The 57,671-nt window shown below is 52.0% G+C and carries 53 protein-coding genes, 1 tRNA gene and 1 pseudogene (1 of these 55 running past the window's edge); 13 read left to right on the top strand and 42 right to left on the bottom strand.

All coding sequences use genetic code 11. The features are described 5' to 3' along the window. Together M0P74_10650 and M0P74_10645 are read right to left on the bottom strand one after the other, a co-directional pair. A protein-coding gene (locus tag M0P74_10650; GenBank protein ID MCK9364038.1) for a sulfatase-like hydrolase/transferase crosses the window boundary here: on the bottom strand, positions 1-840 show its 5' portion. 822 nt of this gene lie to the left of the window's left edge; the window shows 840 of its 1,662 coding nt (coding positions 1-840); its start codon is at positions 838-840; its stop codon lies off the left edge, out of view. 44 nt (positions 841-884) lie between these two features. Then, entirely contained in the window at positions 885-2,183 is a 1,299-nt protein-coding gene (locus M0P74_10645; GenBank protein ID MCK9364037.1) for an anaerobic sulfatase-maturation protein, read from the bottom strand. A 348-nt stretch (positions 2,184-2,531) separates the two neighbouring features. Here M0P74_10645 and M0P74_10640 point away from each other — a divergent pair, with 348 nt between their 5' ends. The 5 genes from M0P74_10640 to M0P74_10620 all read left to right on the top strand — a co-directional run bounded on the left by M0P74_10640 (position 2,532) and on the right by M0P74_10620 (position 7,641). Further along, a complete protein-coding gene (locus M0P74_10640; GenBank protein ID MCK9364036.1) occupies positions 2,532-3,467 on the top strand; it encodes a haloalkane dehalogenase in 936 nt (311 codons plus the stop codon). Between the two features lie 62 nt (positions 3,468-3,529). Beyond that, entirely contained in the window at positions 3,530-3,883 is a 354-nt protein-coding gene (locus M0P74_10635) for a hypothetical protein (protein ID MCK9364035.1), read from the top strand. 107 nt (positions 3,884-3,990) lie between these two features. Beyond that, positions 3,991-5,286 (top strand): iron-containing alcohol dehydrogenase, encoded by a 1,296-nt coding sequence (locus tag M0P74_10630; GenBank protein MCK9364034.1) that lies wholly within the window; start codon positions 3,991-3,993, stop codon positions 5,284-5,286. Positions 5,287-5,290: 4 nt separating this feature from the next. Further along, a complete protein-coding gene (locus M0P74_10625) occupies positions 5,291-7,132 on the top strand; it encodes an aldehyde ferredoxin oxidoreductase family protein (protein ID MCK9364033.1) in 1,842 nt (613 codons plus the stop codon). A 53-nt stretch (positions 7,133-7,185) separates the two neighbouring features. After that, positions 7,186-7,641: a DUF362 domain-containing protein gene (locus M0P74_10620; GenBank protein ID MCK9364032.1), complete on the top strand. Its 456-nt coding sequence runs from the start codon at positions 7,186-7,188 to the stop codon at positions 7,639-7,641. Positions 7,642-7,718: 77 nt separating this feature from the next. On the opposite strand, the gene M0P74_10615 is transcribed toward M0P74_10620, so the two are convergent. Together M0P74_10615 and M0P74_10610 are read right to left on the bottom strand one after the other, a co-directional pair. After that, positions 7,719-8,546 (bottom strand): DUF169 domain-containing protein, encoded by an 828-nt coding sequence (locus M0P74_10615; GenBank protein ID MCK9364031.1) that lies wholly within the window; start codon positions 8,544-8,546, stop codon positions 7,719-7,721. Positions 8,547-8,640: 94 nt separating this feature from the next. Beyond that, on the bottom strand, positions 8,641-9,327 hold the full coding sequence (locus M0P74_10610; protein MCK9364030.1) for a hypothetical protein: 687 nt from the start codon (positions 9,325-9,327) through the stop codon (positions 8,641-8,643). Between the two features lie 623 nt (positions 9,328-9,950). Between M0P74_10610 and M0P74_10605 the strand changes: the two genes are divergently transcribed. Further along, positions 9,951-10,232, top strand: coding sequence for a BrnT family toxin (locus M0P74_10605; GenBank protein MCK9364029.1), 282 nt, complete (start codon positions 9,951-9,953; stop codon positions 10,230-10,232). After that, positions 10,204-10,437 carry a BrnA antitoxin family protein gene (locus tag M0P74_10600; protein MCK9364028.1) on the top strand — a complete coding sequence of 78 codons (234 nt, stop codon included), beginning with the start codon at positions 10,204-10,206 and terminating at the stop codon, positions 10,435-10,437. Before M0P74_10605 ends, M0P74_10600 begins: the two co-directional genes overlap by 29 nt. A gap of 226 nt (positions 10,438-10,663) precedes the next feature. Here M0P74_10600 and M0P74_10595 read toward each other — a convergent pair whose 3' ends face one another. From M0P74_10595 to M0P74_10465, 27 genes and pseudogenes are all read right to left on the bottom strand, one after another. Continuing rightward, complete coding sequence (locus tag M0P74_10595; protein MCK9364027.1) at positions 10,664-11,044, bottom strand: hypothetical protein; 381 nt, start codon at positions 11,042-11,044, stop codon at positions 10,664-10,666. A 24-nt stretch (positions 11,045-11,068) separates the two neighbouring features. Beyond that, positions 11,069-12,586: a hypothetical protein gene (locus tag M0P74_10590; GenBank protein ID MCK9364026.1), complete on the bottom strand. Its 1,518-nt coding sequence runs from the start codon at positions 12,584-12,586 to the stop codon at positions 11,069-11,071. An 82-nt stretch (positions 12,587-12,668) separates the two neighbouring features. Beyond that, on the bottom strand, positions 12,669-13,874 hold the full coding sequence (locus M0P74_10585) for an ABC transporter permease (protein MCK9364025.1): 1,206 nt from the start codon (positions 13,872-13,874) through the stop codon (positions 12,669-12,671). Further along, positions 13,871-14,614, bottom strand: a complete 744-nt coding sequence (locus tag M0P74_10580; GenBank protein MCK9364024.1) for an ABC transporter ATP-binding protein — start codon at positions 14,612-14,614, stop codon at positions 13,871-13,873. Before M0P74_10580 ends, M0P74_10585 begins: the two co-directional genes overlap by 4 nt. Then, positions 14,611-15,903: an efflux RND transporter periplasmic adaptor subunit gene (locus M0P74_10575; protein MCK9364023.1), complete on the bottom strand. Its 1,293-nt coding sequence runs from the start codon at positions 15,901-15,903 to the stop codon at positions 14,611-14,613. The genes M0P74_10580 and M0P74_10575 overlap by 4 nt, the downstream gene beginning before the upstream one ends. Then, the gene (locus M0P74_10570; GenBank protein MCK9364022.1) at positions 15,900-17,519 is read right to left on the bottom strand and encodes an efflux transporter outer membrane subunit; all 1,620 of its coding nucleotides are present in this window, start codon (positions 17,517-17,519) and stop codon (positions 15,900-15,902) included. Before M0P74_10570 ends, M0P74_10575 begins: the two co-directional genes overlap by 4 nt. Positions 17,520-17,569: 50 nt before the next feature. Continuing rightward, a pseudogene (locus M0P74_10565) lies at positions 17,570-18,211 on the bottom strand (CerR family C-terminal domain-containing protein). Between the two features lie 382 nt (positions 18,212-18,593). Further along, positions 18,594-19,442 carry a hypothetical protein gene (locus M0P74_10560; protein MCK9364021.1) on the bottom strand — a complete coding sequence of 283 codons (849 nt, stop codon included), beginning with the start codon at positions 19,440-19,442 and terminating at the stop codon, positions 18,594-18,596. A 4-nt stretch (positions 19,443-19,446) separates the two neighbouring features. Continuing rightward, a complete protein-coding gene (locus M0P74_10555) occupies positions 19,447-19,677 on the bottom strand; it encodes a hypothetical protein (GenBank protein MCK9364020.1) in 231 nt (76 codons plus the stop codon). Positions 19,678-19,844: 167 nt separating this feature from the next. After that, positions 19,845-20,975 (bottom strand): phage portal protein, encoded by a 1,131-nt coding sequence (locus M0P74_10550; protein ID MCK9364019.1) that lies wholly within the window; start codon positions 20,973-20,975, stop codon positions 19,845-19,847. A gap of 51 nt (positions 20,976-21,026) precedes the next feature. After that, a complete protein-coding gene (locus M0P74_10545; GenBank protein MCK9364018.1) occupies positions 21,027-21,509 on the bottom strand; it encodes a hypothetical protein in 483 nt (160 codons plus the stop codon). A gap of 55 nt (positions 21,510-21,564) precedes the next feature. Beyond that, a complete protein-coding gene (locus tag M0P74_10540) occupies positions 21,565-23,268 on the bottom strand; it encodes a phage major capsid protein (protein MCK9364017.1) in 1,704 nt (567 codons plus the stop codon). A gap of 147 nt (positions 23,269-23,415) precedes the next feature. Further along, a complete protein-coding gene (locus M0P74_10535) occupies positions 23,416-24,993 on the bottom strand; it encodes a terminase large subunit (GenBank protein MCK9364016.1) in 1,578 nt (525 codons plus the stop codon). 2 nt (positions 24,994-24,995) lie between these two features. Next, the gene (locus tag M0P74_10530) at positions 24,996-25,463 is read right to left on the bottom strand and encodes a hypothetical protein (GenBank protein ID MCK9364015.1); all 468 of its coding nucleotides are present in this window, start codon (positions 25,461-25,463) and stop codon (positions 24,996-24,998) included. An 18-nt stretch (positions 25,464-25,481) separates the two neighbouring features. Beyond that, positions 25,482-25,676, bottom strand: coding sequence for an HNH endonuclease (locus M0P74_10525; GenBank protein ID MCK9364014.1), 195 nt, complete (start codon positions 25,674-25,676; stop codon positions 25,482-25,484). Between the two features lie 313 nt (positions 25,677-25,989). After that, a complete protein-coding gene (locus M0P74_10520; GenBank protein ID MCK9364013.1) occupies positions 25,990-26,691 on the bottom strand; it encodes a hypothetical protein in 702 nt (233 codons plus the stop codon). 252 nt (positions 26,692-26,943) lie between these two features. Further along, the gene (locus M0P74_10515; GenBank protein ID MCK9364012.1) at positions 26,944-27,297 is read right to left on the bottom strand and encodes a hypothetical protein; all 354 of its coding nucleotides are present in this window, start codon (positions 27,295-27,297) and stop codon (positions 26,944-26,946) included. 648 nt (positions 27,298-27,945) lie between these two features. Then, positions 27,946-29,142: an integrase arm-type DNA-binding domain-containing protein gene (locus M0P74_10510; protein ID MCK9364011.1), complete on the bottom strand. Its 1,197-nt coding sequence runs from the start codon at positions 29,140-29,142 to the stop codon at positions 27,946-27,948. Between the two features lie 188 nt (positions 29,143-29,330). Further along, positions 29,331-29,405 (bottom strand) — tRNA-Val (locus M0P74_10505). A 444-nt stretch (positions 29,406-29,849) separates the two neighbouring features. Continuing rightward, on the bottom strand, positions 29,850-31,046 hold the full coding sequence (locus tag M0P74_10500) for a thiolase family protein (GenBank protein ID MCK9364010.1): 1,197 nt from the start codon (positions 31,044-31,046) through the stop codon (positions 29,850-29,852). A 97-nt stretch (positions 31,047-31,143) separates the two neighbouring features. Beyond that, positions 31,144-33,564, bottom strand: coding sequence for a 3-hydroxyacyl-CoA dehydrogenase/enoyl-CoA hydratase family protein (locus tag M0P74_10495; protein MCK9364009.1), 2,421 nt, complete (start codon positions 33,562-33,564; stop codon positions 31,144-31,146). A gap of 36 nt (positions 33,565-33,600) precedes the next feature. Then, positions 33,601-35,460, bottom strand: coding sequence for an acyl-CoA dehydrogenase (locus tag M0P74_10490; protein MCK9364008.1), 1,860 nt, complete (start codon positions 35,458-35,460; stop codon positions 33,601-33,603). Between the two features lie 81 nt (positions 35,461-35,541). Further along, on the bottom strand, positions 35,542-36,186 hold the full coding sequence (locus M0P74_10485; GenBank protein MCK9364007.1) for a TetR/AcrR family transcriptional regulator: 645 nt from the start codon (positions 36,184-36,186) through the stop codon (positions 35,542-35,544). A 503-nt stretch (positions 36,187-36,689) separates the two neighbouring features. Then, positions 36,690-37,685 carry a response regulator gene (locus tag M0P74_10480; protein ID MCK9364006.1) on the bottom strand — a complete coding sequence of 332 codons (996 nt, stop codon included), beginning with the start codon at positions 37,683-37,685 and terminating at the stop codon, positions 36,690-36,692. After that, positions 37,682-39,889, bottom strand: a complete 2,208-nt coding sequence (locus tag M0P74_10475) for an ATP-binding protein (GenBank protein ID MCK9364005.1) — start codon at positions 39,887-39,889, stop codon at positions 37,682-37,684. Before M0P74_10475 ends, M0P74_10480 begins: the two co-directional genes overlap by 4 nt. Positions 39,890-40,251: 362 nt before the next feature. Then, positions 40,252-40,590: a LapA family protein gene (locus M0P74_10470; protein ID MCK9364004.1), complete on the bottom strand. Its 339-nt coding sequence runs from the start codon at positions 40,588-40,590 to the stop codon at positions 40,252-40,254. After that, positions 40,587-41,078, bottom strand: a complete 492-nt coding sequence (locus tag M0P74_10465; GenBank protein ID MCK9364003.1) for an HIT domain-containing protein — start codon at positions 41,076-41,078, stop codon at positions 40,587-40,589. Before M0P74_10465 ends, M0P74_10470 begins: the two co-directional genes overlap by 4 nt. 221 nt (positions 41,079-41,299) lie before the next feature. Between M0P74_10465 and M0P74_10460 the strand changes: the two genes are divergently transcribed. After that, positions 41,300-41,575, top strand: coding sequence for a hypothetical protein (locus M0P74_10460; GenBank protein MCK9364002.1), 276 nt, complete (start codon positions 41,300-41,302; stop codon positions 41,573-41,575). A gap of 152 nt (positions 41,576-41,727) precedes the next feature. After that, positions 41,728-44,064 carry an NAD-dependent DNA ligase LigA gene (ligA, locus tag M0P74_10455; GenBank protein MCK9364001.1) on the top strand — a complete coding sequence of 779 codons (2,337 nt, stop codon included), beginning with the start codon at positions 41,728-41,730 and terminating at the stop codon, positions 44,062-44,064. Between the two features lie 24 nt (positions 44,065-44,088). On the opposite strand, the gene M0P74_10450 is transcribed toward ligA, so the two are convergent. Together M0P74_10450 and M0P74_10445 are read right to left on the bottom strand one after the other, a co-directional pair. Beyond that, complete coding sequence (locus tag M0P74_10450; GenBank protein MCK9364000.1) at positions 44,089-45,270, bottom strand: pyridoxal phosphate-dependent aminotransferase; 1,182 nt, start codon at positions 45,268-45,270, stop codon at positions 44,089-44,091. 257 nt (positions 45,271-45,527) lie between these two features. Then, the gene (locus tag M0P74_10445) at positions 45,528-47,276 is read right to left on the bottom strand and encodes a sensor domain-containing diguanylate cyclase (protein MCK9363999.1); all 1,749 of its coding nucleotides are present in this window, start codon (positions 47,274-47,276) and stop codon (positions 45,528-45,530) included. Between the two features lie 210 nt (positions 47,277-47,486). On the opposite strand from M0P74_10445, the gene M0P74_10440 reads away from it, so the two are divergent. After that, positions 47,487-48,329 (top strand): universal stress protein, encoded by an 843-nt coding sequence (locus tag M0P74_10440; GenBank protein MCK9363998.1) that lies wholly within the window; start codon positions 47,487-47,489, stop codon positions 48,327-48,329. A 213-nt stretch (positions 48,330-48,542) separates the two neighbouring features. Here M0P74_10440 and M0P74_10435 read toward each other — a convergent pair whose 3' ends face one another. Then, positions 48,543-49,145 (bottom strand): flavin reductase family protein, encoded by a 603-nt coding sequence (locus M0P74_10435; GenBank protein MCK9363997.1) that lies wholly within the window; start codon positions 49,143-49,145, stop codon positions 48,543-48,545. A gap of 256 nt (positions 49,146-49,401) precedes the next feature. On the opposite strand from M0P74_10435, the gene M0P74_10430 reads away from it, so the two are divergent. Further along, positions 49,402-50,079, top strand: coding sequence for an orotidine 5'-phosphate decarboxylase (locus tag M0P74_10430; protein ID MCK9363996.1), 678 nt, complete (start codon positions 49,402-49,404; stop codon positions 50,077-50,079). A gap of 93 nt (positions 50,080-50,172) precedes the next feature. Then, a complete protein-coding gene (gene thrC / locus M0P74_10425; protein ID MCK9363995.1) occupies positions 50,173-51,564 on the top strand; it encodes a threonine synthase in 1,392 nt (463 codons plus the stop codon). Positions 51,565-51,657: 93 nt separating this feature from the next. Here the strand turns inward: thrC and M0P74_10420 are convergent, their stop codons facing one another. Together M0P74_10420 and M0P74_10415 are read right to left on the bottom strand one after the other, a co-directional pair. Continuing rightward, a complete protein-coding gene (locus M0P74_10420; protein ID MCK9363994.1) occupies positions 51,658-52,197 on the bottom strand; it encodes a hypothetical protein in 540 nt (179 codons plus the stop codon). Between the two features lie 24 nt (positions 52,198-52,221). Further along, positions 52,222-52,692, bottom strand: a complete 471-nt coding sequence (locus M0P74_10415; protein MCK9363993.1) for a CYTH domain-containing protein — start codon at positions 52,690-52,692, stop codon at positions 52,222-52,224. Between the two features lie 147 nt (positions 52,693-52,839). On the opposite strand from M0P74_10415, the gene M0P74_10410 reads away from it, so the two are divergent. Then, positions 52,840-55,179, top strand: coding sequence for a hydratase (locus M0P74_10410; GenBank protein ID MCK9363992.1), 2,340 nt, complete (start codon positions 52,840-52,842; stop codon positions 55,177-55,179). 74 nt (positions 55,180-55,253) lie between these two features. Here M0P74_10410 and M0P74_10405 read toward each other — a convergent pair whose 3' ends face one another. From M0P74_10405 to M0P74_10380, 6 genes are all read right to left on the bottom strand, one after another. Beyond that, positions 55,254-55,511: a DUF2442 domain-containing protein gene (locus M0P74_10405; protein MCK9363991.1), complete on the bottom strand. Its 258-nt coding sequence runs from the start codon at positions 55,509-55,511 to the stop codon at positions 55,254-55,256. Further along, the gene (locus M0P74_10400; protein MCK9363990.1) at positions 55,508-55,672 is read right to left on the bottom strand and encodes a DUF4160 domain-containing protein; all 165 of its coding nucleotides are present in this window, start codon (positions 55,670-55,672) and stop codon (positions 55,508-55,510) included. The genes M0P74_10405 and M0P74_10400 overlap by 4 nt, the downstream gene beginning before the upstream one ends. A gap of 139 nt (positions 55,673-55,811) precedes the next feature. Further along, a complete protein-coding gene (locus M0P74_10395) occupies positions 55,812-55,967 on the bottom strand; it encodes a hypothetical protein (GenBank protein ID MCK9363989.1) in 156 nt (51 codons plus the stop codon). A 41-nt stretch (positions 55,968-56,008) separates the two neighbouring features. Further along, on the bottom strand, positions 56,009-56,428 hold the full coding sequence (locus M0P74_10390) for a HEPN domain-containing protein (GenBank protein ID MCK9363988.1): 420 nt from the start codon (positions 56,426-56,428) through the stop codon (positions 56,009-56,011). Beyond that, on the bottom strand, positions 56,425-56,739 hold the full coding sequence (locus M0P74_10385; GenBank protein ID MCK9363987.1) for a nucleotidyltransferase domain-containing protein: 315 nt from the start codon (positions 56,737-56,739) through the stop codon (positions 56,425-56,427). The genes M0P74_10390 and M0P74_10385 overlap by 4 nt, the downstream gene beginning before the upstream one ends. Positions 56,740-56,778: 39 nt before the next feature. Further along, positions 56,779-57,063 carry a hypothetical protein gene (locus tag M0P74_10380; GenBank protein ID MCK9363986.1) on the bottom strand — a complete coding sequence of 95 codons (285 nt, stop codon included), beginning with the start codon at positions 57,061-57,063 and terminating at the stop codon, positions 56,779-56,781. Positions 57,064-57,671: the final 608 nt, after the last annotated feature.

The raw sequence follows: 57,671 nt of genomic DNA, 5'->3' as shown, positions 1-57,671 counted from the left end.
ATTCGACAGATAGTCCGTCATGTATTCGGGGGGGGTGAAACGCCTCGAGCCGTTATGGGTAATAGCGAAGGGAAGATTGGCCCATAGAAAATGGTCGATCGGATCAAAATCCTGCACTGAATTGACCACATTCGGATCGTCCTTCGGCAGGTAGAGGCCCGCGCCATGCTCCATGCTCAGCGTTTCGTCGAAGCCGCGCGCCCCGGGTCGGGATGCAACTGTCTCGCCCAGATGCCATTTGCCGAGGTGGATTGTGCGATAGCCGCTTTTGCTGAGCATCTGGCCAATCATCACCTCGGCAGCAGGAATCTCCATTGCCCGAAAAGGCGGGGTTTTCTCTTCGAGATCGGCATGATAAATAGCCTGGCCGACAGGCATCTCCTTTGCGATAATCTTGCTTAATTCCATGGGCGCCGGCGTGAACTCAAAACCGAAGCGCGTGGCGTAGCGCCCGGTCATCAGCGCGGCGCGGGAGGGGGCGCAAGTGGCGTTGCCCGCGTAGCAGCGGCTGAAGGCAACGCCGTCTCTCGCGATTGAATCGATCGCAAGCGTCGCCACTCTGCCACCCGCCACCCCGCCGCCCCAGAAGGTCACATCGTTGAATCCCAGATCGTCGGCCACGATCAGCACGATGTTGGGCGGGCGGTTGTCGGCGGTAAACTGCGAAGGTCGCGGCCCACTTGTCCATGCTACTTTCATCGTCGACTGGATCGGATCCCTGATGCGGGCGAGGAGCCCCGGCAGATAGAACCAGTATCGGTTCCACAGCGCCCATCCCGCACCGGCGATTACCGCCAGACCGATAATCAGCCAGATCAGTTTCCTGTTTTCTACCTTCATGAACACTCCTTTCCAAGGGAAGGATGCAGCCGGGCATTATGGTCTCATTGAGTTGAGCGCAGCCTGATCGCGAGCGGTCCGCGGAGCGCATCCATGATATATGATGCCGACAGTTTTGCCTCTAAAAGCTGTTTCATAAGCTTCATCATGTTGTCGATATGCTGAAAGTATTTTTTGTAGCCCGCGCAGAGGTAGTTCAATCCCGGTTCGTTCGCCGGTGTTTTCAAAAAACGGTGTTTCGGACACTCCCCCCGACAGGCAAACAGAAACTTGCAATCACGACAGAGGGTCGGCAGCGCCGTCTCCTTTTGACTGCCAAGGGCCCGCTGCTGCGGCGAATCAACCATCTCTCGCGGATTGCTGGAAAGGATATTCCCCAGCCGGTAGCGGGGGTACACGTAGTGATCGCAGGCGTAAAGGTCGCCGTTATGTTCCATGACTGCCGAGCGTCCGCAGTGCCGCGAAAACTGGCACACTGTTGCCCTCCCGCCCATCCAGCTCATGAGCGCCCACTCAAAATTCATGATAAAAATCTTGCCGACATCGTTTCTCACCCACTCATCAAAGATGCCGATGAGAAAATCTCCGTAACGTTCCGGCTCTACCGTCCAGGGGGTGACATCAGCCGGATTTTCCGCCCCCAGATCCGGGGGCGGGGCCAGACGCAAACCCAGGGCGCGGGCGGCATCATCGGGCAGCCGCTCCACGATTGGAATAAACTGGATAAACTCGACGCCCTGCTTTTTGAAAAAGTGATAGACATCCAGGGGTCGACAAGCGCTCTCACGGGTAACACCGGCCATCACGTTGTATTCAACCCCGTGGCTCCGTAGGAGTTCCAGACCCTTCATGACAGAGCTGAAGGAGCCCTTCCCCTTTTCATCAACTCGATATCTGTCATGAATATCCTCAGGGCCGTCAAGGCTCAACCCCACCAGAAAATGGTTTTCGGCAAGAAATTCGCACCACGCCTCATCCAGCAGGACGCCGTTCGTCTGCAGGGCGTTTGTAATCCGTTTGCCGCGGCTGTAACGCTTTTGCAGTTTCACCGCCTTCCGGAAAAAATCCAATCCCATCAGCATCGGCTCCCCGCCCTGCCACGCAAAGGGGATCTCCGGCATATCGGCGGCGTTAAAGCGGATATATTTTTCGACAAAGGCCTCGAGCACCCGCTCCGACATGCGGTAAGTTTCATTTTCGGCAAAAAGGGCCTTTTTCTCCTTGTAAAAACAGTACCCGCAGTTGAGATTGCAAAGCGGGCCAATGGGCTTTACCAGGATATGAAAACCCTGCAAAGGGCTTTGCGCGAGGGTGGCGCCTTTTGTATTGTCAGTTTTCGCCATTTGCGTTTTGATCCCCGCCGCGGATTAATTGTTTAAGGAGTGGCAAAAACAAGGCAGTCAGATTTTCTTTCACCCATTTTTTGTACTCGGGGCTGGAAGAGGCAACCCCGAGCACGCCGGCATGAAAGCTACCGGCGCCCAGGTAGTTTACAGCTTGTCAGCGAGGCTGTTTTATCGATTAAAAATAGAGGAATGTCAAGTAAATTTAACGGCTGTTAAATATATATTGACACAGGCCAGCGGATTGGGTAGGAGAAAAGACCATGAGCCGTCATATATCACCGCCGGCCCTGTCAGCGTCCGTTGTCGAGCGGCATGAAAAGCAATTTATTCCGAGGAGGATTACCGATGAAAATTTTGAGAACGCCCGAGGAACGATTCAAAAATCTCCTCAATTATCCTTTCGAATCCCACTATATCGAGGTTCCTGACACAGAGGGGGGGACACTGAGGATGCATTATCTGGATGAGGGGCCCCGGGATGCCAGGATTGTCCTTTTGATGCACGGGGAGCCCTCCTGGTCTTTTCTCTATCGAAAAATGATTCCCCTTTTTGTTGAAGCCGGCTACCGGGCGATTGCCCCCGACCTGGTCGGATTCGGCAGATCCGATAAGCCGGCCAGCCGCAATGATTATACGTATGAGCGCCATGTGAACTGGATGCTCTCGTTCCTGGAGAGTCTCCGGATAAACGGGATTACTCTCGTTTGCCAGGATTGGGGCGGGCTTATCGGCCTTCGTCTGGTTGCGGCTAACCCGGCTCTCTTCGCGCGGGTTGTCGCCGCCAATACCGGCATGCCCACCGGAGACAATCAGATATCGGCCGCCTTTCTGGAATGGCAGAAATTTTCGCTGGAAGTTCCGCAGTTCGACGTGGGCGGCATTATGAAAATGGCCAATATGGCGGCGGGACCGGACAACCCTCTGCCGCTTCTTGCCGACGAGGCTGTTGCCGCCTACAATGCCCCTTTTCCCGATGAATCGTACAAGGAAGGCGCCCGCATCTTCCCTTCGCTCGTTCCTACAAAACCGGATGATCCCTCGTCAGCGGCCAACCGCAAGGCATGGGAAGTCCTTTCCGCCTTTAAAAAGCCCTTCTTAACGGCATTCAGCGATGGCGATCCGATCACGCGCGGCGGCGAACGGGTTCTGCAAGAAAGGATTCCCGGGGCGCAGGGCCAGCCCCATACGACAATTAAAGGGGCAGGACACTTCCTTCAGGAGGACAAAGGAGAGGAATTTGCCCAAATTATTATCGCGTTCATCGCAAAAACGACGGCTTAGTTTTATTGATCTTTGCGGTCACAACTGTGAACAGTCATTCTGGTTGGTAAAAGGAGAAATTTATGAGGTTTTCAATGCTTCTTGCCTTCCTGGCCTTCAAGTTCAGGAGGGTGGCCAAGATCAACAAAAATTTCAAGACATTCCTTATGGGGCATGAATGTGCCGTTGTCATCAAGACAAGGGACGGCAAACGGGGGAAGCGATTCATTTTTAAAAATGGCCTTTTTGCAACGGATGCCATTCTGGATTGCTATGATGTGGCGATGGTCTGGAGCGATGCAACGACTGCGTTCAAGGGGCTCAAGGACAGCGAAGAAGGCATAAAAAATGCCCTCCGGGATCATTTTGTCTATCTTGATGGCAAAATTCAAGATTTTAGCTGGTTTGGCGCTGTCCTCAAATTCTGCATGACATGAGCGCTTCCTTTCAGATACAGGTTCATGGCTGCATTTTTCATCGATAAAAAGTCAAGCTGGCAATAACGGAAAGGACCATCGCCGATGCCGGAGGGCAGGGAGGAAATATGAGCTACTGGTCGCACGAATATTTGCTGAAAACCTGGGGTGGTCCCATGGTGCAGGCAGAATTTTTAAAAGAGGCGCAGCGGGCTTTCTTTGTGCCGAGAATATTTTCCGGATTGAATCTCTTTCTGGACAAGGCGGGCCTTCTCCCCGATGCCGTCGATTTGGTGGCCAAGGAATGTAAAACCAAAAAGGCCTTTATCGTTACCGACGAATACGCGGTGCGCTTTGCCCCGAAGATTATGAGCCCTTATCAAAAAAGGCACGGCATCAAATTTGAAATCTGGGACAAGGCCGAGCCGGACGCCCCGATCGCTTCGGTCAGGGATTGCGCGGCAAAGATGGCACAGTTTGGAGCCGACCTCATCTTTGCGGTCGGCGGCGGTTCAGCGATGGATACGGCAAAGGGGGCGTGGCTTCTCTATGAGCACCCGGATGCCAACATTGAAACGCTCAGCCCTCTCATGCCGCTGAATCTGCGCAACAAGGCCAAACTGGTTGCCATACCCACCACAAGCGGCACCGGCTCGGAGGTCACAGGCGTTGCCGTCATCTCCTTTCCCGATGGCGTCAAGCTCGGGGTGAGCGGCGCACTCCCGGAATTCGTTCCCGATTTTGCCCTCCTCGATCCGACAATGACGGTCGGGATGCCACCGCATCTGACGGCCGGTACCGGCGGAGACGTTTTGGCCCATGCCGTTGACGGCTTCATGACCCCGCGCGCGGACGAATTGAATCAGGCCATTGCCCTGAAGGCGATCAGAATGGTATTCGAATGGCTGCCCAAGGCATACCGTGACGGAGGCGATCTCATGCCCCGGCTGAAGATGCAGCAGGCGGCCACGATGGCGGGGATTCCTCTCTCCAATGCGGGATCGGGGATTTCTCACGCCCTGGGTCACACGATTGGCGGCTTGTATCACATCCATCACGGGGCGATGGTATTGCTGTTTCTCCCCTACGAACTGCAAGTCTATTCCCGGGTAACGGATCGCCATCTTGAAATCTGCGATGTGTTGGGGATACGGGATAAAGGCTCGGACGAGAAAAGTCTCGGAAACCTGATTGAAAAAATCCGTAAACTAACGACCGACCTGAAACTTCCCATAAGTCTCAAGGATGCCGGCGTTTCCAGCGTTGATTTTGAAAAGAATCTTGATTTTGTCCTGGAGCAGACGCCGACGGATCCCGCCTTCTATTTCGGATGGTATGATCTAACCCGTGAGCAGTTAAGGGACCTGTTTTTGTGCGCCTATGAAGGCAACCTGCTGGATATGAATTCCGCAGTATGGAGGTGAGGCAATGAAGGGCTATTTTGGCAAATTCCTAAAGATAAATCTTACCGATAGAAAAATTGAAGATTTGCCGGTAAGCGATGATGATTTCAGGAAATATGTCGGCGGTTCAACATTGGCAGCCAAGTTGATCTATGACTATGTAAAGCCCGGGATGGACCCGTTGGCGCCGAAAAACCCCCTGGTTTTCGCAACGGGACCCTTTATCGGCTCCAGTGTCCCGATGGTCAGCAGGGCGGCCATTTGCGGCATAGCGCCTGGCGGTCTTTGGGGGGAGGCGACAACCGGCGGGATATTCCCCTTCCGGCTGAAGGGGAGCGGCCATGACGGGCTAATCATTACCGGCAAGTCCGAGAAGCCGGTATATCTATTGGTTACTCAGGAGAAGACGGAAATCAGGGAAGCCTCGCACCTGTGGGGCAAGGACAGCTACGAGACACAGGAGCTGATCGATAAAGAGGCAGGGGAAAAGGCTTCGACCGCCTGTATCGGCAGAGGCGGCGAGAAACTTATAAGGTTTGCCGGCATCATGAACGACGAAGGAAGAACTGCCGGACGGTGTGGTCTGGGGGCATTGATGGGTGCGAAGAATCTTAAGGCCGTGGTCGTTTCGGGAAATCAGAAGGCCGAACCCGCCGACAGCGAAGATCTTAAGCAGATCGTAGAGGAGGCGCATGGCTCTATAAAGAGCAACCCCAATACGAACGCGTACAAATTGTACGGCACAAATATGTATATTGATCTGGGCATGCGTCTGGGGGATGTCCCGACCAGGTATTTTACAAAGAGCATTTTCCCCGTCGGGAAGTTGCACGGTCCGGCATTCAGATCCCGGTATAACACGACGTCCTATGCCTGCCGCGGTTGTCCCGTCGGCTGCGGCAAGATGATCAAGGACTTCAGTGAAGACATCCCCAGGGTAGATGGCCCTGAATATGAAACAGTCGCGGCGTTTGGGCCCTTATGCATGAACTTCGACATTGATACCGTGGTGAGGGCAAACCATTTCTGCAATCGGCATGGGATAGACACCATATCGGCGGGAGTGTCCATCGCTTTTGCGATGCATTTGTACGAGCAGGGCATTCTCACGAAGGAACAAACCGGCGTGGAAATTAAGTGGGGCGACGGCGCGGTTATCCTCAAACTTTTGGAGATGATCATCGATCAGGAGGGGTTCGGTGTTGTCCTGTCAAAAGGCGTCAAGGAAATGGCCGTCCTTCTCGGGGTGGATCCTGAGGAAGCGGCCCATGTAAAAGGGCTTGAATTTCCGATGCACGACTCGCGCGCCTACCAGGGCGCCGCGCTTTCATACGCCGTCGGTCCCAGGGGCGCCTGCCACTTGAAAGGCGGCTTTTATATCCTGGATGCCCCGGGAAACGAGGTTGGCCTGGAGCTGGGAATCTCTTTTTCCGATAAAAACGATCCGGCCCAAAAGGGGGCGATGGCGGCAAAAAATCTCCATTTCAGCGAACTCTACAATAGCCTCACCCTGTGCCATTTTTCGCCGATGCCGGCTTCACTGATTGCCCGTGCTCTGACTGCCATTATAGGCATTCAGTATAACGCCATGGACTTGCTTGCCTTCGGAGAGCGCTCCCTTAACCTGAAGCGGGCCATAAACAATAAACTGGGGGTGACGAGGCAGGAGGACCGACTGCCGAAAATTGTCAGCCGAGCCTTGCCGGAGGGCGCGACAGCAGGGATAGAACCAGCCATGGACATTATGTTGAGGGAATTTTATGACGTAAGCCGGTGGGACTGGGAAACGGGTAAACCGACAAAAGAGAAACTAATGGAACTCGGACTGAATCAGGCGGCCCAGGATCTCTGGGATGATCATCAATAAACCCCCATGCCCGTGGGGCACAACGAAGCATGCAAATTTCCGGGAGTTGACTTATGAGGCGAAGGGATTTTTTAAAAGGCGCGGCTGCCGTATCGGCCTTGGCCGTCTTTGGCTCAGGCGAAAGCTCCGTCGCGTCCAAAGATATTCCCCAGGGCCGGCCGTCGGCAGCGTATCGTCATACCCGGGTTGTTCTCGCGGGCGCCACCCTGGGGATGAAGGCGGCGGTAGGCTACTGGCGAACGGACACGCGCCTGGAGTACCATCGGGATGCGGCCACGTTTCACGAAAAAACGGCGGAAGCCAATACCGCACGGACACTGCTCCAAAAGCAGCGTTTGGTTATTTCCGCGGCAGACAAAATACTCACCACCTTCGGCCCGGATAAGGGGCATGTCCATCAACCCCCAACCGGCCTGGTTATTGCTTCGGAATCGGTTGTTGCCCACGATATGGTTTCACTGGCATGGCTTATGGAAAACAGACGCAATATCCCCGCAGATAAAAAATAAGGAGATGTCCCCAGTCTGATGCGACCTTTCCCAAGACAACACCATAAAGGGCAGGTTAATGGTTCGAATGCTTATTGTCAGTCTGCTTTTTTGATTTTACTTTGCAGATAGGCGAATCCCGGCGTGATGGATTCATCGAGCCCCATCGGCAAAAGGGTTTTCACCGGCTGCCCGATGTTCAGTTCCCCGCCCGACTTAAAGAGGTTTTCGACGGCCGTCGGCAAAAGCGAAGCCGGAAGGCCGATGGCCAGCTCCTCCGGGGAGATGCCGGCAAACGCGCGGTCCCCCATGCCGGGAATGACGACCTGGGGGCGGCCGGTAAGAAAGGGGACCATTCCCCCCTTGAAACAGCTCTCCTCGAAACCCTCAAATGCCGACATCACCGGCAATGAATAATCATAGCAGAGCGCCTGGATGAGATGATTGATGTGCGTGCCGTCGCCGAACACAATGATTGAATCCGGCGCCGTGGGCGCCTTATGCAGCGGGAAAGAGAGAAATCCTATGTATTCCCTCATTTTTGCCAGCGTTTTTTCCCCCTCCGGGCCGGCAAACAGGTTCTGAAAAAAATTAAACCGGTTCCGCTCGGCCGCCCGGTTCTTGTGCCACCCCTGCTGCACCTGGCTTTCGACAAGATCCTCGTCGGACACATCCACCCATTTATGGAAGGCGGAAGCAGGCACGCAGAAATTGTCGCCCGCCGTCATCGCCACCTGCCAGCCGTGGCGGCGCGCATAGGTGAAGGCCTGGCACAGGCTCCATTTCTGACCGATTGCCGATGGCCGGAGCGCCTGTTGCGGGATGTCCTCCGTTTTTTTGAGGTAGGTGATCCCCACCGGCCAGGTCGGAAGATGGAGTTTATCGTACAACTCTTCGCCAAGTCTCCTGATTTCCGCTAAATCCATAATTGCCTCCGCGAATTAAGAAAATGGTTTTATGGCCCCGCAAAAGCAGGCGCCGCAGGAAATGCCCGGGTTGTCAAAATCCCGCGTAGCACTCTTACAAAAGCATCCGCTTGATGATCTCCCCGGTTCCGGCCGGCAGGCTAAGAGCGATGCCATCCTCCCCGATGGTGATTGGCCCCCGGTAGAATTTTTCGGAGTCGCCCAGAAACGCCTCTTTGAGATCGGCAACCGGCAGGGGCGGCAGGATGTGGGTCAAAAGCAGATGGCGAACCCCCGCGTTGTCGGCGATCCTGGCCGCATCCTCGGTAAATGTGTGATAGTCCATGATATCGTTCATGATCTTGGCCAGATTGAGTCGGCCATATTTTTTGTTCACGTCCCTCAGGATGATGAGAAGGGACCGTTTGACCTTCCGCTGAAACTCGGAATCATTCAGGAAGCGGTCGTCAACGGCTGTTTCCATAGGCCATTTAAACGACAGCGGATCAATGGGAATTTCTCCCCCCCTGACGCTGGCCAGATCAACCGTCATCCCGCCGTCGGCAAACTCGTAATAGGGAACCGTCATCTCCGACCCGAAAACGCCGGTTTTCTTCCCGTTTTCCCCAAGCCGATCATGGCTGGTGGTGATGATCAGGGCCTTTCCACCGGGAAGCTGGTATTTTTGACCGGCGTATTCCGGATGCAGCCCCACGGCGCGCAACCCCGCCGGCAGGAAAAGCCATGTCCCCAGCCCCAAAACTGCCAATACAATCAAAATCACGACCACTACTTTCTTCATAAGCGCTGCTCCTCCTTTTTGCCTTTTGAAATGCCGTGTAAGTAAGACCGACACCTTAAATAGCTGTATTTTCCGGCTGTTTGGTTTTTTGTATCCTATCGACGATGCCCTGTCAATATTTTATTTAACGCCTGTTAAAATATATGGCCGACGATGTTGCACTACCATAAAGCTCACCAGTTGTTTAAAATGGTTACCGCTGTTGACGCCGGATGGAAAGGAGCTTCGCGCTCTTCGAGGATTTGTTAAAAAACGAAACATGATGCCGCCACCTGGAACAACCTTGGGAATGCCTACCTCCTTTCCGGGAACCGGCCAGCTGCGCTGGATGCCGTCAAAAATCTGCGACGCCTTGATCCGGTGGGGACCGACAAGCTATTCGACATTATCGTGCCGCGCTAACGCAAACAAAGACGACAAGGAAATGACATCATGAGAGACATACAAAATTGGGGAATGACGGTCGACGTTGTCAATAAAGGAGGAGAGAAGAAGCGTGGGGATGTTCCTTGAAAAATAAGACCCCTTTTCTATGCTCGCCACTACCATGTGCGGCAGTTTTGCAGACAAGTTAAGGGAATTTTTGTTTGACAACCGGTTAATAAAGGTATATTTAATATCCCATGACGACGTTCGAGTATGATCCTAATAAGAGCAATACCAACAGGGACAAACACGGGATTGATTTCCATGAAGCCTGTGCTCTTTGGAACGACCCTGGAATGATTGAGGTTCCCGTCGCCACGCTGGATGAACCACGGTTTTTGACGATAGGGAAAATCGGAGGAACATTCTGGACTGCCGTCGCAACATTTAGGGAAGACCGTATTCGCATCATTTCCGTGCGCCGCTCCCGAAAAAACGAGGAGATGCTTTATGAAGACCATAACAGCAAAGGAGTTTGACGAAAAGTTTGACGCTGGTGAAGATGTCTTGGAATACTGCATCCTTGATAATATTCTCCGTCCCGGATTGGAACAACGTCGGGTCAACGTCGATTTTCCCGCCTGGATGATCGAACGTCTTGACCAGGCCGCTCGTGAGCTTGGCGTTACCCGGCAATCAGTTATAAAGTTCTGGATCGCGGAACGATTGAAGACATCGGCTTGAACAATCGCTTTCACAGTTCTTGACAGTCAAGACAAAAAAAGGGACCACTGTGACGTGGCCCCTTTTTTTATTTCTGGATTTCAGCGTATTCCCAACCCATCCAGTACAGGATGAAATTGTCATCTGACTCGTTGCATAGCCGCTATATCGACGTATCCCCAATCAGCAAGGAGATATCCATTCTCGCTTAACCGGCGACGTTTTTTAATCTCGCTTCTGATCAGGTCTAAGACAATAAGTTACAAAACCATCTGCTTGTAACGAAATGACCAAGAACCATCAGCGATGACACCGAGATGCTGATTAGAGGGAAGAAACCGAAAATGTAACGCCCGTCGAACTGTCCCCCGTGTTGTATGCGATAGCCGGTGATTTTGCCGTCCTGATGAGAGGGGGCTGTTTGTGCCGAGTGCAGATAGATATGACCACCAATGAGAGCGTTGGCATTTGTTTTGCCAACACGCCACCAATAACCACTTTCCCAAATTTCCTTTTGGGGTTGCATGTCCATTTTTTTCAAGTCAAAAGTACGCAAAAACCGGATGAACCCGGATTTTAAATATAAAAGTCTATTCACTGGTGTCCCAAGATTGAAGTAAGTATTCATGATTTCTCGCCTTTTCCAATGTCATCAATCCCGCAGTCCGGCTGTTTTCTGCAGAAGATAGAGGGCCTCGGCGATACTGGTTTTCTGATCTCCGTCCATGTCGCCGGGAAGGTCGGCAGTGACAGGCACGGGTAGATCGGCCATGATTCTTAGTATGATAATTGCGTTATCGAGAAAATTTTCAGAAATCGACAGTTGTGCGGGTGCGTAGAAAAAACGGGTGAATGAGCCATCAGCTATACTGATCCGTATAAACATCCCCGTTCCCGCTGTAAACCGGGATGTGTTTATGAGGGCAATCTTTTCCTGAAAGTTGTCTCCGGCGGTATATGAAATAACCGCTTCCGCCGCTGCGAGGTCGTTACCGTTGTACGGGTTGCGATCCCTGTCAAAGTACACCCTGATTTCACCGCCGCTGTCATGATCGCTAATCACCATTCGCAGCGTTATCTCGTCTCCCCGCCGGACCATGCGCTGCCCGGATTCGAGGATCTCGCCGTCATGAATTAATTGCACATCCGCTATATTGGGCCATAGGGAATGGTTCCCCCATACAGCAATGCGGCTTCCGGCGCCTCTGAACAGAGCATTTCTGTGCAGACCGTCCGCAGGTCTCGGGTTTGTTGCCTTGATACGGCTGAAGGCAAAACCGGCCCTGTCGCCGGCTTCTTCCTCCGTGCTGAACCATTTCGCACGTTCGGCCTGCTCCATCGTGGCCTCTCCATTGTAAACAGGATTCCCGGCGTCTATCGTTCCCTGATAGAGCAGATAGACGTTGCGGTGTCCGGAAAACGGGGCGCCGTTGTCGTAATATCCGCCGGCCAGCTCTTTCCATACACGGTTTATGGCGCCGGATATCGGGATGCCTTCCGGATACTCGCCGGTCTGCATGTAATTGTCGGCAAATATCACATTTTCGTAAATTGCCGCCGGAGTGTCGATGACAGCCGGGGAAAAAAATGGTTGGATGTCCGCGTTTGTCAGTGGGTGCGGGTCGAGGGTTGTGAGATGATCCACAACAATTCCCCGTTCGCCGAGGAGCCGGGCAAGCTCGGATCCCATTCCGCCGCCGCGGCTGTGTCCTATCAGATGAATTGGCAATTCGGCAAGCGGCCGTTTTCCGTTTTGCGAGGAGACAATCTTGTCGATGACCACTGCTGCTATATCCTGCACGGAAGGTCCACCCAGCAGATGGTTGGCGACAGCCGACCAGTCAAGAACGACAATGATTTCTCCGGTGCTGCCCGTCGCGGCATCAAAATCCCATGGGGCACAGGCGGCAATAAGGGAGCCCTCTTGTTTTGTCACAGTTATTTTTCCGTAACTTTTCTCGCCGGCGAGATGTTTTTCCGCAATGGCGTCGCGCATTGATTCGAGCCAGACAGGGGCGCCTGATGACGGGTTCCAACCGTGAGTGATGATTGTCACTCCGGCGGCGTAAACCGGAAGTCCGCCCCAGAAAATGGCAAGGCACGCAAACAACAGTTGCAGCGTCCGTACTCCGATGCAGTTATTTATGTTCACTTTTTTTACATTGGACATGCTTTCACCATTTCAGGGAACAACTCGAAATCTGCGTGCGATCGGCACATCATTTGATGGCGTTTATGATTTTTCTAAAGGCTCATTCGTGCCGCAGCGCCACGATGGGATCCAGGCGGGCAGCCTTGAGCGCCGGGAAATAGCCGAAGATCACCCCCACGAGCGCCGAGAAGAGGAAGGCGGTCAGGACGATCCCCCCGTTGAAGACGAAAGGCACGTTGAGCACAGCCGATAGCCACAGCGATCCGCCCAGGGCCAGGGCGATGCCGATGAGGCCGCCGAAGGAGGAGAGTACCACCGCCTCCACCAGGAACTGGGTAAGTACCTCCCGTTCCAGGGCGCCGATAGCGAGCCGGATGCCGATCTCGCGGGTCCGCTCGGTCACGGAAACCAGCATGATGTTCATGATGCCGATCCCGCCGACCAGGAGGCTCACCGCCGCGACCGCGCTCAAAAGCGCGGTAAGCATTTTGGTGGTTCCCGTCAGCATGTTCGTGATCTCCTTCATATCCATCACGGTGAAATTGTCGTCATCGCTCGGCCCCAGATGGCGCCGGTCGCGCATCAGCCGCTCGATGTCCTTCTTGGCCTTGTCGGTGGAGGCGCCCTCCCGGACCGAGATCTGGATCAGGGAGACGTCCTGATTGCCGGAAACGCGCCGCTGGAAGGTGCGGAGCGGGATCACCACCAGATCGTCCTGGTCCATCCCCATGCTGCTTTGCCCCTTCCCCTCCATGAGACCGATGACCTCGCAGGAGAACTTCTGGAGGCGGATCCTCTCGCCCAGGGCCTCCTGGCTGCCGAAGAGTTTCTTCTTCACCGTCTCCCCCAGGACGCAGACCGCCGCGCCGCCGCGCAGCTCGCCGTCGTTGAAGGACCGTCCCGCCCCGATAACCCGGCTGGTGACCCGCAAGTACCGGTTGTCGGTCCCGACCACGGAGGTGGACCAGTTCTGGTTTCCGGAGATGGCCTTAAGCGACTGGGTGGTGACCGGGGCCACGGCGGCGATATCGCTGATCTCGGCGTCGATGGCCTCCGCGTCGGCCTCCTTGAAAAGCGACGCGCTGGAAGCCTGGCCCGGCCCCATGCGCTTGCCTGCGCTGACGATGAGCATGTTGCTCCCCAGGCTCGCGATCTGCTGCCTGACCTGGAGGGTGGCGCCGCCGCCGATGGTCACCATGGTGATCACGGCCCCCACGCCGATAACGATGCCGAGGATGGTGAGGAAGGAGCGCAGGACGTTGCGCTTGATCTCGCGCAGGGCCAGAAGAATGGTATTGCCGATCATAAGGATTCCCTCCCGTTCGGCTGATCCGATGCGACCAGGCCGTCCATGAACCGGATGATCCGCGTCGCGTAAACGGCCATGTCCTGCTCGTGGGTGACCATGATGACGGTGATCCCCCGCTCGCGGTTCAGGGCGGTCAGAAGCTCCATGATCTCGCGGCTGCGGGCCGTGTCGAGGTTCCCCGTCGGCTCGTCGGCCAGCAGGACCGCTGGCTTCGTGACGATTGCGCGGGCGATGGCGACGCGCTGCTGCTGTCCCCCCGAGAGCTCGCCAGGCGAATGGGTCTCCCACCCCGTGAGCCCCACGGTCTCCAGCGCCTCGCGGGCGCGCGCCCGGCGCTCGGAGGCGGAGGCGCCGCGGTAGAGGAGCGGCAGCTCCACGTTCTCCAGGGCCGAGGTGCGGTTGAGGAGGTTGTACCCCTGAAACACGAACCCCTGGTAGTGGCGGCGCAGCAGGGCCCGCTGGTTGCGGCTCAGCGTGCCCACCTCGATTCCCTTGAAAAGGTAGCTCCCGGAGGTGGGCGTGTCGAGGCAGCCCAGGATGTTCATCGCAGTCGACTTGCCCGATCCGCTCGGCCCCATGATCGCCACGAACTCGCCCCCGGAGATGTCGAGATCGATCCCGCGCAGGGCCTGCATCGAGGCGTCTCCCCGGCCGTACACCTTCGTGACCCCGCGGAAGGCGACCAAATTCTCGGGCTGCGTCCCGGCGCCGTTTGCGTATTCTTCTGCGGTCGTCACTTCGTTGCCCCCGCCAGGATGTCGACGATCAGAGGCGTGCCGACTGCCAGGTTGCCGGAGGTGACCTCGGTCAGGCTGCCGTTGGCCCAGCCGGTCGTGATGGCAACGGCGATGGGCTTCTCATCCTTGAGGCCCCAGACCCGCTGCTTCCCCTTGCCGGCGCCGATCTCGTCGCTCTTCTGCGCCTGGCCGGCTGGCCGCGGGAAGAGCGAGAAGAACAGGCCGCGGGAGGTCTTCTGTTCCACCTGTACCACGGGCGGGGTGAAACGGAGCGCCGCGCCTGGGACCAGGATGGCGCCCTTGAGCTCCCGGACCGTGATGTCCGCAGTGGCTGTCATCCCGGGCCGCAGGGCGAGGTCGGGGTTGGCCACCTTGAGGATCGTTTCGTAGGTCACGACGCCCGAGGTCGTGGAGGAGCCGTAGCGGGCCTGGGTGATCTGCGCCGTGAAGGTGCGGTTCGGGTAGGCGGCCACGGTGAAGGTCGCCTTCTGCCCCTCCTTGATCTTGCCGATATCGGCCTCGTCGACGTTCACGTGCAGGTCCATCCTGGTCAGGTCTTCGGCCAGGCTGAAGAGCACCGGGGCGGTGAAGGCAGCGGCCACGGTCTGCCCGGGTTCGATGCTGCGGTTCAGGACGATGCCGTTTATCGGCGAGCGGATCACCGCCTTGGCGAGGTCCGTTTCGTTCGCATCGAGGACGGCCCGGGCCTGAGAGACCACCGCTGTGGCGCTGGCGGTGTCGGCCTGGGCGCGGGCGAAGGCCGCCTCCGCCGCATCGACCTCGGCCTGCGAGGAGAGCCTGCCTGCGCTGATCTCGCGGGCGTTTTTGAGCTGGGCCAGCTTTGCCCTGGTCTCCGTGACCGTGGCCTTGGTTTGCAGAACCTTGGCCTGGGCCGATTCAAGCGCCGCCTGGGACTGGGTGATCGTCGCCTCCAGCTTCGAGGTGTCGATGCGCGCCAGGATCTGCCCGACCTTGACGCGGCTGTTGTAGTCCGCCTCCACGCTCCTGACGATCCCGGACAGCTCGCTCCCCACATCCACGGAGTTGGTCGGCTTCAGGGTGCCGGTGGCGGTGACGATCACCGTAAGGTCACCCCGTTTGACATGCTCGGTCTTGTATTGTGTCGTCGCCGCCTTCGGATCGGGTTTCAGAAAATACCAGGCCGCCCCGGCCGCGATTACCAGGGCGAGGACGACGGCCGCCCAGCGCCCCAATCTCCGGACCGGCCGGCCTTCCTTGCCGATTTCCAGGGTTTCGGCGATCCCCTTTTCATTGTTTTGTTCGGTCATGATTTTGCTCCGTTTGTGGACGTTTCCCTTTCAGCCGGTGTGAGCACGGTCCACCCACCGCCCAGGGCCTTGTAGAGTCTGACCATGTTCGTGACGATGGCCCCGTCGCTCTGGGCGAGCTGATCCCGGAAGCCAAGGAGCGACCGCTCGGCCTCGAGCACCGCGGTAAAATCGATCAGCCCCGCGCGGTACTTGATCCCGGCGAGCTCGGCCGCCGCCTGGGCGGACCGGGTGGCCCAGGCGAGCGACTGCCGGCGCCGCTGTTCCTGGGCATAGGCCATGATCGCGTTTTCCGCCTCCTCCTGGGCCCCGAGCACGGCAGACTCGTAGGCGATGAGTGACTGCTCCTGCAGGGCGGACTGGATCTCGATGTTCTTCCGGATCGCGCCGGCGTCGAAGACCCGCCAGGTGAGGCCGGAAGAGCCGCTGGAGGTGGCGTTTGCCGCATTGAAAAGGCCGCCGAAGGCAAGGGCCTGAAGACCGATCGCGCCGCTCAGCTTGAGTTTGGGGTAGAGATCCGCCGTGGCGACGCCGATCCGCGCCGTCTGCGCCGCGAGCTGCCGCTCGGTCTTGCGCACGTCGGGCCGCTGCCTGAGGAGGTCCGCCGGCACCCCGATTGCGACCTCCGGGGGCAGGATCGGAACCGGTTCGGGCTTCGAAAGCTCCGCGTGCACCGCACCCGGCGCCTCGCCCAGGAGGACCGCCAGACGGTTTTGGGCCTCCGCGATCGCGGTCAACAGGGTCGGGATCTGGCTGCGGGCGCTCTCCAGGTTGTAGCGGGCCTGCTGTACCGCGAGTTCGTCGCCGAGGCCGGCTTGGGCGCGCCATTGCGCCAGGCTATGCGTCTCCTCCAGGCTCTTCAGGCTGGTCTCGGTCACGGCAAGACGGGCCTGGGCGGTGCGCAGATCGACGTAATTGATGCCGACCTCGGCCAAAAGCGAGACGAGCGTGTCGTGGAGGTCTTCCCCGGCGGCCTGCACGTCCGCATCGGCCGCCTCCACCGAACGCCGGACCCCGCCGAAAAGATCGATCTCCCAGGAGACGTCCAGGCCCGCGGAAAAGAGGTCGGTGGTCGCGGTCGGGCCTATGTCGCCGCTGCCACGGCTCCGGCTGGCGGAGCCCGAGGCGTCGAGTGCGGGATAGAGACCGGTCTTGCTCAGGCCACGGCGGGCGCGCGCCTCGCGAACGCGTGCAACGGCCTTTTTCAGGTCGAGGTTGCCCGCCGCCGCGCGGTCGATGAGCCGCGAGAGTTCCGGGTCGTTGAGGGTCGTCCACCAGGCCGCGAGTTCTTTGGGGTCAGCCGAGACCGTGATCCCCCCTTGCAGCGGGGTGTTCCAGGCAGTCGGCAAGGTCGTGCGGGGCGAGACGTAATTCGGACCCACCGTGGCGCATCCGGCCAGGAACAGGAGCGCGAGTGCCGAAACGATCAGGGATATCGCCCAAGGAAGGATGACGCGAGAGCTTTGGAAATCTTCCCTTTTTGTCATTCCCGCGAAAGCAGGAATCGAAAGAATCTTGCAAGGCCTGGATTCATGCTTTCGCAGGAATGACAGTTTGTCGAGTTTTAGACGAAAGATTTCTTTGCTTGATAACAACTTCAGTGGCAGGCGGTTCATGGACGGCTTCCTTTCCCGGGGGGTTTCGCCTTGGCCCGGCCCCGATTCGCCTCGGCCGCCGCGCGAACGGCGGAGATCCCGGCCAGGGAAAAAGCCACGACATGCCGGGCGTAGGCCTCGATGTCGTCGATTCGTTGCGGGCCCTCCGGGCTTTCCTTACCCGGGGCTCGCCCGCTACATATGACCATCGGGTTGATGCACTGGCTGATGATCCCCACTTCGCAGAACTTCACCACCTGCTCGGCGATCTGCGGGCCGAGGAGCTCGCGGACCACCTGCTCGGTCCGCTGCTGCAGGGGCCGGATCTCCTCCCGCGTCACCTCTTCCAAGAGGCCCGTGGGGTTGAAAAACTCACGTTGCATGAACCGGAACTCCCGGTTGTTCGGGTCTGTAATCCGATGGAACAGGGCCGTGACCTGCCCCCGCAGGCGCTCTTCCGGCGGTGCATCGGCGGCCACGCCGCCGTCCGGGGGATGGGCCTCTATGGATTGGGCAAAGGCCTGCCGCCAGGCCTCGCTGTACAGGGCCTCCTTGCTGCCGAAGTGGTAATTGACGGCGGCGACGTTGGTCCCGGCCTTCAGGCAGATTTCTGCAATCGTCGTTTCCCGGAAACCCTTCTCCGCAAAAATATCGCCCGCTGCCGCCAGCAGTTTGCCACGGGTTCTTGCCGTATCCTCTCTCGGGATCTTCATCGTTGCCTCCTATAGATGACCTTTAACGCATATTTAAAACGTTTAATTGAAATAGTCAATAGGTTTTTTGAACAGCAGGAGCATGCGTCTTCCAAAAAAAAATGAAGAGCGAATAAAATGGGACATCGACTGAAGGAAAATTTTCAAAAGCACACCCAAACGGTACACCCTCAAACGATGAAGGGGTTACGGCTTATGCCGTAACCCCTTGATTTTATTGGTAGGCGGTACTGGGATTGAAAAGGCACGCATCTATTTGAATATAATCAGTTTTAAAATGTTACCCTTTGCAATATCCCTATAACGTTCCTAAACAAAACTCCGTAAATAATAATTATTATTAAATATATTTTGGGGGGGCTTTCACACCCGCCCCGGTGTTTTAGAATTTCCTCATCTCTTTTATTTCTTGTAACGTTTTTCCCTCATAGCTCGATTTCACCGGCTCTTTCTTTTTGCGCGCCGCCATCGCCGTGTAATATCTTTGCTTTATTGAAAGCTCCGCTGTGTGCCGCCCTTGCAATGCAGACAACCTTTCGGCAATCCGAATGAATGCTTGATTTTTCGAAAGTCCCTGTTGGAAATAGGCATCAACACTTCTAACTATCTCAGCATTAGTAAGCTTGTCGCTCATTGGCGGGTCTGTAATTGTCGTGTCGTCTTTTTTGGCCTGTTCAGCAAAGAGTTTACCGTATTTTCTTGCCATCCGGCCCACCACCAACTCGACTATGCCGTGATCACAACTAAACATTTCCGCGACTTCCTTCATTGAAAAGCCGAAGACGTGAACCAGCATGAAGTATTTTTGGTCTTTCGTGAACCTCTCTATCCGTGATATTTGGGCACCCGTTTTCCTTGCGTCCAGCGCCTCAATAAGTTTGCTTATCTGATTTCTTGCGTTTTTGTATGCAGATTTTATAGCTTCATCATCAACTTTAAAGCGCTCAGCCAGTTCAGAAATTGGGGTTTTATTAAAAAAGTGCTCAATAAAAACTGAAGTTTTTCGCAACCGACAATCGCCACTTGACCAGGGAACGGTGTCGGCATCAGAAAATTCATCAACTCTATGATCTGCAATTTCCGAAAAACGTACTTGGTTGTAAAGCGGGAATAAAACAATATGGTCGTCAAACTTTCTATGCATCATCCGAATCCCGGCCCCAACCTTTTTACTGATATCCTTGCATAGAGTTTTACATTCTGAACGATCTTGACAGGAATTACAATCCATTTCGTCACCTCATTAAGATTTTGTTTCTAAGCCTTTCGGGGTTCAGGTTTAATTTTTCGGCCACCATCTCAAAAAAAGCGTTATTAGGGTCTTGGATAAAAGCCATCGCTAACTCCTTCCCTTTGCGATTGCGACGGATAGCGTGAACAGCCGCAACCGTCACGGATAGCCAGAGCCCATAATAACCTTCAGGGTGGAATTCGTGGGGCTCGCCTTTGTCTGATCTGGTTTCCATGTCATCCTCCTAATCACTTTCGGCGTATTTCCGCCCACATTTAGAAGCAATGATCTTTGACATTTGCCGGGTTAGTCCCGCGTCCCGAAGGTAGCGCTCCAACTCCCGCTTGGTCATCGTAGTATGCTGTAGCGCACCAACCCAGTAATCAAGATCGTTCTGGTCAATCATGGCGCCACCTCTGGCTTAGGAAGTGCATTCATGTTTTCAAGCTGTCGCACCTCGTCAATCGTCAGAAAACCGGCCTCAATAGCCACCTTGTAAGACTCATAGCGAATCTTAGTGTCGGCCCTGAGAAAGCCTTGTGTAAGATGCTCGATAAAGTATTTTTCCTTCTCGGATTCCGTTAAAAGGGATTTCGTCATTGCTCCTTCTATCCGGGAAAGCCACGGCTGAAGGGTATGGGTTAGAAAGCTGCGGTTCTGTTCCTGAACATTCGCGTAGGTCGATCTTTCATAATCCATGATTAAATTCAATGGGATACGGAAAATCCTTGCAATCTCTACCACTGAAAATTTCTGAGATTCGATCAACTGTGAATCCTGCGGGGATACGCCTATTGATTGCCATTTCAGGTCATTGCCCAAAATCGCAACCCGGTGATGCTTGCCCTTGCCTTCATGCCCTGTTGACCATGCGTTTCTTAAATTTGCCTGATTCTCTACGCCCAATGTCTGCGCTGTCGTTAGAATCCCACCGGGGCTCGCATCGTTGCGAAAGTAACTTGATGAATATTCTTGAACGGCCTTGCTATAGCCGAAAGTATCCCTAAGCAATGTCAGAGGTGAAAAGCCGATAATGCCGTCAGCGGATAGCCCCCGGATATGAAGAATGTCCGCCATGGGATAGACTTTTTCCACGCCATCATTTTGATGTTTATAGACAAGCTCCCGGCCTGAGACTTCCACTGTCACTTTATCCGGGTGCAAAGGCCACAAGGCCACCACTTCCCCACCGTCGCGCTCTATGTAGCAATAAGCATTACCTCTAAGGCATAAGTGCCCCACAAGCAGCTCCCTAAGCTCGAAAGAAGTCATCAAGGGGTTCGGCTCGTCGTGTAGTAAGTGGTATAGGGAAAAGCCCTTAGCCCGGTCTTTATCACCGTTAGCAAAGCGCTCATAAGTGATAAGGGGCAGGGATGCAATGGCCTCAGTAAGCACCCTGATACAAGCATAAACGGCAGGAATGCCCAGCGCCACGGTCTCATTGATATGTATGCCGTAAGACGTTTCCCGGCCCTCGAAGGCGTCAAGATTCGCCCAACTTCTCTTTTTGAATAGTGAATCAAAGAATTTCATTTTATTATCCTCATAAGTAGGCGGGGATATTTCACCCCGCCCATGGTTTAATTACGTCAAGCAGGTGACTTCCGCTGCACTCTGATATTTCGGCGTCAGGTGCGCTACGATCACCATTTCCCCCGCTCCCGCCTGATTCCCGATTTCCAGGGTCAGCCATGAATGACCACTTGCCATTTCAGCCGCGTCAATCTCGATAGTGAGCATCCGGGAAGTATAGGTAGCCGCCGCACAGGTCAAAGCTGCCGACGTTGCAAAATCCGATAAAATGTCAGCGCTTGCCGCCCCGATAGCGCCGCCGGTATAGCGATAATTAAAGGTTAAGGCCGTGGTCTTGGCCCCGACTGTTACGCCTGAATAGAGCTTCACCACCGCGCCGCCCGTGCCGCCAACTTCCGTGTAGCCAGGCCCAAAAACGACGTCAAACGACGCATTGATATAATCGCTCATGTTGATTGAATCAGAATCCACGCCAGCGGTAATGTCCGCAGAAGCCAGCAAAGGCACCTTTTTCATCGTCTCAGATAATCTCATTGTAATTCTCCTTTATAGGTGCCGGGATTGCTCCCGGCTGTTAGGGGTTAATTGGTTAGGTGTCACGCTCGCCAAGGCCGACGATGCAGGACATGGTGCTGCCGTTTTTCGGGGTCAGGTAGGTGTTCCAGGTGCAGAGGCCGTCGAAACGAATCAGGGCACGATAGGAAAGCAAGTCCTGAGTCCATCCGGGGATTGTGCTCTTCTCGATACGCAGATCACGACGAACGCCAATTGTGTATTGAGACAGATCAACAAACATGATGTCATCCTCATCTCCCAGAACCGGGGAATGAGAATTGAACAGGACGGGACGACCAAAGATATAAAATTGGCCGTTCGATTCCGTCATTACCGGAACATAAGCCGAAGCGGTCCCGATGGTCAGGCCCATAAGCTGCGTCAGGGTACCGGAGTTGGCAATCCAGACGGCTCTCTGCCGCCCTGCCGGGTACATCCTCGCGTACATATTCACGAGGTTCTGATAAACGATGGTGTCGTTAGCCTGCGCGGTTTCCTCTGCCACGACGATCTTCGCCGGGGAATTACGCAGGCCAAGGGGTTCTGAAGCGCCCACGCCATTGATGAACAGGTTGTCCAAGCCGTAGCCGATAGAAAGGCGAATTGCATTGTCGATCTGGGCGTCAATCCCCATGCCATCCTCAGACAATTCGTTAGAAATTTCGCAAAAAATCCCGCCTTTCTTTGCCGCCAGTTCGATCACGCGCAACTTGCCGACTTGCGGGGTGCCGGTTCCTGTCTCAGACAGCATCTGCATGGAAAAACCGCCAAACAAAGAGCCACCTGTCTGATTTTTGCAATCCCAGCCGATTGCCTTACGGGTCGCGCTCTCCATAGAGTACACGGTCGCACGAGGTCGGATTACTTCAGATTCCAGGGAACTATCCAACCATGCCGCTGCTAAGGGCTCTGGAACACTCGCGCCGCCGGACGAAAAAACCCCTTCAACCATCTGCGCCCGGAAAGCCCGGATTGCTTCCTCATCAACGTCCAGAGGCTTGCCACCGTTGAACATGCCAGCAAACGACCTGTTAGCCACAGGCCCACCGCCCATTTCAATGATAGACCTGTCAACCTTCTTAACGTCCGGGACAAATCCCTTGACATCCTTCCGCCCGGCATCGGCCATTTCAAAGGCTTCAAGACGGCTGTCAAAAGAGCGGATTTCACCCTTGACTTCTTCCATCCTCTCGGCATTTTCGCCGCTTTTGGCCAGCTCTGCCAATTCACTAATTGCCGCCGTTTTACTTTTCAATACGTCATTTTTGTCCATGATCTTACGCTCCTTATTATTGTTAATTGATCGGTTAATCCCGACCGTGTTGTCTGCGGGTGCCGCCACTAAGCTGCATTCATAGGGAAGCCACTTAGTTGCAATAAATCCGGCCTTGGTTTTCACCCGTTCAAGAATCTGATAGCCAATGCTTAGGTTCCTCAAGATTCCGTCTTGGATGTCTTTCCACAGCCCATCCTCGTTCGCTGAAAGCCGGATGGTGCCGCGCAACTTGCCACCGACGACGCTCAGATTCTCGACAACCCCCACGGGCAGACTGGAATTGTCGTGCGCCCTTAGAAGGGGTAAAGGTGCCCGGCTCAGGTCAATCGCCCCCGGTTTATGTGAAAGTACTTCTTCACCTTCACGACGTAACACCGGAAATTCACTTGACAAACTCGCCTCGACTGTCCGTGTTTCCGCTCTTAAACTGCCAACCTCAATCTTAAAACTCCTTCTCTCCATTTTAACCTCCTGTTTTTGTTTAATTTCAGGGCAATAAAAAACCGGCACTAAGGTGTTAGGGCACCCTAATGCCGGTCTGTTATTCTATTCGTTCCCTTCCAGGTGGCCACCCTTCAGGAAAACCCTGATTGTTGTGATGCTAAGGCATCAAATCCAAGTGATCGTCGGTTCAACCTCCTTTGCTTGGTGCCGCAAGGCCCCGGACATAGCCATTATCAGCGCAACCATGCCGTCAATTTTATCCCTTGCCTTTTGCTTATCAGGTGCGACGTTTCCGTTCGGGTCTGACCTCATAACGAGATTATCAGCGCACCATCTCAAAACGGGGTTTCCGCCATGCCGAATCTGCTTATTCATCACCTTGACAAGCAAGTCTTTAGCGGGTTCGTTAAAGGACTTTGCACCTTGGCGAACCTCCATCATCCTGAAGCCATTGTCGGCGTTCGTCGGATTGAGCTTTTCCATTACTCTGTTAGCGGTCGATGTTGCATTCCAGCTATCAAAGCCGATTTCCCGGAGGTCATAATCCTTCGCCGCCTGAAAGATGTCGTTTTCAATAAAATTGTAGTCAATGCAATCGCCAGGGGTAGAGGTCAAAAAACCCTGCCTTGACCAAATATCGTAGTTTACGCGGTCAATTCTGGACCGTTTCAAGATTCCCTCTTCAGGGCAGTAGAATTTGCAGAGGATATCCCAGGTGCCGCCGTCCGCTTCAGGTGGGAAAACCATCACAAAGGCTGCAAGGTCATTCTTAGAGGCCAAGTCAAGCCCACCGTAAGCCTTTCTCCCCTTGAGGCTGTCAAGGTTTACAGGGTCGGCGCAGGCATCCCATTTGTCCATCGGCATCCATCGGGAAAGGCTCTTGATTGGTATGTTCAACCTGAAGCGCAAGAAGTTCTGGTAGTCAACCGGATCATTCTTGGCTGTCGCATAGTCCGCCCGGATTTTATCAATATCAAAAATATGACCGATTGACGGATTTACCCGCCGCCACAATTCTTCATCATCGGGATTATCGGTTTCCGGGTCGGCGATATAGAGAACCGGCAGGAAGTCAGGCTGCTTGATAATTCCTTTTTCAATTTGTTGCGCTCTGGTTCGGATTTTCCACCAAATAGAATTTTTATCGTAAATCCCGGCTGTAGTCAGGACAAAAACTAATTGTTGTGACCTTGCGTAATCCGTCCCGGCTGTCAGTACGTTCCAGAGGCGGTCGGTCGGCTGGGCGTGTAATTCATCAAAGATTATCGCGCTGGGGCTCAATCCATGCTGAAGCTCAGATTCCGACGATAGGACTTGATAAAATCCGGAGTTTCTCGGATTGATAATTCGTTTCCGGCTGTCTAAAACCTTCAGGCATTTTGATAGAACCGGACTGTTTTTCACCATCTGCGCCGCCGCCTCATAAACAAGGCCAGCTTGCTCCCGGTCGCCTGCCGCGCTATAAACTTCCGGCTTTCCTTCACCATCAGCACACAAAAGGTATAGGGCCAGCGCAGCTCCAAGTTCACTTTTCCCGTTCTTTTTGGGGATTTCGATATAGACAAAACGATATTGCCTGAAGCCATCTTTCTTTAATGTGCCGAATGCCGGCAGGACAACATCTTCCCATTGCCACGGTAGCAGGTTGAACGGCTGTCCGGCCCACTGCCCTTTTGAGAAGGTCAAGTTCTCAATGAAGGTCTTGACTCGTAACGCCTTTTCTAATCCGTCTTTCTTAATCATGGTTAATCCAGTAGAGATTCCATCTCTGATTTCTTTTTACTCTTCAGCATCAATGTTCCTATCTTCGCCAGTGCGATTGATGATAGCCCTAAGTTTTGGCTGTACCGGTCAACCAGTACGCCTAACCGATGTTGTGCGTTAAAGTGCGGGTTATACATGCTCCCGCCGTCCGGCCCCTTGATAATGATCGCCGGGGCCAACACCATCTGCTTGCAACAATCCAGATATTGCACCCAGGTCGTTGTCAGCAATTCCAACTGGATTGCATTAGCAATCGTGAACAGGCCATAGTTTTTCAAGACTGCCGCAATCTCTTTCCATGCCCGCCGCTCTTCTTTTGAAAAGCGACGTGGGCATCGTGGCGTCAATTCCCGTTCTGGCTTTGGTTCCAGTTCAGCACGGTCGCGCTGATCGCTGTACAGTTTGCCCTTTTCAAGTTCTAAAAGTGCTGTCGGTTTAAGTTTTGACATTCCATTTACCTCCTATGGCTAAAACACCTGAAAAACTCGCTCTGAGTTACCGGGCGGGTTATTCCCGTAGCCTAATTGATGATTTCTGACAGCTTTCGCCTCTGCCGTCTTATTGTTATGGTGCCAGTGGCAAAGGGTCATTGCATTGTCCTCGCTTGTCAGTGCCCCGCCGTCCTTGATCTCCCGGACGTGATCGACAATCTGCCCCGGCACCTCGCGCCCCTCAGCTAAGCACATCTCGCATAAGGGGTGTAAGCCTATATAGTAATCCCTAAACCTTCGCCACGAGGTGCTTAAATAGAATGGCTCTGCCTGCTTCTCTGCCCTGATAGGTTGATGCTGGGTACAGTAAGCGCCGTTCGTGGCTATCTGATTGCAGGGGTATGATGCACAATACTTACTTGCTCTTTTGCTCATGTTTCACCTTTGCCTTTTGCTTCTTACGCTTTGCGGCTTCCTCAAATTTTCTTTCCCACTCGGCGAGCCGCTTTGTTATAGTTTTTGTAGGCATCATACATTTCCTCTTTCAATTACATACGTTCCTTGCAGTGCGGCGCGTCATGCCGCCTACGGCGTCCGCCGCCCTTACAGTCTCTTTCTCATTCAATTGTAATTGCCGGGGGGGTTCGGGGGGGCTTGCCCCCCTGAGTGAGACTTCAGCCCCCGCTTGATATTCTTCCATGATTTCTTTCCCCTGATTGTAGAGCACAACCTCATCCATGTGATGCAATAGCCATTTAGCACGCTGAGGATCGCTTTTAAGCGCCGTAAACTCTTGCATGGCTACTTCCCCGCCTTCCTCGCCAATCCACTGAGCATAGGCACTGTCAGTGTTTTTTACCTTCTGTTCTTTCTGCCCGTGCGGTCTGGTAATCCGCTTGGCAAAGGATTGACTCCATGGTTCGTTCAAGACGTCTACAATCAGAGCTTCCATGATATATTTAGTACGCAAACGAACAGCATCAAGGTGCGCAGATTTCGCAATAATAACTATTCTCGAATCACTTCGCACCGTCCACCATGCTCCACAAACTTGTCTCAATAACTTACTCAAAGCCTTTGCCTCTGGGTCTGTCGTGATAGGTGGTCTTTCGGATACATAAGTTGTAACTGCCAGCCCAGCACCCTGAATCTCCGCTTGAAGGTTTTTGATCTTCCTTGCTCTGCAATCGTTGCAACTCCAGCGGTCGCAGTGTTGCTGTCGCCGGTACGATTTTTTTGCCAGCATCGGCACCCACGCCCCGCATGGTATCTGCCGCCCTCTGGAAAATGCACCCCGCTCGTTTGCCGTTATTCGCATCGGTCATTAAAAAACCTCAATGATATCCACCAAGTTGCTGTTGGTTGACGTAATGGTAAATGATTTCAATAGGTTACAATGGCATGCCGTGACAAAACAAACTAATACATACAATATATATATGGTTTGTTTTGTCAGTCCAAAACTCTGCAACATCTTGATATTATACATATATAATGCCTATCGCGTATAGTTGGTGGATATCATTGACTTTTTCAGTCTATCAATGGGAAAATCAATAACTATCCCTGTTTTGGGCTCTTTGGGTTTAAGGTTGATTAGAACACCGGGAAAGCTGATCTTCCAGAGGCGTTCGGCAAGTTCCGGGTTACGTTCCCCGGTCAAATCAGCGTACTGCCGGAAAATTGAGAATGGCGTCCGGTTCAGGGTTTCCCCGGCCAGCTCAAGAATGAGTGCGGTAAAATTGAGGTCGTGGGGTTCAGGTCGGCTCGAAAGACGATGAAGGAAGTCCGGCAGGGTTTCCGGGGTGATAGTCTCGGCCATCTCGGCAAAGGTTAAAGTAGAGGGGTTCATCGCACCCCCCTGAACACCGCACTTTCCGCCCGATAACAGGCTTTCTGAATAGTAATGGTCATCGGTCGGCCCTCGCTTCAGCCTTCACTGAATAACCAGAAAGCCTGATACATAGATCATTTATAACGGTTTCCGTCCATGCTGAAGTTCTTGGCGAAAGTTTCACTGGCTTTGGGTATTTTCCAGTTTTTACGCCGTTCCACCATGTGCTGCGGGAGACTGGAAATCGTTCCAGGACATCCGGTAATCTTAAAAATCTTTCGGTTCGTTCTGCCATTTTTGCCTCCATGATAATTAAGTCCAACTAAGTCCGAATCGGTGTAAATTGCTTCGTTAGTTTCGATAGTAAACTTATTTTCAGGAAAATCAAGCAAAAAAATGAGGTAACTAATTGATATCATTTAATATAATGCTTAACATTATATTAAATCTTGGCGCTTTAAAAATCAAGGGGTTACATGGTGTCAAAAGTGTAGAAAAGAGGGTAAAAAAGGCGAAAAAGGGGGGAAAAAATACTGTGAAATTTAGGGAGGTCTTGCTTTATGAAAATCTACCGAATTTGCTGTATTTAGGGTAAAAATAGCAGAATGATGAAATATATAAATAACTTACGGGGGTTTAAAAACTTCCCCCCCGTTCGCCGCTTTTTTATCCTTTCAAGCTGTCCAGGTAGTCGCTCCATTGCTGCATCATCTTTGTCCGCTCTGGTAGGTGGTGCGTTCGGTTATAGGCTCTTCCGTTAGGGTCGCGGACACTGTGGGCAAGCTGGTGTTCTATAAAGTCAGGTCTCACCTGTAGCACCTCGTCAAGGATGGTGCGCGCCATTGCCCGGAATCCATGTCCGGACATTTCATCCTTATCAAAACCCATGCGGCGCAATGCCGCCAAGATCGCATTGTCAGACATAGGACGGGTAGCAGACCTTGCCGACGGAAAGATGTATTTCCCTGTGCCTGTTAATGGGTGAAGCTCTTTCAGGATAGCAACTGCCTGTGTTGATAGTGGTACCAAGTGCGCCTCCCTCATCTTCATCTTAATAGCGGGAATATTCCATGTAGCTTCGTCAAGGTCAATCTCCGACCATTCTGCCTTTCGTAGCTCCCCCGGACGCACGAACAGCAACGGAGCGAGCTTCAAGGCGCATTGAACAACAAAGCCGCCTTGGTATCCGTCAATCGCGCGTAGCAAGCCACCCACCTTCAAGGGGTCGGTTATAGCTGCATGGTGGGATTCCTTGAACGGTGTCAACGCTCCCTTTAGATCGCCGGAAATATCGTGTTCCGCCCTGCCCGTTGCAACTGCGTATCTAAAAATCTGTCCACAAACAACCCTCATCCTGTGTGCGGTATCCAGGACGCCGCGTGATTCTATACGCCGCAATACAATCAATAATTCCTGTGGCTTTATTTCTTTTATCGGCCTCGGCCCTAACCATGGAAAAATATCTCTTGCCAACCCTTGAATCATTTTCACGGAATAGGCTGCAACCCAGACATTCGATTGTTTTATATGCCATTCTCTTGCTACTACCTCAAAGGTTTCTGTTTCTTCCGTCTGTGCCTGCTTCTGCGCCTTCTTGACTGCGCCGGGGTCAACACCATTGGCCAATAATCGTTTAGCATCTTCGCGGCGCTGGCGGGCATCGGCAAGGGAAACAGCCGGGTATATCCCCAGCGACAACCTTGCCTCCTTATTTTCAAACCGATATTTCAATCTCCAGAGCTTCCCACCGGAAGGACTAACGGCCAAGTACAGACCACCGCCATCAAAAATCTTAAATTCTTTTACCCGCGCCTTCGCATTTTTAACTTTCGCATCTGTCAGTGGCATTGTTAAACGTGGCATTAGTTTGCCTCCTTATAGGGACATCGGTTCCGTTGTAGGGACATTCTAATGCTCAGGATATCCCTAAAAACCCTTGGATGTTAAAAAACCCTATAACACGTCGCTGGACTATAAACAAGAAAAAACCCGCTATTTCTAACGGGTTCTTTCTCTTCTTAAACTGTAATAAACTTTAAAAAACATTCAATTGGTAGGCGGTACTGGGATTGAACCAGTGACTTCTACCGTGTGAAGGTAGCACTCTCCCGCTGAGTTAACCGCCCAAAGGAAGCCGTCGTATATCCCAAAGAGACTCGCTTTTCAAGCAAAAATTGGAAAATTTTGCAATCACTTCTGCACGACAAGCGCTTGCCCCTGCCCTTTCAGCAAGACCGAACAATATATCGAGCCAAGAAATCAATAATCATTTGAGTTCCGTAAATAAAGAGGAGTCCGCGTTCCCTCGAAGGCGGCCTCCTCTCATGCACCATTCTTTGAGGGTGTGCGACAAATTTATGGGTAGAGCAGTTTTTCACCCCTCTTTAGCAAAGAGGGGTTGGGGGAGATTTGATGGAGAATAAATATCACCTTGCTTTTATTATGAATCCCCCCTGCCCCCCTTTTCCAAAGGGGGAATAAGTTTCTGCAAGTATATGATACCCACATTTTTGTCGCAGACCCATTCTTTGATAATGCGTGCTGTTTAAACCTCAAAGACCAGCAGACACCTACAACATCTCATAGATGCCCGCCGCTCCCATGCCGCCGCCGATGCACATGGAAACGATGCCCCGTTTTGCCTTGCGCCGCTTCAATTCGTGCAGCAGTTGGGCGGTAAGCTTCGCGCCGGTGCACCCCAGCGGATGGCCAAGGGCGATCGCGCCGCCGTTCGGATTGACATCGCCCGCCTTATAGCGATCCTCAATCCCGACTACGCGGGCCGAATAGAGACACTGAGACGCAAATGCCTCATTGATCTCGAAGACATCAATATCTTTCGTGGTCAACCCCGCCATCTTCAGAACCTTGGGAATAGCGTATGCGGGACCGACGCCCATCTCCTCCGGACGGCACCCGGCTACCGCGTAATATGCCAGCCGGGCCAGCGGCTTCACACCGATTGCCTTGGCCTTTTCCGGCGTCATCAGAAGCGCAAAGGCCGCCCCATCCGTCATCTGGGAAGAATTGGCCGCGGTTACGCTGCCGCCCTGCTTAAAGGGCGATTTCAGCTTTGCCATATCCTCAAGTTTCGAGGGCCAGCGAACCCCGTCATCCGTATCGAATACAAACTTCTCCTTGACACGTCTGCCGCTCTTGGAAATCTTGTAGCGGTTGGCAACAATCGGGATAATCTCCTCCTTGAATTTGCCCGCCTTGATCGCCTCGTAGGCGCGACGGTTGCTCTCCACGCCAAACTTGTCCATCTCTTCGCGGGATATATTGTAGTCGGCGGCGACATTTTCCGCGGTAATTCCCATCGAAACGTAAACATTCGGCATTCCCCCGTCGAAATCCCACTCGGGATCGGGACGGAGCACTGAACCGCCCATCGGAATATGGGACATCGTCTCACAGCCGCCGGCAATAATCACCTCCGACCAGCCCGCCCTGATCTTGGCGGTTGCATCCGCGATGGACTGAATGCCGGAGGAACAGAAACGGTTGACCGTCATCCCCGATGTCGTAATGGGCAGACCCGCGCCGATTGAGAGAATACGGCCGAAATTCATCCCCTGCTCCGCCTCGGGAAAGGAACACCCAACAATTACATCATCTACATCTTCCGGTTTTAATTGAGGAACACGCACTAAAAGTCCCTTTAAAACCTGTATTCCATAATCATCCGATCTTGTCAGCGACAGACCGCCCTTCTTGTAACGCCCACCGGCGCTTCTTACTGCTTCAACAATGACCGCATCGCTCATCGTATTCCTCCTTTGTATAAAAATGCCCCTTGTTTTGGCTCAATCTGCAAGCTTGAACCAGCCTGAGGACGCGACGAAGCGCGCCCCTTCAGCCATTTTAATTGCGCAACGGCTTGCCGGTATTGAGCATGTGCATTATCCTGTCCTGCGTCTTCTTTTCGCCGCACAGGCTGAGGAAGGATTCCCTCTCCAAAGCCAGAATCTCCTCCTCGGTCACCAGCGTTCCCTCCGGGCAATCGCCGCCGGAGAGGATGTAGGCTACCTTGCGGGCGACATGGACGTCATATTCGGAGATGTAATTGCCGACCCGCATGTTGTAGAACATCGCCTCGGCCAAGCCGCGCAGGTTCTCGCCCATAACCGGGATCAAAACCGGACGCGGCTTTTTGTAGAATTTCGCCAGCCCCAGAACCACCTGCTTCGCATCCCAGAGTTGATGATCGCGGGAAAGCGCAATATTCTCTGTTTTACGGATGTAGCCGAGTTCCATTCCTTCCGCGGCGCTGGTCGCAACCTTGGCCATCGCAATATTTTCCAGCGCCTTCGCGTATATCTGCTGCATATTCTGGCCGGCTTCGACAACCCCGTCGGGGAGGCCTTCCGTCACGCGCACCATCAGCTCCTTGCAGCCGCCTCCGGCAGGAATTACGCCGACCCCCACCTCCACCAGACCAATATATGTTTCACCACAAGGAAGACATTTGGCCGCGTGCATGGCCATCTCGCAGCCCCCGCCAAGGGCCAGACCCGCCGGGGCGGATACCACCGGCTTGGAGAGGTATTTCATCCGCATGTTGGCAGACTGCAATCCGTCAATTTGCTCATCAAGGATATCCCAGTCGCCCTTTTGGGCTGCCATCAGCACCTTGAAGACGTTCGCCCCCGCGGAAAAGTTCGTTCCATGGTTGCCCAAGACCATTCCGGTGAAATCCTTCTCGACGATGTCGCAACTTTTCTGGAGCATCTCGATCATCCCGTCGTCGATGGCATTCATCTTCGTGTGGAACTCCAGGCAGGCAACACCGTCGCCCATGTCCATCAGGGATGCGCTGGCGTTTTCTGCTATCACCTTGTTTTGCGCCTTCAGGTCGCCCAGAAGAATGATCCGCGGATTGGACTCCAGTTTAACATAATCCTTCTTATCGAAATCATAGTAGTAACGACCGTCATCCTTTTGCAGGTAGAACGTTTCGCACTTTTTCTTTAACATCTCCGTGATCTTTTCGGGGACCTTCTTTTTGAGCTTTTTCATCACCTCTACGGCTTCGCGCACCCCTACCGCGTCCCAGGTTTCGAACGGGCCAAGCTGGTGGTTGTACCCCCATTTCATCGCGTTATCGATGCCGATAATGCTCTCCGAAATTTCGGGAATGCGGTTGGCTGCGTAGATAAAGTTATTGCAGAGGTATTCCCGGGTAAGTTCGGCGGCGACATCAGAGCCGTTGAACATCGTCTTGATCATTCCGGCGGCGCCTTCGTCGCTCTTTTTGAGCGCGGCGGCAACGGAGGCAAACCTCGGCCGGGAGGACGAAACATATTCCATCGTATTGTAGTCAATGACAAATTTTAAGCTTTTCCCTTTGGCGTCTTTTGACTTTTTGTAGAACCCCTGTTTGGTCTTGTTGCCCAGCCACTTGCGTTCGACCATCTTGGTCATGAATTCCGACTGAACAAACATCTCCCGCATCTCGTCCTCAGGAACGGCGGCGTAGAGGTTGTTCATCACATTTTGCCCGGTATCGAGACCGACCAGGTCCAAAGTGCCGAAAATTCCCGAATTCGGGCGTCCGAGCGCCTTACTGATAATGGCGTCAATCTCGTCAATCTTCAGGTTCTTTTCGAGCATCAGATGGACAGCGTTGGAAATATCGTAGGTGCCGATGCGGTTTCCGATAAAATTGGGCACGTCCTTGCTGATTACCGTGCCCTTTCCCAGCACCGTTCCGCAGAATTCCGTCATGAATTTAACGATCTCCGGTTTTGTCTCGGCGCCGGGAATGACCTCCAGAAGTTTCATATAGCGGGGCGGGTTGAAAAAATGTGTCCCCAGAAACTGTCCTTTCAGTTTTTTGCCGAAACCGGCAGAAATATCCCTGATGGGAATGCCCGAGGTATTGGTCGTAACGATGCAATCGGGGCGGACAATCTTTTCCACCCTGGCAAAAAGTTCCTGTTTGATTTTCAGGTTTTCGACCACAACCTCGATCACCCAGTCCACATCGGCCAGCCAGCCCAGATTGTCCTCGAAATTGCCGGTTTTGATCAGGGAAGCATTCTTTTTTGTAAAGAAAGACGCCGGTTTTGACTTGAGCGCATTGTCAAGGCCGCTTTGCGCGAACCGGTTCCGCCATGCCGGGCTCTTCTCCGTCAGACCCTTGGCCTTATCGGCATCGGTCAATTCAAACGGGACAATGTCGAGCAGGGCGCATTCAATGCCCGCATTGGTCAGATGCGCCGCTATCCCGGCGCCCATAACCCCGGCGCCGAGCACAGCAGCCTTTTTGATTTCGTATGTCATATATTCCTCCTATTTTTATACGTTTGTATCTTTGTGTTAGCAGGTAAACGATTCATCCGCCATCTCAAAGGCAACCTTTTCTTCCGATTTGACGGCCTCACAGCGGGCCTTTACCGTACAGAGCACCTCAACTGCAAAGAAGCGCGATGACGCAAGCTTGCCATTGTAGAAGGCAACGTCCTCATTAGAGCGAATCAACGCGCGCTTTTTGGCCTTTGATTCCTCGGCGCCATTTTCCTGATAGATTGCCGTCAATTTTTCCGAGGAAACCACTGCGGCCTGAAGGAGGAAATGACCGACCAGAACATCGCCGAAAATGTCGAGGTATGAAGAAGCATTCAAAAGCGGGATGATAAAACTGGAAGATTTGCCGAACTGGGCGAGCGCCATTGTCATATCAACGAGGGCGTTGTAAGCCTCCTCGAGTTTTGCGGCATCGATTTTGAGCTCTTCGATGTTTTTAGCCCGAGCGATCGTCGCGCCGATCTCGCCGAACATGTTCATGACATTCATACCCTTGTTCATGGCCAGTTTGCGGCCCACCAGATCAAGCGCCTGAATGCCGTTTGTGCCCTCATAAACAGTGGCTATCTTGCAATCCCGGAGGTACTGTTCCACCGGATATTCCTGGCAGTATCCATAACCGCCGTAAACGTCAATCGCCTTGGAGCAGATTTCCATCCCCTTGTCTGACGAATAGGCCTTGCAGACCGGCGTAAGCAGCTCAACAAAACCCTGCCATTTGTCCCTTTCGGCGGGGTTGGCCTTGGCCATGTCCATGCAGTAAGCGGTAAAATAATTTAACGCCCGCACCCCCTCCACATGGGCCTTCATCCAGAGCAGATCCCTGCGCACATCCGGATGCTGGATAATCGGAACCGGTTTTGAGTCGGGCACCTTCTTCTCCCAGACCAGGGCGCTCTGAATCCGCTCCTTTGCATAAGCGATGGCATGCTCCAAGGCAGCCGAAGAGAGACACAAGCCCTGCAGGCCGACACTGAGACGGGCCTCGTTCATCATCAAAAACATTATCTTCATCCCTTCGCACTCTTTCCCGAGCAGCTCTCCGATGCATTTGTTGTCGTCGCCGAAGTTAAGGGTGCAGGTAGATGAACCGTGAATGCCCATTTTGTGTTCGATGTTGCCGGTGTGGACATCGTTCAGCGCGCCAACGCTTCCGTCATCGTTCACCTTGTATTTGGGAACTATGAAAATAGAGATGCCGGCTGTTCCCGCGGGATCGCCTTCTATTCTTGCCAGCACTGGATGGATGATGTTTTCGGTCACATCCTGATCACCGAACGATATAAAGCATTTGGTCCCTGTTATGCTGAAGGTGCCGTCCGGGAGCCTTTTTGCGGTTGTTTTCAGAGCCCCGACATCGCTGCCTGCACCGGGTTCCGTGAGACACATCGTCCCCCCCCAGACGCCCCCGTACATCTTTTCCATGTATTTTTTCTTCTGCTCTTCCGAACCATATTCCTCAATCAATTTACCAGCGCCGTGGGTGAGCCCGGGAAGCATCGAGAAAGAGACATTCGCCGCACTCATTGTCTCCTGGCAGGCCTCATACAAGGCTATTGGCATCCCCTGACCGCCCACGTCCGGGGATTCGTTGGCAATCATCCATCCCCCTTCGTTGAACTTCTTGTAGGCATCATGATAGCTTTTGGGAGCATAAACAATCCCGTCCTTAAAGGTGCATCCCTCCCTGTCGCCTTCAACGTAAGTAGGTAAAATCACGTTGAGCGCCATCTTTTCCGCTTCCGAAAGAATCATCAGCGCATCTTCTTTGGAAAAGTCCTTGAAAGCCTCCGTTTGAAACAACTTTTCTATTCCGAATTGTTCAAAAAGTATGAAATGCTGATCCCTGCCATTTACCAGTAAATTACTCATAAGCTGACCCTCCTTTAATTTTTCAATAGAATCTGAGCCTTTAGATTACTTGAGACTGTTTCCCCGGCAATAACCGCCTGTTTAAACCGACCCCTCCGCACTTTTAAGACCACTAACAAATGTTTCCATGCCCTTTTTTACGGTGCTCCGGATCACATCGTCCCTCTTCTCCTCATTACCTGTAAAAATGTACAGCGAGATTATGCCGTTCAGCATCCCCCAGAGGGCATTCCTGTTCTGGCGGAGATTCATCGTCCCGGGAAATTCACCCTGTGCGACGCCGTATGCAAATATCTCTTCTACTATATCGATAGTTTTGTTCATGGTTTTTATGGATTCTTCATACAGCTCATCCGGAAAGTTCATGCCGGTAGCGCGGATCATGAAGTTCATCAGGTTTCGGAAGAATTCCCGTTCATTGAGGAAAAAATCTACGTAAATGTCCGCAAATTTGAAAAGCGCCCGGGACGCGTTTGTCGGTTTTTGCGCCAGGCCCGAAAACCGGTCGTGAAATTTTCCCAGATCGCTCAGCACGATATGGGCATAAATCTCTTCCTTGCTGCTATAATGCAGGTAAATGGCGCCCTTGCTGAGTTCAGCCTTGTGGGCAATGCTCTCAACGGTAACGGCTTTGAACCCTTTTTCCAAAAATAATTTACGAGCCGCCTTTATTATCGAACCCTTGCGATTCTCCCGTTCCCTTTTTCTGCGGTCTTCAAGTCCCACGATTCACACCTTCAAGCAAAGACGGTTCAATTAAATTTCAAGTCCCTTGCGAATAACTGCCGACATGACTCTTGCAATCCCTCTGTTATCCATTCTGCTTAGAACGTGAACACTTTAAATAAATCGCAGGTAATTATTTTTAATGCGATTTAGTCATAAGACTTAGGCCAATGGTCTGAACTACGGTCAATATATGACTGACGGTCATATATTGATAGCCTTACTCCATTATATTTCGGCTGTCAAGAAAAAATATGTGAATTGGATGATATGCAGGAATGGATTGATCATTCGTTTGCAAACAGCCTCAACTAGGGGTCTGTCCACAAATAACCTGAACATCTTGCATCTCATCTTTGGGCCATCTTTGGCTGTGGCTCAATCACAAAATCCTCAACGTAGCGCTGCTACGTCTGCGGTTTTGTTCAATCGCCGCAACCAAATCTAACCCAAATCTGAGCGCAATCTTGCCCAGGTTATTTGTGGACAGACCCTAAGGCGGTTCATTTGCAGGACAATACCCGGTAAACAGCCGGAGAAAGGGAAAGCCCTCGTATTAAGGCGGAGGGAATATTTTCAACAACGATCCTATCCTCAACGCAATGCATGGTGTTTTCGCAAATCAGTATTTCGCCCGCCGCGGCCATGTTTTCCAGCCGTGAGGCAAGATTTACCGCCGCCCCGAAGACGGTGTACTCTTTCTTCCGCGGTGATCCGAAAATCCCCGCCATTGCCTCCCCGGTGGCTATGCCAATTCCGACATCCAGACGTTGTTTCACTTCATTTATTTCCTGGTTTATCGCCGCCATCTTCTCCTGAATCTCCAGGGCGGCTAAAACGGCGCCCAACGGATCGTTGTCTCCTCTGAGGGGCGCTCCGAATATCCCCATGACGCTGTCCCCGATATGTTTATCAACTGTGCCTTTATGACGGAAAATAATGTTGTCGATCGGGGTGAAATAGTGATGATTGAGAAGAACTGAAAGTTCCGCGGGATCAAACTTTTCCGAGAGCGCCGTAAAACCGCGAATGTCGGTAAAAAGCACGCTGACATCAAGACGCCTGGGCAAAAGAGCACCCCCATCTCTCTGCAATTCATTCATAACCTGTTCGGAAACGAACTGCTTGAGCCTCTTTTTAATTGTGTATTCCCGTACTTTTGCCTTCAACTCATCGTTTTCGAACGGCTTGGTCAGAAAACCGTCGATTCCCTCGTTGACCGCCTCAATGGCGCTCGCCATCGTCGCGTAGCCGGTGAGCATGATTCTCGTAATATCCATATTGATGCGGCCTATTTCGATCAGGGTTTCCAGTCCGTCAATGCCGGGCATCCGGTAATCGGAAATGACCGTTTCGATGTTTTTGCCATTATTGCGAATAATGGAAATTGCCTCATCGCCGTTTTGGGCAAGGATGACCTCATAACCGTCACGCTCCAGAACCCTCTTCAGGGAGCGGCGCACCCCCTCCTCATCGTCAACAACCATCAAACCACTCATGCTGCCCTCCTTCGACAGGGGATTTCAATTTTTATTACGGTTCCCTTCCCTGCTTCACTTTCTACGTCAATCCGACCGTCATGCCGCCTGATTATCTCATAGGAGATATAAAGCCCGAGGCCGGTGCCCCGACCAACCACCTTGGTCGTAAAAAACGGTTTGAAGATATCGTTGAGAACAGCCGCCGGGATCCCGGCGCCATTGTCGGCGCATTCAATAAAAACTTTATCGGTCCGCTTTTGGTAGCCCGTAGTCAGGATGATAAGTCCTTTGCCTTCCGGTAAAGACTGCAGCGCATTCTGGATGACATTGATCATAACCTGGCCAAGATTAGCGAAATTTCCCTCGACGGGGGGCAACTCTTCCTCATATCTCTTTTCAATTGTTACAGGGGTGTTTTTATATTGGTTATAGAGAACCCGGAGCGCGTCGTCAATCACCCTGTTCATCTCCACAGGTTCCACGTATGTCTGGGTCTGCCTCGACAGATCAAGCAGACTGCGGATAATTCCTGCCGAGCGCCGCAGCTCCGCAATTGCAAAACTCAAATCCTCGACGATCACTTGCTTGTCGGCTGCGGTAAGTTCGCCCTCAGCAATGGTCGCAACGCTCGTTTGCACGAGACTCATCGCCCCGGCAAGCGGATTGTTAAGTTCGTGCGCCGCGCCGGCCACAAGCTGCCCGATCGCGGCGAGACTCTCCGACCGGATCAACTGCTGTTCCGCCTTTTCCATGTCGGAGAGAGCCGTCTGCAGGGCGGCGGTTCTTTCCTGCACCTTTTTTTCAAGATCGCGATTGAACGACTTGAGCGCCTCATAACTGCTTGCATTTTCGATGGCAGTTGCCGCATGATTCGCTATCGTCGTCAAAACTTCAATATCTTCATCGACAAAAAGTTCGCCGGATTTTTTCTGGCCGAGAAAAATCATCCCCGCCGTTCCTTCTCGTGCCGGCAAAGGAATTACCAGTGTCACTCCGAGGCAATCAAAAAGGCGAATCAGCGTATCCCTGTTTTTTTTATCGGCAATTTTCCCTGCTATTGCTCCTTTTGTAATTGGCAATGTACTTATCTGCAAAATACCATCCAGCAATTCAAGCTCCCGAAAATTTTCCTCCGTTGTTTTTTGCGCTTCCAATGAACCAAATATTTTATAGGAGTTACCGTCCTTAATAATCAACAACACCCTTTCTACCCGCATTGCCTCCCTGATTTCATTGATGAGCAGCTCCTTTATCTGCTCTTGAGTGAGCAGTGACGCCAATTGCCCGCTGATCTTTTTGAGAAGCCCATGATAATCGTAACTTCCTCGAAAGAAAATGCGGTCAATCCACTTTTGCACCAGTTCCCGAAGGGGGTTGAATAAAAGGACGATGACGAGCGCCAGCAGCAGGGAAAGAACAAAGGAGTTCCCCCCGAACGTGGAGATAAAGAAAGAGTTGAAAAGAAAGATGAGAATTACGTAAAGGGCGGTAAGGATTCCTGTTAATGCGAAATAGGCGGCTCCTTTGCGAATCAGGACGCCAATGTCCAGCAGGTCGTACTTCAAAACCCCAAAGGCCAAAAACAGCGCCGGAATGAAACTGAAATTTCCGAGCGGATAAACGGGGAGACCCATTACCGGAAGAATTGTAAAACAAAGCAGGAAAGCAGAAAAACCAAGGCCTCCCAAAATATACTTAATCCGGTTTTTATGCGCATTGTCGGCAGTTCGCTTCAGAGCGCCATACAGCACTGCCAGACAGTACAAAACCGTGAACGCTGTTACCGCGGAAAAACAGTAAAACAGAGGGCCAGCGCGGGCAATCCTGCCGAAAAAATAGTGGTTAAAACCGTTTATATAAAGACTGGTTGGAACAACAGTCAAAAATACAGCGCTCAACAGCCAGGCCGTTTTCTCCAGCCAGCGGCGAGAGGCAATGTTCAAAAACTCATGGACGAAACTGATATATACAGGAACGCTAAAAACGAAGAAGAGATGAACAGCTCTGTCTATATAAAGGGCAAGCTGTTCGTCGGGCAAAATCGAAACAAGGGCAACGTCGGCATTAAGAAGGGCGCCCAGCAGGCAGATTCCGGAAAACAGGATATTAGTCCGCCTCCCCCCGCCCCGCAAAACAGAAACCACGGCAATGCCCAACAAAACAAGAAAGCCCAGCAGGGAGGAAATGATATAAAAAAGGGAGTTAAAAGAGGCATTTGGCATTAGCGCAACTACCGAAAATTATCAGCTTACCCTTGAGGCAATTGCAAAACCATTTGTCATTCCCGAAAGCGAAGCTTAATGTTCATAATGTCTCTATCGGGAAAGCGAAGCTTAATGTTCATAATATGGTTTTTCAAGCAGTCAGAACCAGATTATGAACATTAAACTTCGTTTTCCCGCTCAGAATCGTTGCGGGAATGACAAGAATGGGGAATTTTGCAATTACCTCCCTTTTATAATCGTAACTACTCAGGTTGTTTAGACTGTCGTCTGTTAGGACTGAGTAAAGAACGAATCAATGACCTCAACCCACCTAAACACCTACAGACTATCCACCTATTTGCAAATATTTAAGCGTACCTTCAGGGAGTTTTTACGTTATCCGTCAATTCTGGTTTCTCTGGCGTCTCCGCATAGGGAGGGTAAGAGGCGCTGTCCTTAACCTTTATTTCCCGATGAAGATCCCGGATCGTCTTGTTGAGACGGTTTATGGTGCGCGTCATGCGGAATCTCTCCACGATCCCGAGAATCCCGGTAAAGATAACGCCTATCAGAAAAGAGAGAAAAATTAAGAGATAAGTAGGCAACCAGCGTTCGAAGTATCCGTAGTAACTCAATCTTATCGAAACCGTGTTGTCCAGCGAAAAGGTAACGAGAAACAAGACAATAATCGCCCCGATGACGGTATAGATAACATTCATCTGTTGTCCCCCAGTTTAAATTGATTAAAATATGGCCGCAGTTCCCGGGCGGTTGCAAAAACGTCCGCAGGGATCACGCGGATATCGCCGATTACGGTCGTGAAATTTGTATCCCCGGCCCAGCGCGGAACAATGTGGCAATGGAGATGATCGTCAATGCCGGCGCCGGCGGTCTTTCCCAGATTCATCCCGATATTGAAGCCCTCCGGCTTCATCGCCTCTGTCAATATCTGGACAGAAATATCAACAAGCGAAAATATCTCCGTCCGCTCTTCTTGCTGGATATCCTTCAAGCTTCCCAAATGGCGAACCGGCACAACCATTAGATGACCGCCTGTGTATGGATATCTGTTAACCATTACGTACACAGTCCTGCCCTCATAAACGACAAGTTCTTCGTCACGCGAGGAATCGCGGCACAAAACGCAACCAGTGGGCTTTGGGCCTTTTATATAGGCCTCTCGCCACGGAGCGAAAATTACCTCCATTCAACACCTCCGGCAAGTAAAACGATGATTCCAATAGTTAACTCTGTCGCTCCCCGCGGCGGCAACTTCGTTGGCCCGCGAAAGGAAAGCGCGTTGATGAATATAATGAGCTGATTAAAAAGACAAGTATTATTTAGCTTCCAGGATCGCCATTTTTACTATTTGACTTTAAAGTCCTCTCCAATTAGTATAGCGCACGAATGAGGCGGGAGGCATAATAAATGCTGGAATCATCCCTTGACAAAATGGCGCAGCAGATACTTTCCTTAGACGAGGCATCCCTGGCCTCCTTATGGAAAAAATACAAAACGCGAATGGAAAATTTCGAACCGTCAAAAGACTGGGAAAAGGGCGTGATTATCTTTTTCATCATCAATGCCGTCCGCGCCAAGAATGAAATATTTAACGAACAGATCATGAAACGGCAAAAACCCGGACCAATAACTGTTGCAAAGAGGGAAAAAGGGAAACCGAAGCTGCGTCTGATAAAGGATTAGAGCAACTACTCAGGTGGATAGTCTGTAGGTGTTTAGGTAGGTTGGGGGCATTGATTCGTTCGTTGCGCAGTCCTAACAGACTACAGTCTAAACAACCTGAGTAGTTACGGATTAGAACCATTGGCAAACGATGGTTCAGCAGGGGAAAAGCCGTGAATCGTGAAGAGGCCCAAACCAGGATCAGTCAGTTGCGCACGGCTATCCACCACCACAACAGGCGTTATTATCAGATGGATGATCCGGAGATAACCGATGCCGAGTATGATCTCCTTCTTCGGACAGTCGCAGAGATTGAGGAAGAATTCCCGGATTTGGTCACGCCGGATTCGCCAACTCAGCGGGTAGGCGCGCCTCCCTTGGAAAAATTCAGTCCGGTCGCCCATCTAACCCCGATGTTAAGCCTCAAAGACGTTTTCCCAATGAAAAACAACATCTTTTCCGATGGTGAGATCCGCGACTTTGACCGTCGCTGTCGGCAGCTTTCCGAAGCTGACGCTATCCTTTACACCGTCGAGCCTAAGCTGGACGGTCTTGCCGTCAATCTCCTATACTTAAACGGCCGGCTGGCAACTGGTTCCACCCGGGGGGACGGCGCTGTCGGAGAAAATGTGACTTCGAACATTCGCACAATACCGACCGTGCCCTTGCAAATCCCTCAAGCACATTCCTCCCCCGCCCCTCAGCAAACAGAAACCATCGCCGTACCGGAAAAAATCGAAATCCGCGGGGAGATCTGCATGGAAAGGGCGGTGCTGCAAAAACTTAACCAGCGCCGCGACCAGGAAGGCCTCCCTCCGTTCGCCAACCCGCGCAATGCGGCGGCCGGCTCTCTGCGCCAGTTGGACTCGCGGATCACCGCGCGCAGACCCCTCACCCTGTTCTGTTACGCGCTTGGCGGCGTTGAAGGAATTCCCTTCCAGAGTCACACCGACATCCTTACGGCCCTTTCCCAGTGGGGCTTTCAGGTCAATCCGCTGATTCGCCGTCGCATTGGTTTGGATGAATGTATCGAATATTATCATCACATTAACGAAATCCGCGAGGGGCTTCCCTACGAAATAGATGGCGTTGTTATCAAGGTTGATAATCTGAGAATCCAGGAACAGCTCGGGGCGGTGTCCCGAAGCCCCCGCTGGGCGATTGCCTGCAAGTTTGCCCCTGTTCAGGAGCAAACGATTCTTGAAGACATCATCGTTCAGGTCGGCAGAACGGGCGTTCTGACGCCGGTCGCAGTATTGACGCCGATTCGCGTCGGAGGGGTGACGGTAAGCAGGGCAACGCTGCATAATGAGGACAATATCTCCAATAAGGACATCCGCATCGGCGACACCGTCATAGTTCAGAGGGCGGGCGATGTCATTCCGGAGATTGTTTCGGTTCTTAAGGGCAGCAGAAATGGCCGGGAGAGGCCTTTCACAATGCCGGAGAAATGCCCGGAGTGCGGGTCGCAAGTTGTCAGAATCGAAGGAGAAGTGGCGGTAAGATGTGTAAACCTCTCATGTCAGGCCCAACTGCGTGAACACATTTCCCATTTTGCCTCCCGGGCGGCGCTCGATATAGACGGCATGGGGGATAAGCTGGCGGCGCAGCTCGTTGCCGATTCGCTGGTCGGCGACCCGGCCGACCTGTTTTTCCTGACTAAGGAGAAACTGCTCGCCATGGAAAGAATGGCGGATAAATCGGCCACAAATTTACTCGAAGCGATTGGACGGGCCAAAAGGCCGTCGCTGGCGCGATTGATTTATGCCCTTGGGATCCGTCATGTCGGCGAACGGACGGCCAAGCTCCTTGCCGCCAGATACAGAAATCTGGATGCCCTTGCCACTGCTGACATCTCGGAGTTGCAAACAATAAAGGATATCGGTCCTGAGGTCGCCACATCCATCGCCAGTTTTTTCCGGGAGCAGGCAAACCTGCGCGTTATTGAAAAACTGCGGTTAGCCGGCGTATCGCCGGTAATTGATAACTCCCTTTCGGAGGCTCCCCTTTCCGGCAAATACTTCGTTTTCACTGGGACACTCCCCAACCTGGGCCGCAATGAGGCAAAACTCCTTGTAGAATCTTTGGGGGGGACTGTGGAGAGTTCTGTTACAAAGAAAACAAGTTATGTGGTCGCAGGCGAGGCGCCCGGTTCCAAAATTGAAAAGGCGCGCAAGGCCGGGACGCCAATCCTCGACGAGGATTCTTTTCTGACACTTTTAGATAAAAAGAGATTCCACGTCACTATTGCCGGACGCGTCCAGGGGGTCTTCTTCCGGGCAAACACCCTCAAACAGGCCCTCGCCCTCGGACTTTCCGGGTGGGTGAAAAATCTCCCGGACGGCCGAGTGGAGACTGTTTTCGAGGGGAAAAGCGACAACGCTGAAGAAATGCTTTTGTGGTGTAAAACAGGGACACCACCCGCCCGCGTCGATTACATTGAATACACTGAAGAAACTGTGGATGACGGCTTCAGTGGTTTTAAGATTGTCGATGATTGGCAGCGTTAAGCGTTCAATGTCAAAAATCGCCAATCAGCGAATCTCTGCCAGCGCTTCCCGGAATCCTTCCATAGCTCCTGTAATTGTTGAGTCTTCCACACAATAGGCAATCCGGATATGTCCGGGGCCGTAGAAACCGCTTCCGGGAACAACGAGGATTCTTTTCTCACGAAGGAGATCGGCGAAACGGACATCATCGGCAATCGGCGTTTTGAGAAAAAGGTAGAACGTCCCTTCCGGTTTGCGCAAAGCATATCCGGCAGCAGAAAGGCCGTCGCAGAGGAGATCTCGCTTGCGCCTGTATGACTCCACATCAATCTTCACCCCTTCCAGCCCGGCGATAATGCGCTGCATAAGGGCGGGGGCATTGACGAAACCGAGAATCCGGTTGCAAAGAACAAGCCCTCCGATGACCTCCTTGAGATCATCTATTGCCGGATTCACCGCGATATAGCCGATCCGCTCCCCAGGGACGGAAAGGCTCTTTGAATAAGAGGTGGCGATAAAGCTGGAGTTGTAGGCGGCCAGGATGCTGGACGCCCTGTTTCCGTCATAGACGATTTCCCGGTATGGTTCATCGGAAATGAGAAAGATTTCCTGATTGTACTTAGCCCTGCTTTGCCTCAGAATCTCCGCCAGCGCCCGGATAGACGATTCATCGTAAATCTTTCCGGTGGGATTGTTGGGCGAATTGAGTAAAACGGCTCGGGTTTTTTCGTTTATTGCCTCCCGGATCGCGTCGAGATCCAGAGAAAAATCATCCCGTGTCGGCACGATGCGCAGGGCGCCGCCGGCGTTATCAACATAAAAGCGGTACTCCATAAAAAACGGCGCGGGGCTGATAACCTCCTCGCCCGGATCGAGGATTGTTTTCAGAATAACATTCAAGGCCCCGCCGGCGCCACAGGTCATGATAATTTCCTCGGCTGAAAGACTTACCCCCTGAGCTGCATTAAGTTCCTTCGCAACGGCCGCGCGTGTCTCGGGATAACCGGCATTCTGCATATACATATGCATTCCCAAGCCTTCCGAAGAGGCAATATCACGGAGTCTTTTTTTGAAAGCTGCCGGCGCCTCCAGATTCGGATTGCCAAGACTGAAATCGAAGACATTTTCCTCCCCATATTTCTGCTTCAGCCGAGCTCCCTCCTCAAACATCTTGCGAATAAAGGAGCCCGCCGTCATAAATCCCTGTATTTTTTTTGCTACGGTCATTTTTTTTCACCTTTCAAAAAAAAGTTTCTGGTTGCCCGGTAAAATTATCCGGGAGAGGCAATTGCAAAACCATTTGTCATTCCCGAATGTCTTTATCGGGAATATGGTTTTTCAAGCAGTTAGAACCAGATTCCCGCTCAGAATCGTTGCGGGAATGACAAGAATGGGGAGTTTTGCAATTACCTCGGGAAACAAATTATTCATTTTTCGAATCATCCGTATCGTCGTTATCTAAAAACAGCGCCTGCTCAACTGAACTACTTTTTATGCATCAATTCATTTTCACCTGAATAACGCCGACTTGAGTTCCCGCCGTCATCCTTTGCCTTGTACAAGGCAATATCTACATTGCGGAGCATCATGTCCAGATCGCCCGCGTCCTCCGGATAAACGGCAACGCCGACGCTTGCCGTAATCCTTACAGGAACGTCGCCTAACAAAAAAGGCCTGCTGAAGACATTCAAAAGCTTTACGGCCAGCATATCGGCCTGTCTGCACTCACTGACGCCGGTGTAGATGACCATGAACTCGTCTCCCCCCAGACGGGCTATTGTATCGCTCTTGCGCAGACGGCGCAAAAGACGTTCGGCCACTGCCTTCAGCAGTTTGTCACCCGCCGGATGCCCCATGGTGTCGTTTACGTCCTTGAAGAGATCCAGATCAAACATCATCAGAACGACCATGTTCTTCTCCCGGGCGGAGCGGGCTATGGCCATCTGCAGACGATCCAGAAAAAGGGAACGATTGGGAAGCCCGGTCAATCCGTCGTAATAGGCAAGTTGTAGTATCTCCGCCTCGGTCTTCTTACGAGCGGTTATATCTTCAATTATGCAGTCAAAAAAGAGCGCCTTGCCGCTCTCTTTGTCATATACCGCCTTCGCGGTCATCGCTCCCCACAAGGGGGTGCCGTCTCTTTTACGGAACCGCATCTCATAATCTTTCAAACCGCCCCATTCAAAAATCCGTTGGGCAAAAGTTTTCCTTTCCGCGGGATCAAAATATATTTCCGCCGGGTCGGCCATCAGCGCCTCAGCCTCGCTGGAAAAACCAAACATCCTTAAATATGCGGGATTGACCATAAGAAAACGGCCGTGCGGCGGCGGCGTAGTCCGGTTTACCGCGACGGGTATATTCTCAATCAACGTCCGGTACCGCTCTTCACTGATCCGGAGCGCTTCCTCTATCTTCTTGCGCTGGGTGATATTACGCATGGAGCCGATATTGCGGGGGGGTTCGCGATCGTTGCCGGGAAAGTATCGCGCATTTATGGAAATATTGAGCAATGAACCATCCTGGTGCTTTAACCGAATCTCATAATCATAGACCCCGCCTTCGCTGGTTATGCTCTGCAGAAAAACATCCCGATCGGCAGGATTGGCGTAAAGATGCGCAATCGATGTTCCAATCAGCTCCTCTCTTTGCCATCCCAGGACATTTTTTACGGAAGGAGAAATCTCCATGAATGTACCGTCGAGGCTCACTTCGTAATAAACATCCTGAATATTCTCAAATGCTTGGTGGTATTTCTCGGTCTCTAAGAGTAAACGGTCAAGCGAAAATTTTACATCCGTAATATCCCGGAGTGTCTCCACGGCGCCAATAATCTCCCCGTGGCTGTCTCTTGACAGCATCGCCCTTCCCCATAGATGGCGCTTCATCCCCCTGAGATTCGGCACAACAGCTTCACCGGAGAGCATGACGTCATTTTTCGTGAACAAATAATATTGATTAGAAAAATCATGTTCAGGGTGCAAAACCATATCAATAAGCATCGGTCGTCTTGAGGCATAAAAAGGGAGGGCATATTCGTAATTCCCGCGACCCAGCATCTCCGTAGCCGCAACGCCGGTCATCTCTTCCATCGCATGGTTCCAGAGAATTACCTTGCCGTCGCAGTCGATCATGAATGAGGCATCGGGAAGAAGATCAACAAAATCAGGCACGGTCAAACCAATAGGTTCAGACCATACATTCCCTTGTAAATCCTTGCCTTTTTTCCTGTTCATTTAACGATAGTTTCCCTGAAAAGAAGCTTTGAGGCAGAGAGATAATCAACAAGGTGAGACTGGTCGCAACCCTGCCACTTTTTTTGTTTCATTTCACCAAGTCTTTTTACTGTCAAGTGAAAAGTATCGAAATGCAAGCATGATATTTACAAAATCTGAAATTGTGTTATGATGGAAAAAATTCGAAGTTTACCCCCAAAGGAGGCCGCTATGATTATCCAGGATATACTGATACCGATTGACGGTTCCGGACACGCCAGGGTTGCCGTTTCGTATGGCATCTATCTTGCCGAAAAGCTAAAAGCCAACCTGACGGGCCTGCATGTCATAGACCTGAGACTTCTTCATGGGCCTGTTTTTACGGATGTATCCGGTTCCGGAATACCATCCTACGAAGAGTTTATCCCCGCCATTGAAAACAGCCTTAATGCCAGTGCCGAAACAATCATCGAGGAGTTCCGGAAACAGTGCGCGGCGAGGGGAATTAATCCCCGGACAAAAAAAATAACCGGGATAATCGACGACGTCATCATTGCGGAAGGTCAGAGCCGTTGCGACTGGATACTTCTCGCCCAGCGCGGGGAGCATTTTCATATTGACGACGGGGCGCTCCTCGGCTCCACCACTCAATCCGTAGTCCGACGTTCCGGAAAACCGGTTTTTGTAACGCCTGGACAATACCGTGAAATACACAGCATGGCCATAGCCTATGACGGCAGCGCCCCTGCCCGGAAGGCCCTGAATCTGGCGGCGGAATTGGCGAAGTTGACCGAATGGCCTCTGACGGTAATCATCATCGCCAATGATCATAAATGGGGAGAGGAAACCGCCCAAAAAGCAGCGGATTATCTGTCGCCTTTCGCAATTCAGAAAAAAACCACGGTCCTTACGGGAAACGAGGAGATGGAACTACTCAAATTCACTGGCGAAGGAACAGCGGATTTGCTGGTCATGGGCGCATACGGACACAACATGCTAAGGGAACTGGTGCTGGGATCAATAACCTCTTTGATTATCCGGAAAAGCGACATCCCCGTCCTTCTGACCCGCTGATAATATGGCAGGGGCCGGACAAACCCTACCTGACAATGGAAAATATCAAGTAACTGCTACATCAATAGAGGTAATTGCAAAACTCTCCATTCTTGTCATTCCCGCAACGATTCTGAGCGGGAATCTGGTTCTAACTGCTTGAAAAACCATATTATGAACATTAAGCTTCGCTTTCGGGAATGACAAATGGTTTTGCAATTGGCTAAACAGATTTCATGTTTTGGCTTTACGACTGCCTTTGCGCACGGAAAAGCCAAAGCCGCCCAGACGACGCCCCAGCGCAAAATACTGGCCATGAACAAAGGACAACAGACCGCTTTTCTCTATATGAAACTTACCCTTTCCGTCAATCAGGCCGGCTGAAACCTGGACGGCGACCACCTCTGCTATGAACAGCGTATGCGAACCAAGCTCCATCGATTTCTTTACGATACATTCGATGTTGATCGGACATTCGCTGACTATCGGCGCCCGTACCTTCAGCGCCCGTTGGGACGTTAACCCGGCGCCGGCAAACTTGTCTTCGTCCCGCCCGGAAACAACGCCGCACCAGTCCACCGCCCTGGCAAGTTTCAATGAGGGCACATTGACCACAAATTCGCCGGTAGTGCGGATAATCTCATAGGAGTATCTTTCGGGACGAACGGAAATCGACAGCATGGGCGGATCGCTGCAGACATTGCCTGCCCAGGCGATGGTTATCAGGTTCTCTTTCCAGTCCCGAAACCCTCCGCAGCTTACCAGAACCGGCGGCGCCGGGTAAAGGACGTTGCCCGGTTTCCAACTGGTCTTTTCCCCCTTTTGTGGTTTGTCCATCAGTTTTCTCCCCGATTAATTGCATCTGTTATTCTTATCAGCCATAAACATTTTAAGGCGATTAAAACATAAATGACCGCTACCCGCAAGCGCGTGTTGTTAGCGGGCGGTTTTTTTGTTTGACATGCGGCAAAGCCGCTACTATAGTAAGCGGCGTTTTACAAGTTCGGGGTTTATATTCGTCCCTTTCGTAAACTTAAACGGTGATGACATTTGCCTTGCGGCGTCAATGTTAAAAAATGAGGAGGGTTCTGCTATGACAAAACTAATTGTGGCCATGGATAATATAGGCTTTGAACAGGCAAGGAATAAGGGCATCCTCTCGCTTTTGGCTGAAGCGCGTGAAGCTGGAATGATCTGGGGAGTCAAAATAAACGACATGCTCTACAGCGGTGATGCTGCGAAGATCATCGCCTCGCTCAAAAATGATTTTAAACTGGCAACCATGGCCGATGTCAAACTTCATGACATCCCCTCGACAATGGAAAACAGCATAAACAAGCTTGTCCTGGCGGGCGCTGATATTATCACCATCCATTGTTCCTCAAACTTCCGGCCGGAAAACAAAGGCATCCTCCATTACTTGGCGGGCGTTACCGCATTAACGTCGTTTACCGATCTCGAAATAAGGTGGATTTACGATAAGACGCACGAAAATATCGTCAGAGAGTTCTCCGATATTGCCCTGATGAACAAGTACGAATACATAGTCGGTTCCGTCAGAGACATGGCGTTTGTGCGGGATAATCCCATAAAGAAGATCTGCACGGGAATCAGACCCTCCTGGTATCAGGATCGCCATGATCAGGTGCGCATTGCCACTGTGAAGGAGGCTGTCCAGATAGACGCCGATTACATCGTGGTCGGCCGTCCGATAACCATGTCCGACAATATTATGGTCTCAATAAAACGATTACATTCAGAGATTCAGTAAAAGTTGACTTTGAATTCTGATAACGGTTTTTCCATACTTCAAAAAACTGCCCTGGAGTTTTTTTGATTCTTAACTTTTATCTTGAGGTTTTTTATGCCGGAGGCTTTGAGTTACTACAGCACCAACCGAAATCTTGACAATCAACCGGGGATTGTCCCGTTCAAGGGGACAGTTTCCTTCCGGGAGGCGCTGCTGATGGGACAGGCCCCCGATCAGGGGCTCTTTATGCCGGAGCTTATTCCCTCGGTTCCGCTTGAGCAGTTCAGGAATCTGAAAGGAAAGCCCTACCCGGAGGCGGCCATGCTTGTAGCGCAGGCCTTCCTTTCCCAGGAAATCAGTGAAGAAAGGCTGCGCCGGATAATCGATGAATCCTATAACTACCCGCTTCCCCTGGAAAACGTCTTCGCCCGTAAATACGTCATGCGCCTCGATCAGGGGCCGACTGCCTCCTTCAAGGACTTTGCCGCCCGGATGATGGCCCGCCTGATGAGTTCCATGCGCGATCCCGGCAAAATACTGAACGTTCTGGTCGCCACGTCCGGAGATACGGGAAGCGCTGTGGGCGAGGCTTTTAAGGGAGTTGCGGGAATAGATGTCACTATTCTCTATCCGCGCAATGAGGTCAGCGGCCGACAAAAAAGGCAGTTGGACACGATCGGCAGCAATGTCAGGGCGCTGTCCATGGATGGGAAATTCGACGACTGCCAGAATCTTGTAAAACAGGCCTTCTCCGATCCTGACCTGGAATCATTCCATCTTACCTCTGCAAACTCCATAAACTTCGGCAGGATACTTCCTCAGATCGTCTATTACGTCTGGGCGTGGGCACAGCTTTCACGCGAGGGGGAACCGGCGGTTTTCTCCGTGCCTTCTGGCAACTTCGGCAACGCCCTTGGCTGTGAGTTTGCACGGCGGATGGGTCTTCCTGTCGAAAAACTGGTTATGCCAACCAACGAAAATGACGAATTTCCCCGGTTTTTGGACACGGGCGTTTATGAAAAGGTATCACCTTCACTTGCCTGCATCTCAAACGCAATGAATGTCGGCCATCCCAGCAATCTTGCCCGTTTTTTTGAGTTGTACGGAGGAACCGTGGATCGAAACGGCATTGTGCATCGCCTTCCGAACGTGGAGGAAATGAGAAAAAACATCTATTCGGTCAGCATCTCCGATCGGGAAACCAGAAAGACCATTAAAAGGGTTTATGACCAGTATAAAGTGGTTCTCGAACCGCACGGCGCCGTAGGCTGGCGCGGCTTGGAGATATATCTCGAGATGTACGGCGACAAACCTCTGTGCGTAAGCCTGGAGACTGCCCATCCGGCGAAATTCCCCGATGAAATAGAAAAACTGCTGGGCATTGTTCCCGAGCTTCCCCAGAGCATGAAGGACGTTGACAAAAGAACCGGAGAGCCGACGCCTTTATCCGCGGCCTACGATGATTTCAAAAAATATTTAACAAAACGCCTGAAAAGCGAATTTTGATCTTCCCCTCGGCTTTACAGCAATTTGCTCGGCCTGCGCCCCGGCAATGAGTCCCAATCACTCCCTGTAAACAGGGGAAGAGTTTTTTTGAATCTAAACAATTTTCAGAAGGATCAGCAACTTTTTACGGTTTTCGTCGGATAATTGCGTGCATTTTGACACATCCTCGTTGCCTTCCCTGAGTTGATTGGCAAACGCCATGCAGGTTAAAGAGCCGCACTCCTTGCAATTTGTCCTCGGCAGAAGTTTTAAGATGTCCATAGCGCGGGGGGGTTCTCTCTTATCATAGCTTGGTTCGATCTGGCTTCTGTTTTGCCAAAGATCATTCATCATTTTAATCAGATATTCCATGAATTCAGTGGCTTCTGTCCTGTCGCCAAAAGAGGCGGCCAAAATCAGTTGAGCCCTTAACGAGCATTTTCTGGTTTCATAATCAAAGACAATGGCCTGGGAATCAGGATAATAACGGGCTTTGGTGAATTTGGCGTTCAGATAGGGAAATAAAGCGGAAATATCGTCGTCGAGATGGGCTTTGGCGGTCCACTCATCCGCTCCCGGACTGCAGCCGGGCTCCAGCAATTCCAAGGTATAACCGTTAATTAATTTATTTGATTCCGATACCCGATTGTCCATTTTCTCCTCCTGAATTTTAAAAGTTTACGGCTGCCATCTGCTGAATGGATATCTGCTCAGACTGGCGTTATAATAGCGATGATCGCCGGTAACCTCCTGCCCAATCCAGGTTGGTTTCAAAAACGCCTCATCCTCTCTTTTCAGTTCGATTTCTGCTAAAATCAGCCCTTCATTTTCCCCGAAAAATTCATCCACCTCCCAAATGTGGTTTTCAAACGGAATCTTATAGCGCCGCTTCTCAATGAGCGGCTTGTCGCAGAGGTTTTCCAGCATTTCATCGGCATCGGCAAGCGCGATCTCGTATTCGTATTCGGCCCTGGCCGTCCCGACTGTTTTTCCCTTCACTGTCAGATATCCCCGGCCACCGGCGGTTCTTACACGAACCGTCCGTTTGTTGTCGCTGCACAGGTAGCCTTGACGGTAACTTGTTCCCGCAGCGAGCTTTTTCCATTCATCGTTTATCAACAAAAATTTTCGCTCTATTTCCACCGCCATAAAATACCCTCACCCGCAATATCCATGCGCTAATCTGTTTCCCCTTTTTCTTGACACGAAAACTGTCAGACCTTATACTCCGCCGCCGTGAAAAACAAGCTCATTTTAAATGCGCATAATAATACTGTTTTGAGGAAAGGATCAACAATGGTTGAGTTAATGCAGAATCAGGGGGTGCTGCTGATAAACGGCACTCATGCAATACCTTATAAAGATTGGATAACTGCTGAAGATATAAAGGGAATGGGTCATCCAATTCAGGGGGAGACATCATCGCTCGCCCGGGAAGAAGCCCTGAAAAAAACGATATCCTATGGCATACTCCTTAGTCATAATCAGGCGAAGGAACAAAATAATCTAAAAATACGCTTTGACGCGATGGCCTCCCATGACATCACCTATGTGGGCATAATCCAGACCGCCCGGGCCAGCGGGCTGACAAGCTTTCCTGTGCCCTACGCGCTTACGAACTGTCACAACAGCCTCTGTGCCGTCGGCGGAACGATAAATGAAGACGACCACATCTTCGGCCTTTCCGCCGCCAGGAGATACGGCGGTTCTTTCATCCCTCCCCACCAGGCGGTCATCCACCAGTACGTCCGGGAGCAACTGGCCGGCTGCGGCAGGATGATCCTCTGTTCGGACAGCCACACCAGATACGGGGCGCTCGGAACAATGGGAATTGGCGAAGGCGGCCCGGAACTGGTGAAGCAGCTTCTGAACCAGACATACAACATCGCCATGCCGAAGGTGGTCGCCGTACTGCTCAAGGGAAAGGTTCGGCCGGGGGTAGGGCCGCAGGACGTAGCGCTGGCGATTATCAGGGCCGTCTTCAAAAATGGTTTTGTTAATAACCGGATTATGGAATTCGTCGGCCCCGGCATCAAGAATCTTTCCATTGATTTCCGCAACGGCATAGACGTCATGACCACGGAAACAACCTGTCTTTCCACCATCTGGAGCACCGACGAAAAGGTGGCCGCTTATTTTCGGATGCATGGCCGCCCCGAGGAATACAAGAAGCTTGAGCCGGGCGAGGTTGCCTATTACGACAGCCTGATCAGCGTCGATCTTGCCGCCGTCGAGCCGATGATCGCCCTGCCCTTTCATCCCAGCAACGCCTACACAATTAGGGAATTAAAGGAGAATCTCTCCGACATCCTGCGGGAAACGGAAAAAACCGCCCAACAGCAGTTAGAAAATCCCGCCCTGTCTTACCGCCTGCTGGACAAGATAATTGATGGAAAGCTGAAGGTTGAACAAGGGGTTATCGGCGGATGCGCGGGCGGAAGCTTCGAGAACATCGCCTGGGCTGCCGACCTGCTGAAAAACCGGTCAATTGGCAATGGCGAGTTTTCGCTGAGTTTCTATCCGGCCAGTCAGCCTATCCTGCTCGAACTCACCCGCAAGGGGCTGGTGGATAATATACTGAAAAGCGGCGCCACGATGAGAACGGCCTTTTGTGGCCCCTGCTTCGGCGCCGGGGATGTTCCGTCCAACGGGGGGCTAAGCATTCGCCACGTAACGCGGAATTTTCCCTACCGGGAAGGTTCTCACCCGCAGGACGGCCAGGTGGCCTCCGTCGCCTTGATGGACGCCCGTTCGATCACGGCGACAGCGCTGAGCGGCGGCGTCCTTACCGGCGCCGATGAATTAAACTTCGATATTCACAGACGCAAATACAATTTCGTCGCGGACGTCTATAAAAACAGGGTTTACCGGGGTTTCGGCCTGCCAATGGCTGATTCCGAGCTCCGCTTTGGCCCCAATATCATCGATTGGCCAAAAATGTCCGCCCTTCCCGAAAATCTTCTGCTGCAGGTCGCCGCGGTAATAAATGATCCGGTAACGACAACGGACGAACTGATTCCCTCCGGGGAAACATCATCCTATCGCTCCAACCCGCTAAAACTTGCCTCCTTTACCTTGTCGAGAAAGGATCCCGGCTATGTAAGGCGCGCACTTGAGGTGAAGGCGCTTGAAGACAAAAGACTGGTCTTTCTGGAAGACGGTGTAATGCCGGAAGAGCTGGCGGAAGCGGTAAAGCCGTGGCTCACGGCTTTAATCCCCGGCGCGAAGATGGATGACTTTCTCCGGGTTACAGGCTTGGGAAGCCTTGTTTTTGCCCGGAAACCCGGCGACGGCTCCGCGCGGGAACAGGCCGCCTCCTCCCAGAGGGTTCTGGGCGGCTGGGCAAACGTGGCTGACGAATACGCCACCAAAAGGTACAGAAGCAATCTTATCAACTGGGGGATGCTGCCGTTTCAAACCGAGGCAGGAAGCGGCATAAAAACGACTGTTGGGGATATGATTTTTCTCCCTGCCGTGCGTGAGGAAATTAAAAACAGTTCCGATATGTTAAAAGCATCACTCCTGAAGAAAGACGGCACGGTGATTCCGATAACGCTGACCGTCGGCCGGCTGAATAACGAGGAGCGGGAGATCCTGCTTACCGGATGCCTGATCAACTATTACGCCCGAAAGTGAGGATTGGAAAAACATTTTCCGCCCACAAACCATTTTCTTCCTTGGTTGTATTACCCGGTGGCCTTATGCGGTTGTTAGGCAGTTGTCTGGGGGGCTGCTTTGTCAACTACCTGCCATCGAGCCTCAATGGTATCGGCTGATAAATCAGCACCACAATCCCATTCAACAAAGTATCCGCCATTGAAAACCTTCAGAAATTCGGTGTGATCTTGAAGAGTTTCAAACGCCTCATACTCCAGATAGGGACTGACATCAAAATTGCCAATGCGACCATCGTCTGCAACGATGGACAATACCCAATTGGGTTGTGGAGAAATTTCTACTATTCTCATTGATCAAGTCCTTTGATTGGAAAAGGGTTCTTGCCGTTTACAGCCAAGTTCCAGTCGGCAAGCAAATTTTCTTGATGAATTTCGATCCAAGCGACGACCAGCTTGTGTTTGTTCGGCGGCAGTGTTGTAAGATCAAAATACTGTTTGATATTTTCATTCACGTGATCAACCTCTATGGATCATGGAAGGATGGCGTTGAATTTTCTCCCGCATCTCCAGGGTTGCCGCCCACTCAATGAAATCCATGTCATCGCCGATAGAACCCGAATCATAGCGATTTTGGAAATCTTCCGAGCTCATTTAATATTTTGCTTCGAAAGCGGCAATCTGGCCGTTGATTCGCAGATGCATGTCGCCGATGCGCGTGGTCTCCCTCTTCAATAGCTTATCAATGGCCATTTCCATAACCGGATCGATCATGGACGGATCAGTGGCAATCTGTTTGTTTTTTCTCATAATTGACCTGCAAAAATCTGTATTATGTCACCCGATTATTTTTATTGCCTGTCATTTGCATTTTCTGTCGAATTTTCATGGATCAACCCTTTGATAACCTTGACAAACGACTCCGCCGTGCCGATCCATGACTGAACATCTTCGGCGCTGAAAATAACATAGTCGTCATAATCGCCCTCTTGACGACGTTCAAAGAGATCATTGTAGGTCCGGGCCATTTCTTTCGGCAATTTGCCTGTTTTGACGAAATGAACAGTGAATAATGATCTGACCCCTGAATGTTTCGAAGATGATAGATCGCTTTGGGAGAGCAATGCCAGGACTGCGTAAAAACATGCATAATAAAGACGATTTACCGCAGCATTCCAGTGATATCCTTGAGCAAGAAGACGCGCCTCATCCAATGTTTCTTCAGCTCTGGCAAGACGATATCGAATAAGCTCATTTTGAGAATCGTTCATATCAGCAATCCCTCACGTTCGATATTGACCCGCAGAGGAATGAATTGATACCTGGAACCGTGCCAATCCACGCGGTTTCTCACAATGGAACTCAGTACCTCGCCGGTTTCCCATTCGATTTCATAGATAGCGTGCCTGATGCGGTCAGTCCGGGGAGTGTCAACCAGGCCATCAACAAGAACAAGGAAATCCCAGTCCGAATCGCTCCTTGCATCACGACGCGACCGTGAACCGTACAGGTAAATTTCTGCATCCGGTTCAATTGCTCGGACCGCTTCTTTCACTTTTCTTAATATTTCTTTCTCCATCATTGCCTCCCTTGTACTAACCCGGGCCAATTCCTCCATCCCTTATTTAATTTTCTGCCGCATCTCCAGGGTTGCCGCCCACTCAATGAAATCCATGTCATCGCCGATAGATCCCGAATCATAGCGACTTTGGAAATCTTCCGAACTCATTTTGTATTTTGCTTCGAAATCGGCAATCTGGCCGTTGATTCGCAGATGGATGTCGCCGATGCGCGTGGTCTCCCTCTTCAATAGCTTATCGATGGCCATTTCCATGACCGGATCGATCATGGACGGATCAATGGCAACATATCTTTCTAAAATCTTAATCTTTTCCAGGACTGACATCTTCCATCCCCCCTCTATTTTGTTTTCATCCACAATAATACACTGGTTTTAATCTTCACCTTCACCCTGCCGTTTGGCGTGGTGTAGAGCAGAAACTCTACAAATGTGTTATGTCTGGCAACCTGTCAATTTCCACTCATAATTGACCTGCCGTAATCTGTATTATGTCCCCCAATTATTCCAAATATAAAAGTATTATCCATGTACCCTGAACAATCTGTTCCCTATCTCCCCGTTCGCTTACCGTGTCCGAATATGGGACACTTAGGGTACTTCTGTTGTATTCCCGTATACGCAATAGTACGGGTTCTTTTCGAACGGCGGATCTTTAACACCCTGTTTGAAAAGCATCTCTCTATACATTGGCCAATCGATGTTGGGGTCAGCAGGACGAAGGTATTTCTCAGGAACAACCTTGGGGAGTCCTGCTTTCCTCTCAGCTGCGTTCTTATTCCAAGGACCCTCGCCCCCTATTTTTACACCTAGTACCATGTAACGCCTATAACTTCGGATAGAGACGCTTCAGCTTGATCCGAGCATCGGAGGTCGTAAATTGCCAGTTAATTTTTCTGGCACTGTTATTTCGGTCTCTTTCCCATGCGGCCACT

The organism is Syntrophales bacterium (assembly GCA_023229765.1).
In the GTDB taxonomy this organism is placed as follows: domain Bacteria; phylum Desulfobacterota; class Syntrophia; order Syntrophales; family UBA5619; genus DYTH01.
The sequence above is the reverse complement of the archived record's forward strand: the minus strand, read 5'-3'. Positions and strand labels throughout refer to the sequence as shown.

Coding starts and splice junctions, on each gene's coding strand:
- M0P74_10645 (MCK9364037.1), bottom strand. CDS start 2,183: ATGGCGAAAACTGACAATACAAAAGGCGCCACCCTCGCGCAAAGCCCT.
- M0P74_10640 (MCK9364036.1), top strand. CDS start 2,532: ATGAAAATTTTGAGAACGCCCGAGGAACGATTCAAAAATCTCCTCAAT.
- M0P74_10635 (MCK9364035.1), top strand. CDS start 3,530: ATGAGGTTTTCAATGCTTCTTGCCTTCCTGGCCTTCAAGTTCAGGAGG.
- M0P74_10630 (MCK9364034.1), top strand. CDS start 3,991: ATGAGCTACTGGTCGCACGAATATTTGCTGAAAACCTGGGGTGGTCCC.
- M0P74_10625 (MCK9364033.1), top strand. CDS start 5,291: ATGAAGGGCTATTTTGGCAAATTCCTAAAGATAAATCTTACCGATAGA.
- M0P74_10620 (MCK9364032.1), top strand. CDS start 7,186: ATGAGGCGAAGGGATTTTTTAAAAGGCGCGGCTGCCGTATCGGCCTTG.
- M0P74_10615 (MCK9364031.1), bottom strand. CDS start 8,546: ATGGATTTAGCGGAAATCAGGAGACTTGGCGAAGAGTTGTACGATAAA.
- M0P74_10610 (MCK9364030.1), bottom strand. CDS start 9,327: ATGAAGAAAGTAGTGGTCGTGATTTTGATTGTATTGGCAGTTTTGGGG.
- M0P74_10605 (MCK9364029.1), top strand. CDS start 9,951: ATGACGACGTTCGAGTATGATCCTAATAAGAGCAATACCAACAGGGAC.
- M0P74_10600 (MCK9364028.1), top strand. CDS start 10,204: ATGAAGACCATAACAGCAAAGGAGTTTGACGAAAAGTTTGACGCTGGT.
- M0P74_10595 (MCK9364027.1), bottom strand. CDS start 11,044: ATGAATACTTACTTCAATCTTGGGACACCAGTGAATAGACTTTTATAT.
- M0P74_10590 (MCK9364026.1), bottom strand. CDS start 12,586: ATGTCCAATGTAAAAAAAGTGAACATAAATAACTGCATCGGAGTACGG.
- M0P74_10585 (MCK9364025.1), bottom strand. CDS start 13,874: ATGATCGGCAATACCATTCTTCTGGCCCTGCGCGAGATCAAGCGCAAC.
- M0P74_10575 (MCK9364023.1), bottom strand. CDS start 15,903: ATGACCGAACAAAACAATGAAAAGGGGATCGCCGAAACCCTGGAAATC.
- M0P74_10570 (MCK9364022.1), bottom strand. CDS start 17,519: ATGAACCGCCTGCCACTGAAGTTGTTATCAAGCAAAGAAATCTTTCGT.
- M0P74_10560 (MCK9364021.1), bottom strand. CDS start 19,442: ATGGATTGTAATTCCTGTCAAGATCGTTCAGAATGTAAAACTCTATGC.
- M0P74_10555 (MCK9364020.1), bottom strand. CDS start 19,677: ATGGAAACCAGATCAGACAAAGGCGAGCCCCACGAATTCCACCCTGAA.
- M0P74_10550 (MCK9364019.1), bottom strand. CDS start 20,975: ATGAAATTCTTTGATTCACTATTCAAAAAGAGAAGTTGGGCGAATCTT.
- M0P74_10545 (MCK9364018.1), bottom strand. CDS start 21,509: ATGAGATTATCTGAGACGATGAAAAAGGTGCCTTTGCTGGCTTCTGCG.
- M0P74_10540 (MCK9364017.1), bottom strand. CDS start 23,268: ATGGAGAGAAGGAGTTTTAAGATTGAGGTTGGCAGTTTAAGAGCGGAA.
- M0P74_10535 (MCK9364016.1), bottom strand. CDS start 24,993: ATGATTAAGAAAGACGGATTAGAAAAGGCGTTACGAGTCAAGACCTTC.
- M0P74_10530 (MCK9364015.1), bottom strand. CDS start 25,463: ATGTCAAAACTTAAACCGACAGCACTTTTAGAACTTGAAAAGGGCAAA.
- M0P74_10520 (MCK9364013.1), bottom strand. CDS start 26,691: ATGCTGGCAAAAAAATCGTACCGGCGACAGCAACACTGCGACCGCTGG.
- M0P74_10515 (MCK9364012.1), bottom strand. CDS start 27,297: ATGAACCCCTCTACTTTAACCTTTGCCGAGATGGCCGAGACTATCACC.
- M0P74_10510 (MCK9364011.1), bottom strand. CDS start 29,142: ATGCCACGTTTAACAATGCCACTGACAGATGCGAAAGTTAAAAATGCG.
- M0P74_10500 (MCK9364010.1), bottom strand. CDS start 31,046: ATGAGCGATGCGGTCATTGTTGAAGCAGTAAGAAGCGCCGGTGGGCGT.
- M0P74_10495 (MCK9364009.1), bottom strand. CDS start 33,564: ATGACATACGAAATCAAAAAGGCTGCTGTGCTCGGCGCCGGGGTTATG.
- M0P74_10490 (MCK9364008.1), bottom strand. CDS start 35,460: ATGAGTAATTTACTGGTAAATGGCAGGGATCAGCATTTCATACTTTTT.
- M0P74_10480 (MCK9364006.1), bottom strand. CDS start 37,685: ATGAGTGGTTTGATGGTTGTTGACGATGAGGAGGGGGTGCGCCGCTCC.
- M0P74_10475 (MCK9364005.1), bottom strand. CDS start 39,889: ATGCCAAATGCCTCTTTTAACTCCCTTTTTTATATCATTTCCTCCCTG.
- M0P74_10470 (MCK9364004.1), bottom strand. CDS start 40,590: ATGAATGTTATCTATACCGTCATCGGGGCGATTATTGTCTTGTTTCTC.
- M0P74_10465 (MCK9364003.1), bottom strand. CDS start 41,078: ATGGAGGTAATTTTCGCTCCGTGGCGAGAGGCCTATATAAAAGGCCCA.
- M0P74_10460 (MCK9364002.1), top strand. CDS start 41,300: ATGCTGGAATCATCCCTTGACAAAATGGCGCAGCAGATACTTTCCTTA.
- M0P74_10450 (MCK9364000.1), bottom strand. CDS start 45,270: ATGACCGTAGCAAAAAAAATACAGGGATTTATGACGGCGGGCTCCTTT.
- M0P74_10445 (MCK9363999.1), bottom strand. CDS start 47,276: ATGAACAGGAAAAAAGGCAAGGATTTACAAGGGAATGTATGGTCTGAA.
- M0P74_10440 (MCK9363998.1), top strand. CDS start 47,487: ATGATTATCCAGGATATACTGATACCGATTGACGGTTCCGGACACGCC.
- M0P74_10435 (MCK9363997.1), bottom strand. CDS start 49,145: ATGGACAAACCACAAAAGGGGGAAAAGACCAGTTGGAAACCGGGCAAC.
- M0P74_10430 (MCK9363996.1), top strand. CDS start 49,402: ATGACAAAACTAATTGTGGCCATGGATAATATAGGCTTTGAACAGGCA.
- thrC (MCK9363995.1), top strand. CDS start 50,173: ATGCCGGAGGCTTTGAGTTACTACAGCACCAACCGAAATCTTGACAAT.
- M0P74_10420 (MCK9363994.1), bottom strand. CDS start 52,197: ATGGACAATCGGGTATCGGAATCAAATAAATTAATTAACGGTTATACC.
- M0P74_10415 (MCK9363993.1), bottom strand. CDS start 52,692: ATGGCGGTGGAAATAGAGCGAAAATTTTTGTTGATAAACGATGAATGG.
- M0P74_10410 (MCK9363992.1), top strand. CDS start 52,840: ATGGTTGAGTTAATGCAGAATCAGGGGGTGCTGCTGATAAACGGCACT.
- M0P74_10405 (MCK9363991.1), bottom strand. CDS start 55,511: ATGAGAATAGTAGAAATTTCTCCACAACCCAATTGGGTATTGTCCATC.
- M0P74_10395 (MCK9363989.1), bottom strand. CDS start 55,967: ATGAGAAAAAACAAACAGATTGCCACTGATCCGTCCATGATCGATCCG.
- M0P74_10390 (MCK9363988.1), bottom strand. CDS start 56,428: ATGAACGATTCTCAAAATGAGCTTATTCGATATCGTCTTGCCAGAGCT.
- M0P74_10385 (MCK9363987.1), bottom strand. CDS start 56,739: ATGATGGAGAAAGAAATATTAAGAAAAGTGAAAGAAGCGGTCCGAGCA.
- M0P74_10380 (MCK9363986.1), bottom strand. CDS start 57,063: ATGTCAGTCCTGGAAAAGATTAAGATTTTAGAAAGATATGTTGCCATT.